The following is a 57671-nucleotide window of genomic DNA, read 5'->3' on the forward strand; positions in this document are numbered from 1 at the left end:
ATGCTTTCTTTTTTAGGACTGTATTGTAATGCAATTTGCTCCTTGTTTGCAAGCGTTAAATCGTTCTTTTGTTCTAGTAAAACCTGATTTATTTCTTTTTTAAAAATCTTCATTTCTAAAGGTTTAGAAATAACAATAGCTATTATAATAGCTAAAACAATACGTGGTGTGGCCTGTAACAATTCACTTTTAAAATTGTCTCTTTTTTTAATGGTAGAAACAATAAAACGGTCTAAATTAAAAATAAGTAAGCCCCAGATAAGTCCAAAAAATACAGCGTAGTAAACATTATCAAAAACAGTATACAATGCATATGCACTGGCTATAAAAGCCATAACAGCAGTAAAAAAAACAGTTGCGCCAATACCAGCGTATTTGTTTTGCTCACCGTTAGAGCAAGTTTCTAGTATAGCAGTATCTGCTCCGGAGCAGAGTATAAAAAAACGTTTAATCATAATGTGTTCTTTTTTTGATGATTGATGTACCTATAAGAACGCATTTTGCAATGATTTGTTACAAAAAAAGCCTCTAAATGAGGCTTTTTATTACTTTTTAAGACATTATTATGAAAATTAATTCTTTATTGGTGGAGCAGGAGGTGGCGGTGGTGGTAACGGAGCAACTCCTTTTTCTTTTTTAATTAAAGCGCTACATTTCTCATAGCTTTGCATTGTTTTTTTGTGTAATTTATTTAATTCTTCCCTAGTCCCTTTTCCTTGTTTTCTGTATTTACTAACGGCAGTACCATATGCATTAGCATCTTTTTTAAAAGCAGCTCTGGCTTTTGCAAGTTCTTTAGAGTCTTGTTTGTTATTTGATGGAGGTAATGGTGGTGGCGGCGGAGGTGGTGGCAATAATTTTTTATCTTCTGCCGTTAACTCGCTGCTTTTTTTGTATTCTGTTTTGCCATTTCTAATTAGTATTACGTATGGTAATATAGGTGCTTTTGCTCTTTTTACTTTAGCTCTATCTTCTTTGCTTAAGCTAAAGTATAGGCTACCTAAAAGCGTAAAAAGATCATCCATTTTCTTTTTCTCAGCTTCTGATCTATGTATATAATGTGGTTCTTGTTTAGTTAAGGTTATATATGTGTTGTACTCTTTTTTATAGGTTTCTAAAGGGTCTTTTTTGTCAGTATAATTAATTTTTAATTTATCTGTTCCTTCTTTAGTATTTTGTTCAGTTTTTGACGTGCTAGTTTCAATTTTAAAAATCTTTACTTCTGGTGTTTTGTTTGTCCAAGGATGAGTTTCTACTATTATATTTTTATTTGTTTTTATAATTTCTAAGCCTTTAGCGCTACTAATTTTATTATTGTTGTAATAAAATTGAGCTCCTTTTTTAGCTAGTTCTTTTGAGTAAGATAATTTAGTAATCTCTTGCTGAATTATTACTTCTTCTGTTTTTTGGTTGCTAAAACTGTAAAAAAGCAATGCTGCTAAAGGAATAAGTAGCAAGCTTCTTAATACAACCGACCGTTTTGAGGTTCTTTTTTTCATAACTGTAAATCGTTTTTTGATTGATGAATAATTAATTGAATTTGCCATTTGTGGCTCTATAGCATTTGATGAAAATGCAAGTAAAATTTTTCTGTAATTATTAGTGTCTGCACCTTGGTTTAACACAGCTTGGTCTGCTAAAAATTCGTGATTTAATTTAATAGCGTGCCGTATAAAATATATAAGCGGATTAAACCAGAATACAATTTGTAAAACCTCTATAAGTAATACATCTATAGAGTGTTTTTGCTTTGCATGTGTAATTTCATGCAGCAACACCTCTTTTGGTATTTGTTTATGTTGATAGGCTTTTTTATTTAAAAATATATAACTTAAAAAAGTATGGGGTGTAGTTTTCTCAGTTAACAGTACATTGGTATGGTTCTCTAGTCTTTGCTTAGGATTTTGCTTTATTTTTAAAAATAGGTTAGTGCTATTTTTAATAAATTTTATGCTAAAAATTAAAACACCCAAGCCGTAAATACTCCAAATTAAGTAGGGCCAATAATTGGTAGGTTCTACAATAGTTTCTGTAGTGTTTATATTGCCATACTCCAATGGTGTTTCATAAATTGCTATTGGTACTTGTATGTACGTTGTAAACGTTATTAGTGGTATGCCAAAACTTAAAGCTAAAGCAGCTAGTAAGTAAAAACGTTTAAACTTGTGCATATTTTGCCCTTCTAAAAACACTTTGTAGAAGACAAATAAAATGGCTAAGCAAGCTGTAGATTTTAATAGGTATATAAGCATAACTATTTATTTTTTAGTTCTTGGTCTATTAACTCTCTTAAATGCGCCAACTCTTCTTTTGTTAAGTTGGTTTCTTTAGTAAAGAACGATGCAAATTGTGATGCGCTATCGTTAAAAAAGTTTTTTATTAAGCCATTTACATGTTTAGAGAAATAGGCTTTCTTTTTTACTAACGGATAATATTCTCTGGATTTACCATAAAGATTGTAGGCTATAAAATTCTTGTCTGCCATACGTTTTAACATTGTAGCCACTGTGGTAGTTGCAGGTTTAGGATCTGGATATTGGTCTAGCAAATCTTTTAAAAATGCTTTTTCTAATTTCCAGAGGTGGTTCATTAGTTCTTCTTCAGATTTTGATAACTGCATAACTCTACAATGTTAGAATGTTCTCTACAAACGTAGAATAAAAAAATGAATTCTACAAATGTAGAGTTAATTATTTTTATATAAAGATTGTTGTTATGGCTTTAAAACGTGTCTCTTAGCTTGGTTTTTACAACTTTTTGTACGTATAAAAAAAGTCCGTTTCTTTAATAGAAACAGACTTTTAAATATGATAAACAGTTATTTTATGTTGTTTCTTTTTCGTCTTCGTCTTTGCCAAAGTAGCTAGAATATATTCCGTAAAGAGCAACTAAGCCTATTAAGCCTAAAATTATTTTTCCGCCTAAACGGTCAAAAAACGATGCAGATGCAGTTTCTGGAATTTCTATTTTTGCAATTTCTGCTATTTCTTTTAAGTTTTCTGCAGATAACTCTACATAGGTGTCATCATCTACATAGCCAGTTATTATAGGCTCTGTATTACTGTACGGTAACCAAACAATATGACTTATAGTATACATTTTACCAATATCAAAATAGGAGCCGTCTTCTAACTGAAAATCTTCTGTGTCTGGAAGGTCTACTATTTTTACTATTTTTTGCTCTTCTCCGTAGGGTATTGGAATTCTTGCTCTACCTACTATATTACTTATTCCAAATATTGAAATAGCAAGAAGCGATAATATTTTTAATTTCATATCTAAATTTTAAAGGTTGGTTTTGTAAATGTACTATTTTATTTGAAAGTAATTACGCTAGTATTTTGCGTTAAGGATAGTAGTGAAAAGCCCACAGCGTAGCGAGGACTTGTAGCGCATAGCCTGCCCGTAGGAACGCTCTAATAAAAATATTTACACAAAAAAAATCCGTCTCTATGGGTAAGAAACGGACTTTTTAATGTTGTTATATTTGTGTTTAAGAATTCATATCTGTAAAATTCTTGTAGAAATAAGGTATTGTTTCTATACCTTTTAAATAGTTCCAAATGCCAAAATGCTCATTAGGTGAGTGTATGGCATCACTATCTAAACCAAAGCCCATTAGTATGGTTTTGCTTTGTAGTTCTTTCTCGAACAAGGCAACTATTGGTATACTACCACCGCTACGTTGTGGTATTGGTGTTTTGCCAAATGTTGTCTCGTACGCTTTAGATGCTGCTTTGTACCCAATGCTGTCTATAGGTGTTACGTAACCTTGTCCGCCATGATGTGGGTTTACTTTTACTGTTACGCCTTCTGGAGCTATGCTTGTAAAGTGTTTAGCGAACAATTCTGTTATGTTTTCCCAGTCTTGGTTTGGTACCAAACGCATAGATATTTTTGCGTAAGCTTTGCTTGCTATTACGGTTTTTGCACCTTCGCCAGTGTAACCACCCCAAATACCGTTTACGTCTAGAGTAGGACGTATAGAGTTACGCTCGTTTGTAGTGTATCCTTTTTCTCCATAAACAGCATTTATATCTAATGCTTTTTTATAGTTTTCTAAACTAAAAGGAGCTTTTGCCATTTCTGCACGTTCTTCTGCAGATAATTCTTCTACATTGTCATAAAAACCAGGAATGGTAATATGGTTGTTTTCGTCATGTAAAGACGAAATCATTTTTGTTAGTATGTTTATAGGGTTGGCAACAGCGCCACCGTATAAACCAGAGTGTAAATCTCTGTTAGGTCCTGTAACTTCTACTTCTACATAGCTTAAACCTCTTAAGCCTGTTGTTATAGATGGTACGTCTTTGGCAATCATACCAGTGTCACTAATTAAAATAACATCATTCTTAAGTTTTTCTCTGTTTTCTTTTACAAACGTAGATAGGCTAACGCTACCAACTTCTTCTTCGCCTTCTATCATGAACTTTACGTTACAAGGTAGTTGGTTGGTGCTTACCATAAATTCTAATGCTTTTACGTGCATGTACATTTGCCCTTTGTCATCACAAGCACCACGAGCAAAAATTGCACCTTCTGGGTGTAATTCTGTTTTTTTAATTACAGGCTCGTATGGCGGAGAGTCCCATAGGTTAATTGGGTCTGCTGGTTGCACGTCATAATGACCATAAACTAATACCGTTGGTAAATTTTTATTTATTATTTTTTCTCCGTAAACAATAGGAAAACCTTGCGTTTCACAAATTTCTACTGCATCACAACCTGCTTTAACTAAAGCATCTTTAACAGCATCTGCAGTTGTAAGTACATCATGCGCATAGGCAGGGTCTGCACTAACAGATGGTATTTTTAGAAGTTCTATAAGTTCATTTAATAATCTGTCTTTATTACTATCTATAAAGCTTTTTACGTCTTGCATAATATGTTTTTGATAAAGTATAAATGTACAAAAAAAAGAAGTTTTTATAATTAAGTATTTCAAAATTGATTTTTTGCATTATATTTGCAACCCAATTGGCAAAATTGCTAGTTGAAAATGCAGGCGTGGTGGAATTGGTAGACACGCTAGACTTAGGATCTAGTGCCGCGAGGTGTGAGAGTTCGAGTCTCTCCGCCTGTACAAACAAAAAGCCTTTCAGGAAACTGAAGGGCTTTTTTTATTTTACAATAGTCCTAAACGTTAAGTTTATTCTGGGTGTACTTACTTTTTTTGTTGGTGGTAGTCTGTGTAACCAGTTTTTTTGAGTTGCACCTGTCATTACCAATAAACTTCCTCTGTCTAAATTAATATCTATTTTTTGCTTGCTCTCTTTATGTTTAAAACTAAACTTACGTTCTGCACCAAAACTTAATGACCCTATTGCCCCGTTTTCTTTTAAATCTTTTTCACCGTCACTATGCCAAGCCATACCTTCTTCTCCGGAGTGGTATAAGTTTAACAAGCAAGAGTTAAATGTTTCTCCGGTTTTCTCTTCAACCAATTTTTTTAGTTCTAGTAGCTCTTTTGTCCACGGTAGGGCTGTTTTGGTAATTTTAGAGTAGGTGTAACTAAATGGGTTGGTTGCATACCAAGCTACTTTGCGTTTAGTAGTTATGGTTTTTCCAAAAATAACAGCTTTGTCATTCTCCCATTGTATATTGTTAAATAAATAATTGTAGTATTCCTGAGCCTTACTTATAGAAAGTATTGGTCCGTAATAATACACTTCACCATCAAAAGGAAGTATATTTTTTTGTAAGTCTGTGTTAAATAAATCCATTTATAATCATAAAAATAATCAATCAATTTTAATTGGTTGTAATGTGCTTATTTAAAAATAAATAAACCTTTAACGTTTATTAACAGTAAAATTTTGTCCAGTAAATATCTGTCGCATTATTTTGCATTCTGTATGACAGTATCACTAAAAAATAAGACTGCTCTTTTATTAGCATTGTGTTTTACAATGTTGGGTAGCTTATACGCTAATGTTTCATTAGAAAATAGTGGTACTTTACAGCAAACAACCAATACAGATTCTGTTACTAAGCAAATAGAAAATGTAGGTTTGCCTGTTATAGAGCAACACAAGAATTTTGCTACAGAATTAACAGAGGCAGATGAAGAAGAAGTAACAGAAAATGTTACGCCTAAAAAATTAAGTAATAACAATGGCAATTTTAAAGTTGCCTTTTTTTCTGCTCAAATTTTAGGTTTACCATCTACACCACTTACTAAAACGCATTATTTATTACACACCAATTTAGGGAGTGTTTTAAAAATTTATATAAAGTACCAAGTACTACTTATATAGAAAACCAATAAAGCAGTAGCCACTTACTAATACTGCTTGCACACCACACCATTATTTATTTTGTCTAAGGACATAGCGGTAATATACGTATAGTTTTCTGTGCGTTTTTGCCACACGTATTAACAATCAATTATTTTAAAAAATCAATCGTATTATGAGGAGAACTTCTACACTCATAGGCCTATTGCTTGTGCTTTGTTTTGCCAGCTGTGAGTCTAAAAAAGAAGAAAAAAAAGAGGAATCTAAATTTCTTGTTACCAATCCTGTTAAAAAAGACACCATTATTAAAAAAGACTACGTATGCCAAATACACTCTATTAGGCATATAGAAATACGTGCTTTAGAAAAAGGATATTTAAAACAAATTTCTATAGATGAGGGGCAGTTTGTAAAAAAAGGTCAAAAGCTTTTTAATATAATGCCAAACGTATATCAGGCAGATTTACAAAAAGCAAAAGCTGAAGCAGAAGTAGCAGAAATAGAATACAAAAACACAAAACTACTAGCAGATAGTAATGTGGTTTCTGCAAATGAATTAGCAATGTCTAAAGCAGAATATGATAAAGCTAAAGCAGAGGTGTTTTTAACACAAACCCATTTAAGTTTTACAGATATTAGAGCTCCTTTTGATGGTATTGTAGATCATTTAGAAGCTAGAGAAGGTAGCCTTTTAGATGAAGGAGAAAAATTAACCACATTGTCAGACAACAGTAAAATGTGGGTATACTTTAATGTACCAGAGGCAGAGTATTTAGACTATATAACAAATACGGGTAAAGCAAGAGCTAAACAAGTAGAGTTGGTTATGGCAAACAATAAAATGTTTAACCAAACAGGTGTTGTAGAAACTATAGAGGGTGAGTTTAATAACCAAACTGGTAACATTGCGTTTAGAGCAACCTTTCCCAATCCAGATAAAATATTAAGACACGGAGAAACTGGTAGTGTACTTATGTCTGTTCCTTATAGTAATGCTTTACTAATACCACAAAAAGCAACTTTTGAAATTTTAGATAAAACTTACGTGTATGTTATAGATGCCAATAGTGAGGTTAAGCAAAGAGAAATAGCAATAGAGGCTAGTTTACCTAACTTATTTATTGTTAGCAAAGGACTTTCTACTAAAGACAAAATACTGCTAGAAGGCTTGCGTATGGTAAAAAATAACGAAAAAATACAAACAGAGTTTTTAGAACCAAATACGGTACTAAAAGAACTAGACCTGTATGCAGAATAATTACAAAATAGAACTATAAAAATATGTTTAGTAAATTTATAAAAAGGCCTGTGTTGGCTATTGTAATTTCTGTAATTATTATTTTTACAGGACTGTTAGCAATAAACCAATTGCCTATATCCCAGTTTCCGCAAATAGCGCCAACAACAGTAAATATTTTTATTGCGTATCCTGGTGCTAGTGCAGATGTGTTGGTAAAGTCTACATTAATACCACTAGAAACTTCTATAAACGGTGTGCAGGGTATGCGTTACATAGCATCAGATGCTACAAGTGCGGGTGAAGGAACTTTACGTGTAATTTTTGAGCCTGGTACGGACCCAAGTGAGGCTGTGGTTAAGATAAAAACGCGTGTAGACCAAGTAATGCCTTTGTTGCCAGAATTGGTACAGCGTGAAGGTGTAATTATAACACCTGTACAGCCAAGTATGCTTATGTATGTTAACTTATACAGTAATGAAAAGCATACTGACGAAAAGTTCCTATATAATTATGCTTACACCAAAATGGTACCCGAAATACAGCGTATAGATGGTATTGCAAGTGCTAAAATTTTGGGTAGCCGTAAGTATGCTATGCGTGTTTGGTTAAAACCAGATCGTATGCGTGCTTATAATATCTCTGCAGAAGAAGTTTTAAAAGCAATGGAAGACCAAAGTATTTTAGCCAGACCCGGTAGAATTGGTAGAAGCTCTGGTAAAAAATCACAAGCATTAGAATATACGTTGGTTTACCAGGATAGGTATAGTGAGCCAGAGCAATACAAAGACATTATTATAAAAGCCAATGAAGAAGGAGAAATTTTAACGCTAAAGGATATTGCTGATGTAGAACTAGGAAGCGAGTTTTTTGATATCTATTCTAATTTAGATGGTAAGCCATCTGCTTCCATTGTGCTTAAACAAACCTTTGGTAGTAATGGTAGTGATGTTATAGATAACGTAAAAGAAAAACTTAAAGAGTTAAAAGAAGATTTACCTCCTGGTATTGAGTATAAAATAAGTTATGATGTTTCTAATTTTTTAGATGCATCTATTGAGCAAGTAATTCACACGCTTAGAGATGCATTTATTCTTGTAGCTATTGTAGTATTCTTGTTCTTGGGAGATTGGAGATCAACGTTAATTCCTATTATAGCAGTGCCAGTATCACTTATAGGTGCATTTTTTGTTATGCAATTATTTGGATTGTCTATAAATTTAATAACGCTTTTTGCATTAGTCTTAGCTATTGGTATTGTGGTAGATGATGCTATTGTAGTTGTAGAAGCTGTGCACGCTAAAATGGAAGAAGAACACGTATCGCCTTATAAAGCTGTAAAAAGTGTGGTGGGCGAAATTGGTGGTGCCATTATAGCAATTACGTTGGTAATGGTTTCGGTTTTTGTGCCTATTTCTTTTATGACAGGTCCAGTAGGTGTGTTTTACCGTCAGTTTTCTATAACAATGGCTGGTTCAATAGTAATTTCTGCATTAGTTGCTTTAACATTAACGCCGGTTTTATGTGCAATGTTGTTAAAGCATAATAATGGAAAAAGAAAAAAATCTCCAGTAGATAAGTTTATAGATTGGTTTAACAAAGGCTTTGAACGACTTACTGGTAGTTATGTAAAAATCTTAAATAAAATTGTTGCGCGTAGGGTATTAACCTTTGGTGTGTTAGCAATATTTTGCGCAGGTATTTTCTTGGCTAATAAAGTATTACCAGCAGGTTTTATTCCTAATGAAGATCAAGGGATGATTTATGCCATTATACAAACACCTCCAGGATCTACTTTAGAACGTACAAACGAGGTTGCCAGAAAACTACAAGCCATATGTGAAGAAACAGAAGGTGTAGCATCGGTTTCTTCTTTGGCAGGTTATGAGATTATGACAGAAGGACGTGGTTCTAATGCAGGAACATGTTTAATTAATTTAAAACCTTGGTCAGAGCGCCATCATTCTGTTCATGAAATAATGGAAGAATTAGAGGAAGAAACCAAAAATTTAGGTGCCGTTATAGAGTATTTTGAGCCGCCTGCAGTTCCTGGTTTCGGATCTTCTGGTGGTTTTTCTATGCGTTTGTTAGATAAAACTAATGGTACAGACTATCATGAGTTCGAGAAAATAAACAACAACTTTATGGAAGCGTTAGGAAAGCGTAAGGAGTTAAGTGGTTTGTTTACTTTTTACGCAGCTAACTATCCGCAGTATAAACTTAAAATAGATAATAAAGCTGCAATGCAAAAAGGGGTATCTATTGGTGCTGCTATGGAAAACCTAAATATTTTAATTGGTAGTACTTATGAGCAAGGATTTATACGTTTTGGTAGATTTTTTAAAGTATATACCCAAGCAGCACCAGAGTACAGAAGTTTACCATCAGACCTAGAAAAACTTTTTGTAAAGAGTGAAGAAGGTAAAATGGTACCGTATTCTGCTTTTATGAAGATTGAAAAAGCACTTGGCCCTAATGAAATTACTAGGTACAATTTGTACAATTCTGCTGCAATTAGGGGGCTGCCGGCTTCTGGTTATACTAGTGGCGATGCTATAAAAGCAATACAAGAAGTAGCTAAAGAATCTTTACCACATGGGTATGACGTTGCTTGGGAGGGATTGTCTTATGATGAGGCACGCAGAGGTAACGAGTCTATCTACATTTTTGCTATTGTATTAGTGTTTGTTTACTTGGTTTTGGCAGCACAGTATGAAAGCTTTTTACTGCCTTTGGCCGTAATACTATCATTACCCGTGGGTATTTTTGGGTCGTTCTTTTTATTAAAAATGATGGGACTTTCTAATGATGTTTACGCACAAATTGGTATGATTATGTTAGTTGGTTTGTTAGGTAAAAACGGAGTGTTAATTGTGGAGTTTGCGGTTCAAAAAAGGAATCAAGGTTCTACAATATTTGACGCAGCAATAGAAGGTGCAAAAGCTCGTTTTAGACCTATTTTAATGACTTCCTTTGCATTTATTGCAGGTTTAATACCACTAATTATTGCTACAGGAGCAGGTGCAATAGGAAATAAAACTATAGGCGGTTCTTCTTTAGGAGGAATGCTTTTAGGTACTTTATTTGGTGTACTTATTATACCTGGACTTTATTACATTTTTGCAAAAATGGCAGATGGGCGTAGTCTTATTAAAGATGAAGATACAATGCCGGTTTCTGAAGAGTTTATGAGAGCTAGTGAACGTAAAAGCGGAATAAAGGCTCGTATGGAGAAAATAAATCAACTTTTGAAAAAATTAATAGCTAAAAATGAAGATAATTAATAAATATAAAACTGTACTTAGGCTTAAAAAAGCTTATCTAGTTTGTGTTATTTGTGTGTTTGCTTTTTATTCTTGTGTACCAGTAAGAGAAATAAAAAATGAAAACACAACTGTGCCAACTGTATACAATAATACAACTACAGACACTGTAAATTCTGCTGTTATGAAATGGGATCAGTATTTTTCTGATCCCAATTTAAAAGCAATTATAGATACTGCCTTAGTTAATAACCAAGAGCTAAATATTATGCTACAAGAAGTACAGGTGGCTAAAAATGAAATTATGGTTAGAAAAGGTGAGTATTTACCATTTGTAAACATACAAGCAGGTGCAGAGGTAGAAAAAGTAGGTCGTTATACAAGTCAAGGCGCCAACGATGCTAACACAGATATTAAAGACGGAAAAGAATTTCCAGAACCATTACCTAATTATCAAGTAGCTGCAGTTGCGTCATGGGAGTTAGATGTTTGGAAAAAACTAAGGAATTCTAAAAAAGCTGCTGTTTTAGAGTATTTGGCAAGTGAAGAAGGCAAAAACTTTATGATTACCAATTTGGTTTCAGAAATTGCTTCTTCATACTATGAGCTTTTAGCTCTAGACAATCAGCTTAAAATAATAGACCAGAATATAGCTATTCAAAAAAACGTGCTAGAAATAGTCAAGCTGCAAAAACAAGCAGCAAGAGCAACAGAATTAGGTGTTAAACGTTTTGAAGCAGAGGTTTTAAAAAACCAAAGTTCTAGATACCAAATACAGCAACAGATTACAGAGGCAGAAAATAAAATTTGTTTTCTAATGGGATCTTATCCTAAGCATATTACAAGAACCACAACAGATTTTGTAGAAATTACTACTACTCCAGTGTATGCAGGTGTACCAAGTCAGTTACTACAAAACAGACCAGATATTAAGCGTGCGGAGTATGAGTTAGCGGCCCATAAATTAAATATTAAAGTAGCCAAAGCCAATTTTTATCCATCAATAGGTATTAAAGCAGGTGTGGGGTTAGAGGCTTTTAAGCCTAAGTTTTTAACAAAAACGCCAGAGTCTGTGCTTTATAATATTGTTGGTGATGTTGTTGCACCACTAATAAACCGTAATGCTATTAAGGCAGCATATAAAAATGCAAATAAAAGACAAATAAAAGCGGTATACGAGTATGAGAAGGCTATTTTAAACGGTTACATAGAAACCACAAACCAATTGTCTAACATAAAAAATCTAAAAAAAAGTTTTGAGGCAAAACAGCAAGAAGTAAATGCGTTAACAGAGTCTATAGAAATTTCTAATAAGTTATTTAAATCTGCAAGAGCAGATTATATGGAGGTATTACTAACACAGCGTGATGCTTTAGAGGCAAAAATAGAACTAGTAGAAACCAAAAAAGCACAAATGCTAGCGCACGTAAATATATACCACGCTTTAGGTGGCGGATGGAATTAGTTTTTTAATTGTTATGTTTTTTAAGTTAGTTGTTAAAGTTTTTTAGTTCTCTACTTTTTCAACGAAAAAGCCCTTCATTTTAGAAGGGCTTTTTTTATTATAATTTATAGCGTTTTAAAGCTAAATTCAAAAACAAGACGTGGGAAAAGTGCTTTTGTCTTTTTTACAAGACACCTACGGCAGCCAAAATTAAGCATCCTACAACGGCAATTAATATTGCAACAAGTACAACAACCATTGCGCCTAGGAAACTGTTTAAGACTTTTGTGCCAACAGTTAATTCTTTCATATCTCAATAGTTTCTAGTAAGGTACAAATTAAAATTCATTTTAGCAACTGTAAATCAGCAGGTTGCGTTTATTTTTTGGTGGTTTTGTATGTTATTTTACAAGTAGCTGGTGTATGTATGTGGCAATTTTGTTTGTGGCTCCAATATTTTGGGCAACATATGTTTTGTTTATTTCTGCAGTGGTATTGTAGTGTTCTTTATTGGTAAGTAACTGGTTTAAATTACTTGTAAATTGGTTTTGGTTAGCTGTGGTTAAAATACCTTTAAGCTCTACCAAATCTTCAGCTTCTTTAAAGCCTTTGTAAATAGGACCAATGATAATAGGAACTCCAAAAACAGCAGGTTCTAAAGTATTGTGTAAACCACCTTTTGTAAAACCGCCACCTACGTAAGCAATGTTTGCATAACTATATATTTTGGTTAAAATGCCAATCGTATCAATTATTAAAACATCAAAACCAGAAATGTCTCTGCCATTAATTTCAGAAAATAAAACTACTTTTTTTTGTATACTATTTTTTAATTCTTGTATTTGAGAGTGTATAATATTGTGTGGGGCAATTACAAACTTTACGTTTTCTACAGTTGTATTATTTATATAGGTTGATAAAAATAACTGCCCATTTGGCCAAGTACTACCGGCTACTACACAGGTTTTGTTTTGTACAAAACTGCTCATAAAATCCAATGTATTATCTTGTTCTAATATTTTAGAAACACGGTCAAACCTTGTATCACCACTAACAGTGCAATTGTTATAACCAATACTTTTAAGTAACTTTTTTGAGTTAGAGTCTTGCACAAAAAAGTGTGTAAAAGCAGTTAGACTTTTACGCATAAACCCACCATACCATTTAAAAAACGATTGTTCTTTTTTAAAGTAAGCAGAAACTAAAAGTGTTGGTATTTGCTTTTCTTTTAAAACTTTAAGGTGGTTTGGCCAAATCTCATATTTCACAAAAATGGCAATTTTAGGGTTTACAGCATTTATAAACTTTTTGGCATTTGTTAATGTGTCTAACGGTAAGTAAACAATGGCGTCTGCAATTTTATCATTTTTTTTAACCTCATAACCAGAGGGAGAAAAAAAAGTAACTACAATTTTATAAGTAGGGTATTCTTCTTTTGTTTTTTCAATAATAGGTAGGCCTTGTTCGTATTCACCTAAAGAGGCGGTGTGCACCCAAATAACCTTATCTGTGGTATTTATGTTATTATTTAGGGTGTTGTAAGTGTCTTTACGGCCCTTTACAAAGAGTTTTATTTTAGGATTAAAATTAGCAATAATTTTAACTAAAATAGCGGCAATATGTACTACAAAGTTATATAAAAGATGCACCTAGAGTTTATTTGTCGTAAAAATACGTTTCTTTCATTAATTTCATTGTTGCCCATTGGTATTTTTGTAAATTTACCTTTCAAATTAAGGCAATGAAAAAAATTCAGATGGTAGACCTTAACGGTCAATACCAAGATATAAAAGAGCAGATAAATTCTTCTATCTCTCAAATATTAGAAACATCATCATATATTAACGGTCCAGAAGTACATGCTTTGCAAAAAGAAATGGAAGACTATTTGGGTGTTAAACATATGATTCCTTGTGCAAATGGTACAGATGCTTTGCAAATTGCAATGATGGGACTTGGGCTGCAACCAGGAGATGAGGTTATTACTGCAGATTTTACTTTTGCTGCCACAGTAGAAGTTATAGCGTTGCTACAATTAACACCTGTTTTGGTAGATGTTGAACCAGATACGTTTAACATAAACCCTGCTGCTATAGAAAAAGCTATTACGCCAAAAACTAAAGCTATTGTACCTGTACATTTATTTGGACAATGTGCAAATATGGATGCTATTTTAGAAATTGCAGAAAAGCATAATTTATATGTTATTGAAGATAACGCACAGGCTATAGGTGCAAGTTATATTTCTAAAGACGGAAGCAAGAAAAAAGCGGGCACAATGGGTCACGTTTCTGCAACCTCGTTTTTTCCTTCAAAAAATTTAGGAGCTTACGGAGATGGTGGAGCTATTTTTACAAATAATGATGAGCTAGCCCATACATTAAGAGGTATAGTAAACCACGGAATGTACGAGCGTTACCACCATGATGTTGTTGGTGTAAACTCTAGGTTAGACTCTATACAAGCGGCAGTTTTAAGGGCCAAGTTGCCTAATTTAGATGCCTACAACCAAAAACGTAGAGCTGCAGCATTAAAATACTCTATGGCTTTAGCAAACCATAAAGATATTGTTACGCCTAAAATGACTGTATGTTGTTCTTCTGACACTTGTGTTTGTGATTGTCACGTATTTCATCAATATACATTACAGATAAAAAATAATGATAGAGATGCACTTGTAAAACATTTGCAATCTAAAGATATTCCTTGTGGTGTGTATTACCCAATTCCACTACACTTGCAAAAAGCATATAAAGATAGTAGGTATAATGAAGCAGATTTTCCTGTAACAAACCAATTGGTTAAAGAGGTAATTTCTTTACCAATGCATACCGAGTTAGATGATGAGCAAATTGCTTATATAACCAATGCTGTTTTAGAGTTTTTAAATAACTAACCATAATATAGAAATAGATGAAAATATTAGTAACTGGCGGATTAGGCTTTATTGGTTCGCACACTGTGGTAGAATTACAAAACAAGGGTTTTGAAGTCGTAATTATTGATGATTTATCTAATTCTTCAGAAAAAGTATTAGATGGTATTGTGGCCATAACAGGTACAAAGCCAACTTTTGAAAAGTTCGATTTAAAAGAAAAATCTAAGGTTCAAGATTTTTTTAAACGTCATTCTAATATTGCTGGTGTTATACATTTTGCAGCTTCTAAGGCTGTAGGAGAAAGTGTAGAAAAACCATTATTATATTATGAAAACAATATAGGAACATTGGTGTATTTGTTACAAGAATTATCTGCAATGCAAAAAGCTAATTTTATTTTTAGTTCTTCTTGTACTGTATATGGTCAAGCAGACATTATGCCAATTACAGAAAATGCACCAGTAAAAGAAGCAGAGTCTCCTTATGGCAATACCAAGCAAATGGGCGAAGAAATTATAAGAGACACCTGTAAAGTTGTGCCTGCTTTAAACGCAATTGCTTTGCGTTACTTTAATCCAATGGGTGCACACCCAAGTGCAGAAATTGGAGAGTTGCCAATAGGAGTGCCACAAAATTTAGTACCTTTTATAACACAAGCAGGTGTTGGTTTAAGAGAGCAATTGTCTGTTTTTGGAGGAGATTATCCTACGCCAGATGGCACTTGTATTAGAGATTATATACACGTTGTAGACTTAGCAAAGGCACACGTTGTAGCTTTAGAACGTTTAATTGGCGGTAATAATAGTGCAAACTATGAAGTTTTTAACGTAGGTACAGGTACTGGAAGTTCTGTTTTAGAAGCAATAAAAAGCTTTGAGCGTGTGTCTGGTAAAAAATTAAATTATAAAATTGTAGATCGTAGACCAGGAGATATTACAACTGCCTATGCAGATACTACAAAAGCAAATACTGTTTTGGGTTGGAAAGCAGAATCTACCCTAGATGAAGCAATGAAATCTGCCTGGGATTGGGAGCAAAAAATTAGAAATTAAATACAAGCTAATGTTAAAAGTAATAAAGTATGGTTTTACTGTAAACCATACTTTATTTTTTTGCGTACATAAAAGAAATGACATTTAATTATCCAAATACCAAAACTCTTTTAAGCTCTGTAACGAGTGAAAACCTATATGGTAATTTGGTAACTCAATTACAAAAAGACTTTGGTTTAGCTAACATAGACTTTAATCTGCTTAAAGAAAATAAAACAGTTTCTCCAGAAGAGCTTGCCGCTGGCCTACGCGAAAAAATTTATCAATTGCTTTTAGAACGTTTTACAGAGTACCTTAATCTCTTGTATATTATTGATATTCCAGAACAAACACTTAAAAAAATTGAAGTTACAGATGCAGTTGAGGTAGCAGATCAAGTGGCATTTTTAATCTTAAAAAGAGAATGGCAAAAGGTGTGGTACAAAAGTCAATATTCTAGCTAATTAATAGTGGTTTCTGAGCAATTAATTTTGGCGTAATAATTGCTATATTTGAAGGTAAATAATAAACTCTTGTTTAAAAAATTATCACTTAGGTCGCGTATTTTTATTACCATGATGTTTTTGGTGCTTATGGCATCAATATTAATAGCTGGTGTAACAATTTACCAATATAGGGAACAATCCAAAGAATATAACCAAGACCGTTTAGAACGTAAAGAGGCACAGATAAAAGAAAGTGTAAATCTTACCATTAGAAAAACCTCTTTTGAACGTATTACAGAAAAGCTTCATTTAATTTTTAAAGAAGAGATTTTTGAAATTGCAGAAATTCAAAATGTAAATTTTAGTATTTATGATTTAGAGGGAGAATTAATTATAGATTCTCATCCTTTGCTTAATAAAACATCTGTTTCAAGTTGTTTAGATGCTGTTGTTCTTCAAAAATTAAAAACTAGTGATAACCAACGTTATGTAGAAGAAGTTAGTCATATTGAAAAAATATCTAATGAAGAAAAAATTTTTAGATCCTCTTACACTTTTATAAAAGATTTAAAATTTAGAGATATAGGTATTTTAAAGCTAGAGTATGTAGAAGATACCTCTTTTGAAGATAAAGAGCTGCCAGAGTTTTTGTTACGTTTAGGCCTAGTTTATATAGTCATGTTTATAATTGCTATAGTATTGGCTTATTTTACATCTAAATACATAACAAGATCTTTACAAACAATTTCAGATAAGCTTAATAAAACTGATTTAAGCATTAGAAATCCAAAAATATTAATAGATAACCCTAGCGAAGAAATAGGACGCTTAGTAGATGCTTATAACGGAATGATTGATGAGTTGGAGCAAAGTGCAGCCAAACTAGCTAAGAGTGAAAGGGAGCAAGCTTGGCGCGAAATGGCAAAGCAAGTAGCTCATGAAATAAAAAATCCGCTTACTCCTATGCGTTTAAGTGTGCAGAGTTTTGAGCGTAAGTTTAATCCAGAAGATCCAGATGTTAAAGAGAAACTTGCAGAGTATTCAAAAACATTAATTCAGCAAATAGATACTATGAGTAGTATTGCATCTGCTTTTTCTAATTTTGCGCAAATGCCAGCGCAGCAAAATGAAACCTTAAACGTAGTTAAAATTGTTAAATTGGCTGTAGATATCTTTAATGAAAGTTATATTCACTTTATAGCAGAAGAAGAGACTATTGTTGCAAAATTAGACCGAACACAATTGGTGCGTGTGGTTACTAATTTGGTAAAAAATGCAATGCAAGCCGTACCAGAGGTAGAAAATCCTAAAGTATTGGTAACAGTAGCATCAGAAGGAGATTATGTAAAAATATCTGTAGCAGACAACGGAGTTGGTATAGCAGACGATTATAAAGATAAAGTTTTTGAACCTAAATTTACTACTAAAACTAGCGGTATGGGATTAGGATTAGGAATGGTAAAAAATATTGTAGAAACCTATAAAGGGAACATTACATTTACTTCTCAGCCACAAAAAGGGACAGTTTTTGTAGTGCGTTTTCCCAAAGAAAATAATTAAAACTAACAAATATGAATTTTGAAACTATTTTAGTAGAACAGCAAAATAGCACTGCAATTGTAACTGTAGACAGACCAAAAAAGCTAAATGCTTTAAACAAGGCTACTATTTTAGAATTGCATAAGGCTTTTACAAATTTAGAAGCAGATAAAAGTGTTAAAGCAATTGTATTAACGGGTAGTGGTGATAAGGCTTTTGTTGCTGGTGCAGATATCTCTGAGTTTGCTAATTTTTCTGAAGAAGAAGGGGCAAGATTGGCACGTAAAGGACAAGAAGAACTTTTTAATTTAGTAGAAAACTTGAGTACACCAGTTATTGCTGCTGTTAATGGTTTTGCACTAGGTGGTGGACTAGAACTTTCTATGGCTTGCCATTTTAGAGTAGCTAGCGATAATGCAAAAATGGGCTTACCAGAAGTTTCTTTAGGTGTTATACCTGGTTACGGTGGTACACAGCGTTTACCACAATTAGTTGGTAAGGGTAGAGCTATGGAATTAATAATGACAGCAGGAATGATTTCTGCAGATAAAGCGTTAAACTACGGGTTGGTAAATTATGTGGTATCACAAGAAGAATTATTGCCACTTTGCCATAAATTAATAGGTAAAATTACAAACAATTCTTCTGTAGCAATTTCTGCTGCTATAAAAGCAGTTAATGCAGGTTTTGTTAAAGATGGTTATGATGTAGAAATTGAAGCCTTTGGTGCTTGCTTTGGAACAGAAGATTTTAAAGAGGGTACTACTGCATTTTTAGAGAAAAGAAAAGCAAATTTTCCAGGAGCATAGTTTATGAAAAAATATGTAGGACTAAGTTGTTTGCTACTTTTAGTTGGATGTAGTAATTATGGGCAATTAAAAGTAGTAGCCAACATACCAGAAGAGTTTAAAGAGGTGTCTGGTTTAGTGTCTACAGGGCAAAATAGCTTGTGGCTTGTTGAAGACAAAGGTAATAAAGATGAGCTTTATAATGTAGATGAAAAAGGTAATTGGCAAAAAACACTAAAAGTTAAAAATGGTAAAAACCATGATTGGGAAGATTTAACTAAAGACGATAACGGCAACGTTTATATTGGGGACTTTGGTAATAATGCTAGTGATAGAGATAACCTAGAAATACTAAAAGTACCTAATCCTGATAATGAAAAGGGAGATGATATTGAAGCAGAAAAAATAGAATTTAGTTACCCAGAACAGACAGATTTTTCTCCTAAGAAAAAAGAGTTATTGTATGACGCAGAATCACTTTTTTACTGGAATAATAGTCTTTTTATTATAACCAAAAATAGAGCTACACCTTTTAATGGAGAGGCGTTTATTTACAAAATACCTGCAACTAAGGGCAAGTATAAGGCAGAGCTTGTAGGTAGCTTTATGGCGGGTACAGATGAACGTACTAGCAGAATAACATCTGCAGCAATATCACCAGATAAAAAAACTATAGTGCTAATTAGTAATGGTATGCTTTGGAGTTTTACAAATTTTACTACAGATAACTTTACTAAAGGAACTGTTAAGGCTGTAGATTTAGGTGTTAGGACTCAATTAGAGTCTGTTTGCTTTATTACAAATAATACCTTGTATTTGGCAGATGAATACCATAAAAAAACAGGAGGTAACTTATATGTTTATACATTAAACTAGGGTTTAAAAACCAAACCCTAGTCCAAATGTAAATCTTGGCCCTTCATCAGCATAAAACAATGCTACCCTAGCAGAAATAACATCTGCACCGTTTAAAAAGATACCACCACCATAAGACGTTTTCCACTCGTCAGAATCCTCTGTTGGCAACCATATACGTCCATAATCAAAACCAGAGTAAACACCCAATGAAAGTGGTATAATATTGGTTTTCATTTTTCTTAAGCTATAACGTATATCTGTATTTTGGTAATAGGCTTTTTTGCCAGTAAAACGTTGGTTTCTGTAACCTCTTAGTCCGTCTATACCGCCAATACTTGCTCCTTGGTAAAACTCATAATCGTCTCCTATGTTAAAATGAGCTTTCCATTTTGTAGCTAAAACTAATCTTCCGTTTGGTACTAACTTATAATCAAAAGCAAGACTAGGAATTATGTAGGCGTAATTTTGACTATCATTAACTAAAGATTGCTTGTAGCCTACTTTTACCATTGTAGACATACCCATTGTTGGAAAAGCATTGTTGTCTTTATTTTCATAAGTATAGGTGGCATCTGCACCTAAAAAAGTGTTACGCACATCTTCGTTGTTAGCTACATAAAAAGTATTTACAAACCTGTCTTGTGTTTCTTCTACTTCTATGGTTTCTAGTGCTAGTCCGGCTTTAAATTTTCCGCCTAGTTGTCCATTAAATACAATAGATGGTGCAACTTTAATTTGCTCTAACTTAACACGGTTATAATCCATACCAAGGTCATCATCATTATTTATTGTATTATTTCCGTAGCCAAAAAAGTTAACACTAAAATTAGGACTCGTAAACCTGGTAGCTACTTCAAAATTCCAGTTGCCAAAAATATTTGCAAACTCACCTGTGTAGCCTACATCAAATCCTTGAGTAGCAAAGTAAAAAGAGGCATTTAATGTATGTTTTTCTGTAAACGGATTTAGTCTAAAACCGTTATAAGTATAGGTGTTGGTAAAGCCTATTTTAACACCGTCATCTGGATTAAAACCAACTGTTGGTATAATTTGGTTTACACTATTGCGTATTGCTAAAGGGTTGTACACATTAGTGTTGTAATCATTTGTAAGTCTAATTTTAGTGTTATTGTTAGCCTTAAACGTATTTTTTTTAGACTTGTAATCATAAACAATAGTATTTTTTCCGTTGGTTAGGTTGTAAATATCATTGTTTTGGCCGCCAATAATTCTAATTTTAATTTGACTTTGGTTAGCTCCATAGTCTTCAAAGTAATCATCATCATCTAAGCCATAAACCCAAATTTCTTTAGTAACATCACTACTAAAAGTTTTGTCAAAAAATAGTTTTTCTTTTTCTCCTTTAATGTTGCGGTAGGCCTTTATTTGCACCTCTTTTTTATTTAGGTGATTAATCTCAAACCAATCGTCTTTATCTGTGCCTGTAACTACTGCAAATTTGTTTAGTATTCTATGGTACTCCTTAGCGTACTCTTTAATATGAGATATACGAGATAGTAATATTTTTTTAAGTTTAGGTAAAGACTCATCTTGTATCTCTACAGGAAAATCTTTAAAAGATTGGTCTATAATCTCTGCAGTTAAATTTTGTTGTATGTATGTAGCCTCTGCAATCCAATCTTCCAGTTTAGTTTCGCTTAATAAGGCAATGTCTAATACATAAGTTTTTGGAGAAGAGTTAAATCCGCGTACGCTTCTTATTTCGTCATTAAAACCTTCCATTAAGCGTAAAGAGGGTACAATTCTGGTTGCTAAGCTCATTAGTGGGCCATCTCCCATATTAGAAAAAACTTGGTCTCTATCTCTAGGGACTGGTTTGTATATTACCTTGTTTTTTTCTTTGTTTTCTGCCCATCTCCACTGGTCTGTATGTCTGTCCCAATCTCCAATAACCATATCAAAAAGTCGAGCTCTAAGGTACATTTTGTCATCTACGGCATATTTTTCATCATCACGCAAATCTTCAAGCATACTATCTGTGCTTTTAAGCTCATTGGCGTAACCAAAGCTTTTAAGGTTGCCGTGATTATCACCAGCGTGTTCCTCAAACATGTACAATTCATCTCCGTAATTTACGTTAAAATCTCCTAGTGCTTTTTGTTTAGGAATATAGTATAACTTAGGATTGGTGTGGTAAATATTTATAGCATCAGATAGTTTAGATACAACGTATGGAGCGTAAGGATGAGATCCAGTGTAAAAATCCATAAGTAATTTTTCTATGGCAGTATCTTCAAACTCACCAACTACGTATTGGTCTTTAAAAGCCATAGATTGCAGGTATAGTTCTGCACTTTTACGCATAGATCGCATAACATATTCTTTGCCGTCTTTATCTGCTAAACGTAAAGATTTAGACTGGTGTCCGCCACCAGCTCTTACAGGTGTTAGTCCACCATATATAGTATCTAAGCTTAGGGTTGGTACAGTTACAGGAGTGCCGTAGTATTTGCGGTAACGATCTCCCCAAACAAAATTGTGAAAACCTGTTTTGGTAATTTCTTCTTGGGTGTATATGGATGCTGTTGTTGTTGCCGGAAAATTACTAGGTAGCTCCTTTTTAAATAGTTGTTTGTCTTCTGGTAAAACCTGTGAAGTAAACAGAAACTTCTCGTTATTATTTTGGTCTAAACCATAAAAACGCACTCTAGATGAGCCATCTTTATAAATCTCTAATGTAGCATATCCTTTTTCTCCAGTAGAAAATTTGCTGCCATTAATAAGTCTAGTTTCACCACTTTTTGCACCAGCCCCACTAACAATTTGCGGAGTGTTTTCTTCTACAATGTATTGTAAAGAGTGTTCATGTCCCGAAACAAATATTACTTTGTTAGAGTATTGTGCAAGTGTAACAACGCGGTTGCGTAATTCTCTATATCTTTTGCCTTGTAAATCTTCTGAAGATGGGCCGGCAGTTTTTCTAAGCAAATTTAAAAATGTACCAACAATAGGTAAAGGTCCTACTCCAGATTTTGGATAAAAATGTTTTTTAAAAGAATATTGCCCCCCATGAGAGCCATAACTAAACATTGGGTGGTGCATTGCAATAACTGTAGTTTTTTGCTTGTTTTTAGAGATTAAACTTTCTAGCTCTATTAAAAATTTTTCTCTGCTTTTTATATCGCATTTATCATTTATATCTGGTCTTTTATTCCAGTTTGTTAAATACCATTCTGTATCTATGGCAATTATTATTAAATTATCATTAACTTCTATAGTTTCTAAAGGGCAGCCATCTTCAGGAAAAAAAACATCTTTGCTGTCTAGGGCTTCTTGTATATAATCTTGCTCTCTTTCTAAACCAACTAAGCCCTCTGTATACCAATCGTGGTTACCAGGAATAAACAATGGTTTTCCTTTGTAATTTTTTAAGGTATTTAATTGGGCGTCTAAATGACTTTTTGCAATTAAATAAGCCTGTGTAGAATCTTTAGGGTCTGGCATTCCTGCCGGATAAATATTATCGCCTAAAAATAACACAGAACTATTTTTTGTAGCTTTTTCAATTCTTTTTTTAAATGATTTTAATACAGGGTTCATTCCGTTTATAGGAGATTTACCTGCGTCACCAATTAAATAAAACGTATGTTCTATATCTTTATTAGTAGTAGTATCTTTGGCTTGTTCTGTATTTGTATATTTTGCCTTTTGTGTAGCGCAATTAGTAAGGATTAAAATACATAACGACCAACAATATTTTCTAATGGAAGTATTCATAAAGATTAAATTTTGTAATTTGTGATGCACCTTATTTATTAAAAACGATGGCAAATATTATTCAGGAAACCGAAGATTATGTAATTAGTTTGTTAACCAATGAGTTAAGTTCTAGTTTTTTATATCACAATATTAGGCATACCCAACGTGTTGTCAAAAGTACGCAAGAATTGTTAGATTTTTACAAGTTAGACGTAAAAGAGCACGAGGACTTACTTTTAGCGGCATGGTTTCATGATACAGGTTATACCAGAAGTGCCAAAGAACATGAGGAAAGAAGTTGCGATATTGCCAAGGAGTTTTTAAAACAAAAATCTTTTGATGAAAAACGAATAGAAAATATTTGCAATTTAATTTTAGCAACAAAAAAAGGCTATGAGCCAACAAACTTACACGAAGAAATAATTAGAGATGCAGATGGGTCTCACTTAGGGCAAGAAAGTTATTTAGAAACAACTGAAATGCTCAGAGAAGAATTATCATTATTAGGGCTTATAGATTACTCGCCTGCAGAGTGGAGAGATACTAATATTAGAATGTTTCAGACAAAGCATAGGTTTTATACCGATTATGCTATTAAAAATTGGCAAGAAACCAAAGATGATAACCTAGCCAAACTAATTAAAGCTAGGAAAAAAATGAAAAAGCTGGTTAAAAAAGAAAAAGTTAAGGCGCAATATAAGTCTGAGTTTAAAGATAAGAGCCCAGAACGAGGTGTGCAAACAATGTACAGGGTTACAATGCGTAACCATTTAAAACTTAGTGATATTGCAGATACTAAAGCCAATATTTTACTGTCTGTAAATGCTATTATAATTTCTTTAGTGTTGGCAGATTTAATGCCTAAGTTAGATAGTCCGTCTAACAAATATTTAATATTGCCAACTGCGTTATTTATGTTTTTTAGTGTAATTTCTATGGTGTTGTCCATTATTGCTACAAGGCCAAATATCACAAGCGGACAATTTACTAAGGAAGATGTAGATAATAAAAAAGTAAACTTATTGTTTTTTGGTAATTTTCATAAAATGAAATTAGAAGATTATGAGTGGGCTATGAAAGAGTTAATAAAAGACCAGTCTTATGTATACTCTTCCTTAACTAAAGATTTATACTTTTTAGGACTTGTATTAGATAGAAAATATAAGCTATTGCGTTGGACCTACGCTATATTTATGTTTGGAATGATAGTTTCTGTATTGTCTTTCTTTTTAGCATTGCATTTTTACGGCCCAAGAGAGGCTGTAATATTATAACAGCTATATATAAAATATATAAAAGGCGAATATTACAAATAATATTCGCCTTTTTTTAATGTTTTGGTGGTATTAACGTTTTAGTTCGTGCATTAAATCGTCATACGTGTATGTTTCTTTAGACTGTTTGTCTTTTTTGTATAAAATTTCAACTCGTATTGCTTTTAAACCAGCAACACCTTGTAAGCCCTCTAGCTCTACAACCTCTATGTTTTTAGAAAAATAACCTTTAGAGCGTAAAAAACGTATGTAACGTAAGTACTCTAACTCATCTTTTTTCTGAGAGTAAACAATAGAAAGCTTTCCTTTTTGTGTTAACCTCTCATTGGTACCTTTAATAAAAGATTTGTCAATACGTTTTTTTATAACCTCATATCTGGCATTGTAAGTACCGTCTACATCAAAACGTTTTTCATCCATTCTAAACCTAATAGATAGTGATGCGTTGTATACTAAGAGTAAAGATGCTACATCTAAGTCTATAGGTAATTTAGGTTTAAGATTGTAGTACTCATTTTCCATATCGTACATAACCTGTAATTGCCACAACCTTAAATTTTTTAAATAAAAAGGATTGTACTCTTTTGTTTCTGATATAGATGCGCCAATATACATATTATGCTCAACACCATCAGTTTTATAGCGCTCAAAGTAATGCGGAAACATTTCTTGTGCTTCAATCTGTTTTTTGTCTAAAACCTGAGCAAGTTTTTCGTTAATTTTCATAACACTTTCATCATAGTTTTTTCTATGATCATAGTAAGAGCCAGTATTGTTGTCTATGCCAGCTTCATATGCCGTAATTAAAGTAGCAATTTTAGGTTCTGTATTTTTTAAATGCTTAAAAACAGGTGTAATCTCTTTTTTTACAAACTCCAAAATAGTTTGCTCACTATTGGTATTTAGTATTTCTTTTACTTCATCTATATAGCTATTGCTTCTAAATAATAGTTCTTCATAAATATGTAACTTATTTAGTTCCCAAGCCTTGGTAAGTATTTTATTTATTTCAGATAATTGTATAAGTAAATCCTTTTGTATGGAGCTGTTTCTAAAAGTAGATGAGTCTTTTATATCAATTTGGCCATAAAGTGGATGCACATCTTTAAAAACAATTTCTTTAAAAGTAGGCTCTAATCCTTCTGCATTTGCTCTAATAAATCGTATGGCTTCATTTTCAAACTTCCATAATACAGATGGGTGCACTGTTGTGCATTCTTGTTGTATTACAGCTTCTATTAAATTTTCTTCTTCAGCTTTAGAGCGCAATACTGCGGTAACAATGTAAGGCATTACATCTTGCAGCTTTTGAGCATTTACATTATTTAAATTGTATCTTTTTGTAGAGGCAAGTTCTAAAACCCCTAGTAATTCTTTTCCGTTAGAAATAGGTGCAATTATGGCACTTTTAATGTTTTGCTTTGCTAAAGTAGCATACAAACTATTTTCTGGTGCTTTTTTATAGTAATTTTCTAGATCAGAAATTACATAGTAATTATGGTCCTTTAAAATGGTTTTGTAGGAGTCATTACAAAGGGCAGTTTTACAATTTACATTAGCACTTTTGTTAAGTATAAAACTGTCAATGCCAATACCAGGGACTTTTTCAAAAGTATCTTCTTTGCTATTGTGAATAGAAAAACCAACTTTTAAATTAGGAAGTCCAAATAAAGACTTAAAGGTATTTTGAAAATCTTCCATAAAAAACTCAGAGCCTCTTTTGTCGCTAGAAATAAGACTAGATTTTATTTCTGAAATAGAGTGCTCCGCAGTAACATCAAACATATTAGAAATTACAAAACCTTTAGAGGTAAAACTGTTAGGCGGAATTTTTTGTTTCCAAAGTTCTAAATCATCAAAGTTTTCTAATAGTTCATCTACATCTGCTTGTGTAAGTTTTTTTGCATTTTCATTAGGTGTAATGTCTATAAAATCTGCATTGTATAATATTCTGTAGTGTCTCATAACTCCGTTTTTATCCGGAATTTCATAAAACATAGGTCTTCTAAAGTCTAAATTAAAACCATAATGAAAGTTTAATATTACGGTGCCAGCCATAATGTAATTTAGCCTATCCTCTACGTTTTTTATTTCTAGCACAAATCCTTCACCTGCATCTTCTATAATTTTTTTAAATCTTTCAGAAGAGTTAAAAATTACGTTAGCGTAAGGTAATGTTGCTGCTTTAATTTCATTCTTAGTTAATACTTCAGAAAAAGTATCTTGTAGAATAACATTAATAACATCTTTATATTTTTCTAGTAAATTTAAATCTGTAAAACCTTCACGTAATTCTGGGTAAGGTTTTTGGTAGTTTAGGATAAATCTAGCTTTTTGGGCAAGGAACACGTCATTACCTACAGCCATTTTATCGTACTGTTTAAGTAACTTGTCAAAACTTACAAGACTTTTTAGTGGTAACTCTATTTCGTTTTCAACTTTCATCTTCCCTACTTAGTCTAAGAATAGCATACAAAATTACAAAATAATTATTACTTTTTATTAGGTTTGTTATAATCCTAATTAATCCCTTTTTTAGATATTTATACAAAAATTAAAATATGTCCTCTTTTACTAGGTTAACCAGAGCGTATAAAAAGTCTAAAATTGTGCCTTTTGATGATAGTTCTAAGTTAATACTTTTTAGTGACTGCCACAGAGGTGATAATAGTTTTGCAGACGATTTTGCCAATAACAGGAATATTTATTACCACGCATTACAACATTACTTTAATGAGGGTTTTAGTTATTTTGAGTTGGGCGATGGTGATGAACTTTGGGAGAACACCTCATTTGAGTCTATTTTTACGGCTCACAAAAACATATACGAATTGTTACGGCAGTACCACCTGCAAAATCGTTTATTTATGATTTGGGGAAATCATGATATGGTGTATAAAGACCCTGATTACGTAAAAAAATATTTATCTAGTTATTTTGAGCCTATAGATGGTAAAGACAAAGATTTATTTGTTGGTATTACCTATCATGAAGGTATAGTTTTAAAACACAAACAAACAGCTCAAGAACTTTTTTTAACTCACGGCCACCAAGCAGATTGGTGGAACTATAATTTTTGGCGCGTTGGTAGGTTTTTAGTACGTGTGTTATGGAAACCTTTGCAGGTATGGGGAATTGCAGACCCTACTAGTCCAGCTAAAAATCATAAAGAATTAATAAAGGTTGAAAAGCGAATTAAACGTTGGATATTACAAAACAATGAAAAAATTACTATTGTTGGCCATACACATAGGCCGCGTTTTCCGGAGCCAGGAGATATCCCGTTTTTTAATGATGGTAGTTGCGTGCATCCAAGAAGTATAACAGGAATTGAAATAGAAAACGGTAAAATATCCCTAATAAAATGGCAAATTGCAACCACAGAAGATGGTACATTGCGTGTGGTAAGAGTACTGTTAGAAGGACCACAAAAATTAGCAGATTACCAAAGGGCAAAACAGTAATGGTTTAATTTTTCTATTTTTACACCACCATTAACTTAATTATTATATGAAAAAGAGTATTGCTTTGTTGGTAGTTGTACTAACATTATCATCTTGTTGGAAAAATAAAAGTCCAGAAGATTTAATTAGATTAAAAGAGAAGTTTAAGTCACAAGTTGCTTCTTTTGAAAGGAAAAAAATTACCGCAAATAAAAATGTAACCAAAGGTTTAACGTCTTTAAGTGCTTTAAAAGGAGCCTTAGAAGACGCTAAAAATGAAGATAAAGAGTTTGCTAAGGTTTATGGCGACTGGGAAAAGGTAAACAAGCGTGTAGAAAACCTAAATAAAGAATATGAGGATTTAAAAACTAAAGCCTCTAATTTATTTACAGCTATGGAGACCCAAACTAATAGCTTAAGTGATGAGCAGAGTAAAAAAACACTTTTAAAAGCTATTAATAAAGCTAAAACAAAATACAATGGCACCTTAGCTAATACCTCTAAAGCAATTGCTAAGTTGCGTTTATTACACGGTGATGCTGTAGAAGTTGTTAAAGCATTAGAAGTTGCTGCTGCGTTAAACTCTTTTGACAATATAAATAGCCAAATGGAAAGTATTGAAAGTAGGGTAGAAGGCATTATGCAAGAGCTAAATGTGGCAGTTATAGAAAGTAAAAATTTATACGAAAAGAAAATTACAGAACTAGGAGAGTAATTAATGTATGGCGGTAAAAGAGGAGTTTTTACGAATTGAAGACATTGCATTACAATTAGGTGTTTCTCAAAAAATAATTAGGAAACACATACATTCTGGCGCACTAAAATCTACCAAAACGCTTGGTGTACATTATATAAAACCTAAAGATATTGTTTTATTTAGAAATAGTGGAATTTTAGATGCTAAGCCAATAAAACAATTGGTTAAAAAAGGAACTAAGTCTATAAAGACCGATGATGTTAATTGGGTAGATATTTCTGCCAGTTGGGAGAATCCCTCACAAACTAAGCTTACATCTGCAGATTTGTTTTGTGGCGCTGGTGGTATGGCAAAAGGGTTTGAAATGGCTGGCTTTACCCAAGTAGGAGGTTTAGATTGGTTTAAGGAAGCTGGTATGACCTACAGAGAAAATTTTGAACACCCACACATATTAGGTGATATTACAGAAAGGAGTGTTAAGAATGAGTTTATTAACACTGTTAAAAGTGCACTTAATGGAGAGCAATTAACTGTTTTGTCTGGCGGATTTCCTTGTCAGGGTTTTAGTATGTCTGGTAGCCGTATTGTAGAAGATGAACGTAACTCTCTTTACAAAGATATGTTGCAGATTATAGACGAGTTGAAACCACAATTTATTGTTGCAGAAAACGTAAAAGGTTTACGTTCTATGCTAAAGGGTAAGGTAGAAGATAAAATAAAGGAAGATATAGCTAATTTAGGGTATCAAGTAAATGTTACTGTGCTAAATGCAGCTAACTATTATGTACCGCAAAAAAGAGAGCGTATAATTTTTATAGCAAACAGAATTGGTAAAAAAAATTTGCATCCTAAGCCAATGCTTACTCCAGATAAGTACATTACCACAAAGCAAGCTATAGAAGATTTGGTTACGTTAAAAGATAATGCTGCTTTTAACCACGTTAGAACCAAGCATAGTGATGCTATGAAAAAGCGCTTGGCTAAAGTTCCAGAAGGCAAAAGTTTATATGATAATTATTCCGACTCATGGAAAAAATGTCCTTGGAACGAAGCTAGTTGTACAATAAAGGAAAACCACGGTGGTGTAAATATACACCCAATAGAATCTAGGGTTATTACGGTACGTGAAATGGCAAGATTGCAGTCTTTTCCGGACGATTTTATTTTTAAAGGAGCAAAAGGAAAACAAATGGTGCAAATAGGAAACGCTGTGCCGCCTTTATTAGCTAAAGCAATTGCTTTAGCGGTTAGAGAAACCTTAGCAGTATAAGTTTAGTTTGTGTAACCAAATTTTAGTATTGCGTTTTCATCTTAAAAGATATTATAATGAACGCATTAGAATTTGATGAGCTTAGCAAACAGTTGCAAAAACTTGCTCCAGAAATACCTTTGCATTGGGGAAAAATACAAAACAATACTACCGATAAAAAAGTGTCTCTATTTAAGTGTAAAACATTAGCTAGTTTAGAGCTTGCAATTTCTAAGTTGCCAGAAGATGATAAAAATTATTTTAAAAGGAGGTGGTTTTTATGGCAATGTGCTAGGTGCGATGAGTATCTTTTTTACGCACAAAATGGTGTTAATAGAAATCCAAACAGTAGGTCTCAGGAATATGATATAGAATTTTTTGAAGATAAAAATTTACGTTTTGATGTAAAAGGAACCTTAGTTCCTAAAGAGTTAAGGAGTAACTTTAGTTTTGAGTTTCCTGAGAAAATAGTTAATTTTTATTACAGCAAACAAAGTGTTGGTAAACGTAGTTGTTTGCAGAACCGGTTATTTATAGTGCATCATTCTTTTATAGATCATAAAAGAGCATTAGAATTACGATGTTCTTGGGATTATAAATCTGAAGTTTATAAAAGTTTCATTCATCAATTAAAATCAACCAAAAATTTTATAAAATATTTAAATGTAAAGGCATCTGTAATATTTATAATAGAAAAAAAGGACGGGAGTTTAAGTTATAGATTTGCGTAAATTATTTTAAAATTTGATAAGCTATAAGAGCAACTATGTAAGCAAACCCACTCATAAAAACTAATTGAGCTGCAGGCCATTTCCAGCTGTTGGTTTCTCTTTTTACTACGGCTAGGGTGCTCATACACTGCATTGCAAAAGCGTAAAATAGTAGTAATGACACGCCAGAAGCTAAGTTAAATAGTGGTTTGTTATTCCACGGATTAATCTCGGCAGCCATACGGTTTTTAATAGTTTCTTCTTCATCATTACCAACGCTGTAAATTGTAGCTAGTGTGCCAACGAACACCTCACGAGCTGCAAATGATGTAATTACTGCAATACCAATTTTCCAATCATAACCCAAAGGTTTTACAATTGGCTCTATAGTTTTGCCAGCATAGCCAATAAAAGAGTGTTCTAATTTAAAACTAGCTATTTCTTCGTTTTCGGCTTTTAATTTTAAAGCGTTAGAGCGCATTGTAATAGAATCTTTAATAACTGCACCGCTTACTGTTGGGTAGTTTGTATACAATTCACCCGTATAAATTGCTATTTCATTTTTAATATGTTCCTGGTTAAACTCAGAGTAACCAACAGTTTTAATTCTGTTTTTAACAATTTCTTCTGCGTTTTTAAAATTGTCTGATATGCCATAAGAGCCTAATACCCACAAAATAATAGATATAGCTAAAATAATTTTACCAGCACCATATACAAAGCTTTTAGTTTTTTCCCAAACAGTATAGGCTACATTTTTAAATAGCGGTAGCTTGTAATTTGGCATTTCAATAACAAAAAATGTTCTGCTTTTTATTTGTAAAATTTTATGTAAAACCATTGCAGAAAAAATAGACATTCCAAACCCTAGTAAATATAGCAGCATAAGTGTTAGCGCTTGGTAGCTAAGTCCTAAAAATTTCCCTTCTGGTATAACAAGTGCAATTATAATTAAGTATACAGGTAAACGGGCAGAGCAAGTTGTAAATGGAGTAACTAATATAGTTATTAGGCGTTCTTTCCAGTTTTCTATTGTTCTGGTTGCCATAACAGCTGGTATGGCACAGGCAGTACCAGAAATTAGTGGTACAACACTTTTGCCACTCAACCCAAATGGGCGCATAAGTTTATCCATTAAAAATACCACCCTACTCATATACCCACTTTCTTCTAGTAAGGATATAAACAAGAATAAAAATGCAATTTGTGGTATAAAAATTACTACGCCTCCAATACCTGCAATTATACCCTCGGCAAGTAAGTTTGTAAATGCACCTGGCGGCAAGCTAGCTTTTGTCCATTCGCTCATTTGCGCAAAAGACTCATCTATAAAATCCATTGGGTAGCTACTCCATTCGTAAATAGCTTGGAAAATGACTAATAATATTAAAAAGAATATTACGTAACCCCAGACTTTGTGTGTTAAAATTTTATCTAAAGTTGCTCTAAATCCTTTAGCAACAGTAAGGTCTACAGTATAAGTTTCTTTTAAAATATTATTTATAAATTGATATCTTAAAACAGTTTCTTTATGCTGTAGTTTTTTTAATTCTGTGTTAGATTTTATAGAAAAAGTAGCATCCTTTATGCGTTTTTTTTCTATTGGCATAAAGTTTACATCTTGGGTTATAACTAACCAAAGTTTATAAACATCTTCTTTAGGAAAAGCAGATCTAAGTTTGTTAAAGTAATCTGGAGCAATAGATGTAGTGTCTATATTTGGTTTAATAGATAGGTTTTTGTAATCTGCAATAAGCTCTTTTAAAGTGTTTATCCCAACACCTTTTCTTGTGCTTACAAGAGCAATTTTAGTGTTTAGTTTTTCTTCTAATAAAGGTATGTTTAGTGTAATGCCTTTTCTGGTCATACGGTCTGCCATATTAATTACTAAAATGGCAGGTATTTTAAGGTCTTTTATTTGTGTAAATAAAAGTAAATTACGCTTCAGGTTTTCTACATCTGTTACAACAACAGCAACATCAGGAAAATCTTTATCGTTTTTATTTAAAAGTAATTCTACAACAACACTCTCATCTAAAGATGTTGTGTTTAAGCTGTATGTTCCTGGTAAATCTATTATATGCGCCTTAACACCTCTAGGTAGTTTGCAAATACCTTCTTTTTTTTCTACAGTTATGCCTGGGTAATTACCCACTTTTTGTTTTAATCCTGTAAGCTGATTAAAGACTGATGTTTTTCCGGTGTTTGGATTTCCAATTAAGGCTACATTAATATTTTTGCTCATACTCAATTACATTCATTCAATTAAATCTACTTCAATTAAGTTGGCTGTAGATTTTCTTATCGCTATATGTGAGCCATTTACATTAATGTAAATTGGGTCTTTTAAAGGAGCAATCTGTATAAGTTCTACAACGTTACCGGGTAAACATCCCATTTCTAAGAGTTTTATGGGTAGGGTGTCTTCAGAGAAATCTTTAATAATTCCTCTTTGCCCTTTTTTTAGTTGTGCTACAGTAATGCTCAATTTTTATTTAGATTGATTTTAAGTAAGAGCAAAAATAAGGGAAAAAAGCAAAACAACAGACTTATACATTGCTTTTTTTATATTCTTTAATGTCAAAATTACTCTTTATATGATGCTTTTAAAATTCTAATATCCTCTAATAACTCTTTAATTTCCTTAGCATTTGTACCATCATAAGTGCCACGTATACGTTTTTCTTTATCAACTAAAACAAAATTTTCTGTATGCACCATACTGTATGGGTTGTTAAGGTCTGTTTTTGCGGCCATATAAGACTTGCGCGCAAGATCATAAATTTCTTTTCGGTCTCCAGTTACTAAATTCCATTTGCTGTCTATAACTCCTTTATTAACAGCGTATTTTTTTAGTTGAGCAACAGAATCTATCTCTGGAGTAACAGAATGTGATAATAGCATTACATCTTCATCGTCTTTAATTACCTCTTGTATTTTTGCCATATTTTTTGTCATAGTAGGGCATATGGTTTGGCAGGTGGTAAAAAAGAAATCTGCTACATAAATTTTATTGGCATAATTGTCTTGGGTAATAGTTTCTCCGTTTTGGTTTGTAAGTTTAAAATTGGCAACTGTATGGTACTTCTTTTTGTGTAAAAGTGTAGAGTCTACCAATTCTGTGTTAAAATCTGCTGGCTGGTAAATAGGAAGCTTAACTTCTGGTTTTAAAGCATTGTAAAAGAGGGTGATTATTACGGCAGATATTATTAAAAGTACAATTCCAAAAATTTTAAATTTACTAAAAAATGCGCCCATATTTTTTTATGCAAATTTACAATAGGTGTAAGTAATAATCAATACAATAGCATATTAAATAATTCATAAAAATACTGTCATTGCAAGTATATCTTTTTGTAAGAACCCGTAAAAGTGTACTTTTGTTCGTTCTTAAAAACTAAAAGAGATTTAATGGAATTATTTATTCAGATAGTACAGTTCATATTAATTATATCAGTGCTTGTTATTTTGCATGAACTGGGGCATTTTATTCCTGCCAAATATTTTAAAACTAAAGTAGAGAAGTTTTACTTATTTTTTGATGTGAAATTTTCACTTTTTAAAAAGAAGATAGGTGATACTGTTTATGGTATTGGGTGGTTACCTTTAGGTGGTTATGTTAAAATTGCTGGTATGATAGACGAAAGTATGGATACCGAGCAAATGAAGAGTGAACCACAACCTTGGGAATTTAGAAGTAAACCAGCTTGGCAACGTTTAATAATTATGTTGGGTGGGGTAACTGTAAACTTCTTTTTAGCGTGGTTTATTTATACAATGTTATTGTTTAATAATGGAGATACGTATATACCTGCAGATAATTTAAAGCACGGAATTTTAATAGATTCTATAGGAGAGCAATTAGGACTAAAAACTGGAGATAAAATTTTAGCTATAGATGGCAAAAAAAGTAAAAAGTTTACAGATGCTGTTTTGGACATTATTTTAGGTGATGAGGTTACTGTTAAAAGAGATGGTAAAGAAATTACAGTGCCATTAAGTGCAGAAGGCAAAGAGGCAGTTTTTAGTACACAAGGCAGAAACTTTTTAGGTTACAGACAAAAAGCTATGATAGATAGTGTGGTATCTGGTATGGTTGCAGAAAAAGCGGGAGTGCTTAAGGGAGATGAAATTGTGGCTGTTAACGGACAAAAAACCACGTATTGGAACGAGTTTGTAAGCATTATTAAAAAGTCGCCAAATAAAGAGATAGAATTGGAAGTATTGCGAAAAGGACAAACAGAAAAATTACATATGGTTGTACCTGAAGAAGCGGCAATAGGAGTTGTGTTAAACAGAGAAGACTTATTTGTTACAGATACCTATAGTTTTGGTGCGGCAATACCAGAAGGCTTTAACAAAACAATTGAGGTGCTAACTAAACAAATTAGACAATTTAAAGTTATTTTTAACACTAAAACAGGAGCTTACAAACAAGTAAAAGGACCTATTGGTATTGTAGAAATGATGCCTAAGCAATGGAACTGGACATTTATTTGGTCTTTTATGGCAATGTTCTCTGTATGGTTGGCTTTTTTAAACATATTACCTATCCCTGCTTTAGATGGTGGACACGTTATGTTTTTATTATATGAAATTATTTCTGGTCGCCCACCAAGTGAAAAAGTATTAGAAAAGGGGCAAATTATTGGTTTTGTAATACTTATGGGACTAATGGCAATTGTGTTTGGAAACGACATCTGGAATATTATAAAGAAATTTATATAAATTTTTATTTTTTGTTTTGTAGATATTAAAAAAGCTTTTATATTTGCACCCGCTTACAGGCTTTACGTCTGCTAACATTCCTCCTTAGCTCAGTTGGTTAGAGCATCTGACTGTTAATCAGAGGGTCCTTGGTTCGAGCCCAAGAGGGGGAGCAAAACAAACCTCAACTAGAAATAGTTGAGGTTTTTTGCTTTTATATAGTTTCTTCAGCTGCGCCTATTTTTTATTATTGTAAATTTAGATTTGTTTTACAGGAAATATAATTTAATATATTTGAGTAAATACAATCATATGGATTTAATTGAAGAATGGAGATTGCATAAACCTACATTAGAGTTGAAAAAACATTCTGGAGAGCATTTTTTTTCAATTCCTTGTGAAGTCATTTCTGTAAGTGACTCTCCAATTTTGGGTGATAGTAAGTTCATAGGGAGTCATTTAGTCGAAATTAAATTCTTAAATTTTGATTCTGGTGAATTTGAATTTACTCAAGGGTTTATGTATGAAAGTACTTATCATAGAATGAATCAGTTGAATCTTAAGCTTCCTGATCTTACATATTGTGATGTTATGATAAGAGACAAATCAATTGTGTTTATTGTATACAAGCTTGGTACATACTTCCAAGGGAAATTTGACTTAATTAAGCCAAAATATTTATTAGAGAATGATTTAGAGTTTCATCATTTAACAGAAGACTGTTTATTAGAGTTTGAATATAATTATAAAGAAATAAAACAATGGATCAATGATATGTAAACTTTCTAGTTTTCCTGTATCTTTTCAGTCTTAAAATTACAAATCTATGTTTTCTATAATAGGTTGGCTCGGGGCCATATTATTTGTAGTGTCTTACTTGTTGCTAAGCATAGGTAAACTATCATCTAAATCTAAAGTGTACCATATTTTAAATATATTAGGCGCTGTTTGCCTAATTATTAATGGCTTTGCTTTAAACGACTTCCCAAATGTTGTAGTTAACGCTGTATGGGCTTGTATTGGGCTCTATGCTATTGTTAGGTTTGTTAAGTAATCGTTTACTCGTTTTTAAATTCTAAAATATTTAACGCATACTTAATGTAAATAGCCTCTTTTTGCTTGTAATCTTCTGTTTTTTCATTAAAAAGTCCCAAATAATAGTAAGCACCATCTATTAAGGCAAAAATAACTTCTGTTATTTCATCAATGTTTGTATTGGTAATAATTTGGTGCTCTTTTGCTTCTGTTAATTTTTTGTGTAAAACCGTGTGTAGCGCTTGTAAGTAGCTTTTAAAGCTATCGTTAAAATCTTTTTTCCTGTAAATTAAAGCGTAGCAACTATAAAAAACACCATCATCAAAATATTTGTTCCAGTTTCTAGAAAAAAGTGATGTTATTAGATTGTGAAGTTTTTGTTTGGAGTTTATTTCTCCATTTTCATCATTTTGTACAATGTTTAAATGCTGTTCTAATATAAACTCATTTAAGCCAATTAATAGCTCATCTTTGGTTTTAAAATAGTGCATTATTAAGCCATTACTTATGCTTAAATGTTCTGCAACCTTAGCAATAGAGGTGTTTTCTAGGCCTATGTCTTTTGCAACTTTGTAAAATGCTTTTATAATTTCTTTTCGTCTTTGTACAGATACACTTTTTCTTCCCATGTAAGATTTTTATTTAGGCAAATGTAACATTTTAAGATAATTACAAGCCTTGCTTTACCGGTGCAAGTTAACATTTATTTAAAGTTTTATTAATTGAACATTCATTCAATTTATAATTTATAAAAATACTTTTGACCCAGATTTTAATGTAACCAATCAATCTAAAAATGGGGAATAAAATTAAATATGTAGTATTTGTTATGTGCTTAGTTGTGCAAGTAAGTTTTAGTCAACAAACTAGCAAGTCTTTAAATAATAAAAAAGTAGTGTTTGTTATAGTAGATGGTATTTCTACAGATATGCTGCAAAAAGCCCCAACTCCTTTTTTAGATAGTATAGCTAATACAGGCAGTTATACTAAAGCATATGTGGGTGGTAAAAAAGGAGGTTACTCACAAACACCAACCATTTCTGCAGTAGGTTACAATAGTTTACTTACTGGTACTTGGGTTAATAAGCATAATGTTTATGGTAATAGTATAAAAAAACCAAACTACAATTATCCTACAATTTTTAAGGTCTTTAAAGATCAATATCCAACTAAAAAAACAGCTATTTTTTCTACTTGGCTAGATAACAGAACAAAACTTATTGAGGGCGAATCTGAAACAAAAAATGTAGAGCTAGATTATGCTTTTGATGGTTTAGAGATTGATACCATTAATTATCCGCACGATGCTTACAAGCAATACATTAAAAAAATTGATAATGACGTGGCTGATGAGGCCGCTAGGTATATAAAAACTAATGCACCAGACTTGTCTTGGGTGTATTTAGAGTATACAGATGATGTTGGCCACGGTTTAGGTGATAGTCCGCAACTAGATGATGCAATTACATATGAAGATGCTTTGGTGGGCAAAATATGGAATGCTATTAAAATACGTGAAGCTAATTTTAATGAAGATTGGTTGTTGGTGGTTACTACAGACCACGGTCGTAGTCCAAAAGATGGGCGCCATCATGGAGGACAAACAGATAGGGAGCGTGCTACTTGGATTGTAACTAATGAGAAAAACACTAACAGTTATTTTAAAAATGAAACCTTGGCAATTACAGACATTTACCCAACTATGCTTCGTTTTTTAAATATTGATGTTTCAAAAGATATTGCTTATGAAATAGATGGTACTTCTTTTATAGGCAAGGTAGATGCTTATGGTTTATCAGCTGTTAAGGAAGGAGACAAAATTGTCATCCGTTGGAAAAATAATTCAGATAAAAATGTAAAAGGAACAATTTATACTTCTACTACAAATCTATTTAAAGAAGGAAAAAAAGATACTTACACAAAGGAGGTAACAGTGAGTTTGACTAATGAAGAGACTACGCTATCGCTTAAAAAGCATATGGGCAAGATGTTAAAAATAGTATTAGAAACTCCAAATAATGTACTTAATACATGGTACATAAACAATAACTAAAAACCAATTTAACTTAACATTAAAGAAAATGAATTTTAGACTTACGTTTATTGTAATGTTGTTTGCATGCTGTTTTAGCTACGGACAACAAACTATTACGGGTAGTGTTGTAGATGAGGGCAATACACCACTAATGGGTGTTAGCATTGTAGTTGCTAATACTACAAATGGCACAACAACAGATTTTGATGGTAATTATACCATTAATGCTGCAAAGGGAGATGTGCTTACATTTTCATCTATGGGATTTAAAACAAAACAAATTACAGTGTTAAATGCTACTGTAATTAATGTTACCCTTTTGGAGGATGCCGCTGCATTAGAAGAGGTAGTGGTAACGGCTTTGGGCATTAAAAGAGAAAAGAAAGCATTGGGTTATGCAGTACAAGAAGTAAAAGGAGCTTCTTTAGAAAAAGCGAAAGAGCCTAACTTGGTAAATTCTTTAACGGGTAAAGTAGCTGGTTTAAATATTAAAAACTCTACCGACTTATTTCAGAATCCAGAAATTAGTTTAAGAGGCGCAACACCATTAGTTGTTATAGATGGTATACCAGATAGGTCTGCAGATATCTGGAAAATTAATTCTGATGATGTAGAGAGTATTAGTGTGCTTAAAGGTGCAACTGCATCTGCTCTTTATGGTTCTGCTGGTAGAAACGGTGCTATAATGATTACAAGTAAAAAAGGAGAAAAAGGAAGGTTAACTGTAACAGTTAATAGTTCAGTGCTTTTTCAACCTTCTTTTATAAAAGTACCAGATGTACAAACAGTTTATGGCAATGGTAACCAAGGGCAATACGCGTATATTAACGGTTTAGGTAGTGGCTCTGAAGGTGGTGGCTGGATTTGGGGACCTAAAGTAGATCAGTTAGACCCAAGCACGGCAAGTGGTTTTTTTGAAACTACACAATACAATAGTCCTACAGATGCTGCTGGTAATTTAATTCCAATTCCCTTTACTTCTAGAGGTAAAGATAATATCAAAGATTTTTTTCAAACAGGATCTATACAAACCAATAATATTAGTGTTAATTGGGGTAATGATAAAGCTAGTTATAGAATGTCTTTATCTAATGTATACCAAAAAGGAATTGTGCCAAATACAGATTTGGGCAACACTTCTTTTACAATTGGTGGTACTTTAAATCCGTCTGATAATTTTAAAGTAAGCTCTAATTTAACTTACAATAAGCAATACACAGATAATTTTCCTGAGGTTGGTTACGGACCAACAAATTATTTGTACAATTTGGTTTTGTGGACAGGTGTAGATGTAGATGTTAAAGATTTGCGTAACTACTGGAGAGAAGGACAAGAAGGTTACCAGCAAAGGCATTTTAACGTTTCTTATTATAACAATCCTTATTTTCAAGCCTATGAGTATGAGCGTGGTTATGATAAAGATAATGTGTATGGTAACGTTGCCTTTGAGTATAATGTTACGCCAGAACTTAGCGTAAAAAGCACAAGTGGTATTAATGTTTACAGCTTAAACAGAACGTATAAAGAGCCTAAAAGTTATGTGGGTTATGGCAATAAATCTCTTGGTAATTTTACCAATGCAGATAGTAGATATTTTGATATTATTACAGATTTTGGACTAAAATTTGAAAAGAGTTTTTCTGATGATTTTACACTAAAAAGTGAAGTTGCTTACTCTAACTACTATCGCAAATCTACAGCGGCTAGTACACAAACAGATGGTTTGAATATTCCTGGTTTTTACAATTTGGCCAATAATGCAGGGGCAAGTTATATTGCATCTAACTTAGAGCAAGAAGAAGCTATAAAGAGTATTTATGGTTTTGTAGACATGTCTTTTTACAATGCATTTTACTTATCTATTACTGGTAGAAACGATAAAGTATCTACTTTACCAAAAGAAAACAATTCTTTCTTTTACCCATCTGTATCTGGATCTTTAGTTTTATCTAGCCTTTTTGATATGCCACAGGCTATTAGTTTTGCAAAATTAAGAGGTTCTTGGTCTAGAGTGTCAGAAGGTAAAATAGGAAACGATCCTTATAGTTATATACAAGCTTATGATAAGGGAACAACGTGGAACGGTAATACGTCAGCATCTTTTGGATCTAGCTTACTTTCTCCTGGTTTAGAGCCAGAAACATCAGACACTTGGGAGGTTGGTGCAAATGTTAGATTCTTTAATAATCGTTTAGGTTTAGATGTTGCTTATTTTGAGGCCAGAGACTATAACAATTTAATTTATAGTCCAATTTCGGAAGGATCTGGTTATGAAAGTATTTTGCTTAACGGTGATGAATACAAGCGTAAAGGTTTAGAATTTGTTTTTGATGCTAAACCTATACAAACAGCTAATTTTAGTTGGGATATGCTTGTAAACTTTAGTAGGTTTAGAAGATTTCAAGAAGAAATTTATGGAGATAGAGAGCAGACAGTGGGCTTTGTAAAAGTTGGTGAACGTACAGATCAAATTTATGCTAACGTATACCAAACTAATGATAACGGTGAGGTTATTTATGAAAATGGTTTTCCTGTAAACGATCCATACCAAAGATATATTGGTGATGATGATCCAGACTGGACTTATGGTATTACCAATACGTTAAAATATAAAAATCTTAATTTATCGTTCTTATTTGATGGTAGAATAGGAGGTTTAATTTACTCTACTACTAATCAAAAAATGTGGTGGGGAGGTAAACATAAAGGCACAGTAAACCAGTTTAGAGATGATGCAAATAACGGAGTTAGTTCTTATGTAGCTCCAGGAGTAAAGGTTGTAAGCGGCACAGCAACGTATGATGTTAATGGTAATATTACTAGTGATACGCGTACGTATGCTCCTAATGATGTTGCTGTTAACTACATTAACTTTATGCAGACAACTAGTAACGGTCAAAATAAAAATTACCACTATTACAAAGAGTCTTTTGTAAAGCTTAGAGAGGTTACACTAACATATAACTTTCCAAAAAAAGCATTAGCAAACACACCTATATATGAGTTTAGTTTGTCCTTAATTGGACGTAACCTTTGGTTAAATTCTGATGTGCCAAATGTAGATCCAGATTCTGGTGTAGATGCATTACAGGCACCGTCAACTAGGAATATTGGACTTAACTTAAATGTGAAATTTTAAATAAAAGCATAATGAAAAAATTTAGTATATATATTTTATGTGCAATATTCTTTACAGCAAGTTGTACAGATATAGAAGAGTTGCAAGATGATCCTAACAGAGCAACAGCAGTTAGTCCAGACTTACTATTAACTAATATAGAAACCTTAGCGTTTAATAATGTGAGCTTAAATAGTGCTTTAGCAAGTAGATATTTAGCATTTACAGACGGTGTTAATGAAAACCAATACTACAATTGGCAACAAGCTTCTTTTGCTAATTATGACAATATAAAGCAAGTTCATAAAATGATTGAAGAGAGCCAGAATTCGGAGGCTGAGGTTTACGCTATTCTGGGTAAATTTTTTAACTCCTATTTTATAACAGAGCTTACATTAGTTTTTGGTGATGTTCCTTACAGTGAGGCAATTGCAGTGGAAGATCAAAATTATACTCCTGCTTACGATACCCAAGAAGAAATCTTTTTACAGGTATTAACAGATTTAAAATCGGCTTCTAACGAGCTTGCTGCTAATGATGAACTTATTTTGGGTGATGTAATTTACAATGGTGATAAACTACAATGGCAAAAGTTAATTAACTCTTACTATTTAAGAGTCTTGTTAATGTTATCTAATAAAGCAGATGTTGCGTCTTTAAACGTTGTGGGTAGGTTTAAAGAGGTTGTAGATAACCCAAGTAAATATCCTTTGTTTAGTTCTAATAATGACAACGGAGCATTAACTTTTGTAAACATACAAAACAACCGTTACCCATTATTTAATAACAACAATTTGCAAACTGCATATTATTTAGAAGAGTCTTTTGTAAATACGTTGAAAAATTTAGAAGACCCAAGGTTATTTGTTTTTGCAGAAAAAATGCCAAGTGCCTCTGCGTTAGATGAAACAGATTTTAATGCCTATGGAGGCTTATATGGTAGTGCTGTTTTTAGTGATAATGCAGCAAAGGCAGTTGCTGGTAATGCATCTAGAATTGCTCCAAGGTATTACAATGACCCTGTTAATGAACCAAGTTTATTAATAGGTTATGCAGAACTTCAATTTATTTTAGCAGAAGCTGTTGCCAAAGGATGGATTTCTGGTGATGTCTCTACGTATTATACGCAAGGTATTAAAGCGTCAATGGAGTATTATGGTATTACAGATGTAGATAGTTATTTAGCAAATTCTGCTGTACAACTTAATGCTACAAACCCTATAGAGAGTATTGCAACTCAAAAGCATATAGCGTTGTTTTTAAATACTGGGTGGCAAATGTTTTATGACCAACGTAGAACTGGTTATCCGGAGTTTAATGTAGATGGAGGTGGTGCATTAAACGAAGCTAGAATACCAAAAAGATGGTTGTATCCAACAAGTGAGTCTACTAATAACCCTAAAAATTTAGAGGAAGCTATTAATAGACAGTTTGCTACTGGTGATAATATTAATTCACAAATGTGGATTTTAAAGTAAGGTATTTACATACATTTTTAAATATCGTTTTTTAGTTTGTTTAACTAGCATCTGCTTTTTGGTGCTAGTTTTTCAGTTTAAAAAAACTAAGTAATTGTAAATTAAGTTGTTGCTATAACGTTGTAGTGTATCTTTTTAATCGTTATAACAAAATATTAACACTTTTATCTTGCATTTGGCCTGTATAAATGTATGTTGTAGGGAAACAATTTCAATTATGAAGATTATACAAGTCAAAAGAAAAAGCAAAGTAGAAAAGCGATACACCAAAAGGATGGGGCAACTTGCGGCTAAAGTAACCTACGTAAAGAAATACGTTTTAGGAGTTCCTGTAAAAACCTTGTACAAGTATAGACAAACGTATTATGGGGAAATTAAAGACTGTAAAGATTGCCATTTATTTGTTTAATAAGTAAACAAAAAATAAAAAACCCAGAGAATTTATATTCTCTGGGTTTTTTAATGGGTTTTATTTAAGCAGTAATTAGTTTACTACTAATGTTCCCTCGTTATTCCATTTTGTAACATTGGCAATTTTACTGTTTTTGTAATCTACCTCGTTTAATTCTGTTTTATTCCAAAAAAACCATTTTCCGGTTTTTTTACCTTCAGTATAATTACCCGTTGCTATTTTTTTACCTTCTTCATTAAACATAGTCCACTCACCGTGTAATTTACCATTTAAAAAGTGTCCAACTTGTGCAACCTCTCCGTTAGAGTGAAAATAAGTTGCTTTTACTTTGTTATCTGCTTTTTCAAAAACTGGTTTTGTACTTTGTGCGTTAACTATTGCTATTGAGAATATAAATGCGAATACTAGTGCTATTTTTTTCATGATATGTAGGTTTTAATTTTTAATTTCTTAACATTAACGATATAAAGATACATTTTATTTTACAATAAATACGCTTTAAGTTAACATTAAATTTACATTAAAAACATAAAATATTGTAAATCAATTATTTAATTATTTTTAACACTTAACATACAACGATAAAAAAAGCGGCTCATAGGCCGCTTTTAAATTGAAAGTTTAAATTTTATTAAAAACTATAGTTCATTCCTAAGCTAAAGTTAGTACCAAATTGTCCACCTTGTTGCACTTCTGAAGAGTATAAGAATCTGCTGCCAGCTTGTGCTGTTTGTGTGCTAGCCAAAGTTACATCTGGGTATACATCAAATAGGTTGTTAATTGTACCTGTAAAGCTAAGTTTGTCTGTTACTTTGTAGCTTAAATTTAAATCGGTAACCAACATAGAAGCTAAATCTTGGTCTATTCCTCCTGTCTCTGGAGCAGTAACAGTTACCTTACCAAAAAGAGTATTATTTAAACCAATGTTAAATTTATCAGTGTCATAATCCATACCTAAAATAAATTTAGATTTTGGTCTAGAATTTGTAATTAAACCTTTTTCTTCTCTTGTAAAAATATTGTATCCATTGTCAGCTAAAACTTGTGGAGTTTCAATTGCATCAATTGTTGTTTCATTAATATTTGCAGCCAAACTCACATTAAATTTACCTTGTCCCATATCTATACCTCTGTAGTTAAGTACAAAATCTGCTCCTGTAGTTTTTGTATCGCCAGCATTTATAAAAAATTGTACTGCTACTACATTGTTGTCTTCCAGTATCTGTTCTACAGGATTTGTGTTAGTATCATCTCCGTCAAATCCAATTTGCGAAGAAAATAGAACTCTATCATCTACGTGTATTTGGTAAAAATCTATAGATGCAGAAAATTTAGGATTTATTTTATATGTAAAACCTGCAGAAATATTTCTAGACGTTTCAGCAAATAAACTAGGTACTCCTAAGGCTTGTACAGCAGAGTTATCATTAGCTAAAGTACCTTGTAATAATGGCTCTGATGAACCAGATACAATGATGTATTGACTGTTTGTTAAGTAGCGTTGGTGTAATGTTGGCGCTCTAAATCCAGTACTGTACGACCCTCTAATAGCACCTTTGTCTCCTAATTTGTAACGGCCAAAAACTTTCCAAGAAAAGTTGTCTCCAAAATCAGAGAAGTCTTCATATCTACCAGCTAACCCTAATAAAAGATCTTCTGTAATATCATAATCTAACCCTGCATAAAAAGCGATATTATTTCTGTTCCACTTTCCAGCTTCGTCTGGCTTTATACCAGCAAAAGAGTCAGATCCACCTTTGTAATAAGACAAAGGGTCGCCTTCAATTGCTTCATAGTATTCCTTTTTATATTCTACACCAAAAGAAGATGTCAATTGCTCTGTAAAAGCATTTGCAAAATCTAGGTTCATTACAACATTACTCAATGTATATCCGCCTGGTTTAAAAGACCTTGGAGAAGTGCCATTATCTACTAGGTAATCTCTATTTAAAGAATTGTTTACAGTATAATCTACACTATTAGATCCATACGTAACACTCGCATCTGCATTAAAAGTGTCTGTAATGTCAAATTTTAAACCTAAAGCATTAATATGGTCATCTATTGCCGCTTCAAAGGTTGGTTGGTATCCTACAAAATCTTCAGACCTGGTTAAAAATTCTGAGTCCGCCACATCTCTTCTCCAATAAGGGGCTCTGTAATATGCAAAACTACGTCCTTTTCTGGTAGAGTAACCGTGAAAAGAGTACAGTTCTGCATTTTCACCTAGTGGGTGCCCTAGGTTAATAAATAAATCTCCTTTTTCTAAATCTGGTTGTCCAACCTTCATTCCTAATTCAGGATTTTCAGTAGCCCATTGTATTTCATTTGGTCTAGCATCTGCAGGTAAATCTGCAATACCAGGAGAACCAGCTCTGTTTGTTAGTTGTTGGTTGTAGTAACCTAATGTTAGGTTTATAAATCCTCCGTCACCAAAATTAAAAGCAGTGTTAGCGTCTGCAGCAAAGTTAAAGCCATCTCCTTGAGACGTTATACCTGTTCTTGCAGATACTGTTGTGTATTTAGCGTTTTTCTTTAATACCATATTAATTACGCCGGCAATGGCATCAGAACCATATTGTGCAGAAGCACCATCTCTTAAAACTTCTACTCTTTCTATAGCAGCAGTAGGTATACTTTTTAAATCTACCCCAACCTCACCTTTACCTGGTGTTCTGTTTAAGTAAACCTGTGCACTTTGGTTTTTACGTTTTCCGTTAACAAGAACTAAAGTTCTACTAGGACCTAAACCACGTAAATCTGCTGGGTCATAATGCGCTGTTGCATCAGAAATTGCTTGTGTTTGTGCATTAAATGAAGGTACTTTAAAAGTAAGCATCCTGTCTACCGTAGGTTTACCGCTACTTGTAAGTTCTGCTACGCCTATATTATCTATTGGCACAGGAGAATCTAAAATAGTCCTAGGTTTAGATCTGTTACCTGTTAATACTACTTCATCTAAAGCCAAACCCTCTTGTAAAGTCATATTAACTTTACCTGCGGCGTTAACAACAATTTCTTTGGTATTAAAGCCTATAGAAGAAAAAATTAATGTTGCAGGAAAACTCTCTGCAGTAATACTGTAATTACCATCAAAATCTGTGGTTGTTCCGGTTGTTGTTCCTTTAATAATGATGTTTACTCCTGGTAAAAGTTCATTGTTTTGGTCTGTTACTGTTCCACTTATCTCACCCTGCGCCATAGCAAATAAAGGAGAAACAAGGAAAACCAAACCAAGTAGTTTTCTTGATAAATAATTTTTCATTTAATTAAGTGTTTTATTAGTTATATCACAAGATAATGACATTTTTTCCATATAAACAAATAATAAATTAACAAATGTTAGTTTTTAACACATATAATTTAAGTTTTTATTTATAGTTTTTTTCTTACTATATACTATTTTTTTAAATCTCATATAGTTTTTAAGTTAATGAGATACTTTTATACCTTTGCTACTTTCAACTTTAGCTATTAAAAATGTATAGAAGTCACAATTGTGGAGAATTAAACGCAACTCATATAAATACAGAGGTTACACTTTCTGGTTGGGTGCAAAAGTCAAGAGATAAAGGTTTTATTGTATGGGTAGATTTACGTGATCGTTACGGTGTTACTCAGTTGGTTTTTGATGAAGAGCGTACAAGTAAAGAAATGATGGAGCGTGCCCAAAAATTAGGGCGTGAGTTTGTAATACAAGTTAAAGGTAAGGTAATAGAAAGGGCTTCTAAAAACCCTAATATGCCTACTGGAGAAATAGAAATTTTAGTATCTGAATTAACTATTTTAAACAAGGCTATTGTGCCACCATTTACAATTGAAGATGAAACTGATGGTGGTGAAGATTTACGTATGAAATATCGTTACCTAGATATTCGTAGAAATCCTGTAAAAAACAATCTTATTTTTAGGAGTAAGGTTTCTATGGAAGTGCGTAATTTTTTGTCAAATAATGGATTTATAGAGGTAGAAACACCTTATCTAATAAAATCTACACCAGAAGGTGCTAGAGATTTTGTGGTTCCTAGTCGTATGAACGAAGGTGAGTTTTATGCTTTGCCGCAATCGCCACAAACCTTTAAGCAGTTGCTTATGGTAGGTGGTATGGATAAATATTTTCAGATTGTAAAATGTTTTAGAGATGAAGATTTGCGAGCAGATCGCCAGCCAGAGTTTACGCAAATTGACTGTGAAATGGCTTTTGTTGAGCAAGAAGATATTTTAAACATTTTTGAGAACTTAACACGCCACCTTTTAAAAGAAATTAATGGTGTAGAAGTAGATAAGTTTCCTAGAATGTTGTTTGATGATGCTATGCGTTTGTATGGTAATGATAAACCAGACATTAGATTTGGAATGGAATTTGGCGAGCTAAATGATATAGCACAACATAAAGATTTTGGTGTTTTTAATAATGCAGAGTTAGTTGTTGGTATTGCTGTGCCAGGTGGTAACGCGTACACTAGAAAAGAAATAGATAAATTAATAGATTGGGTAAAGCGTCCGCAAGTTGGTGCTTTAGGTATGGTTTATTCTCGTTGTAATGACGATGGTTCTTTTAAATCTTCTGTAGATAAATTTTACGACCAAGAAGATCTTGCTAAATGGGCAGAACGAACAGGTGCTAAACCAGGAGACTTGGTTTGTGTGCTTTCTGGGCCAACAAATAAAGTAAGAGCGCAACTAAGTGCTTTACGTATGGAGCTTGCAGAACGCTTGGGCTTACGTAAGCCAAATGAGTTTGCACCATTATGGGTTATAGACTTTCCTTTATTAGAGTTAGATGAAGAAACAGGTCATTACCATGCAATGCATCACCCATTTACATCTCCTAAGCCAGGTCAATTAGAACTTTTAGATACAGATCCAGGTGCTGTAAAAGCAAATGCATACGATTTGGTTTTAAATGGAAATGAAATTGGAGGAGGATCTATACGTATACACGATAAAGAAACGCAAGCTACAATGTTTAAACATTTGGGCTTTACACCAGAAGAGGCTAAAGAGCAATTTGGCTTTTTAATGGACGCTTTTCAATATGGAGCACCACCACACGGAGGCTTAGCTTTTGGTTTGGATAGGTTAGTATCTATTTTAGGAGGACAAGAAACAATTAGAGACTTTATTGCTTTCCCTAAAAACAATAGTGGTAGAGATGTTATGATAGATGCTCCTGCACCTATTGATGACGAACAACTAAAAGAGCTAAGTTTACAAGTTAATATAAATAACTAAGAATTAAAAAGCCACGTAATGTCTAACAAAAAATTGCTTAAACGTATTTTAGTATGGAGAGCAAGATACATTACTAACAGGCAGTTTATTTATATTCTTAGTGTAATTGTAGGTATAACATCTGGTATTGGTGCAGTGTTGCTAAAAAATGCAACCCATTTTATACAACACGCGTTAGAGGGTAAATTGGTGGCTAATTACCACCATGCTTTTTACTTTTTGTCGCCAATACTAGGTTTTTTTTTAGTGTACTTATGTGTTAAATATATTATTAGAAACAAGGTTAGTCACGGTATACCTTCAACATTGTACGCAATTGCTAAGCGTAAAGGGTTTATGAAAAGGTATCAAATGTTTGGTTCTTTAATTACAGCTCCAATAACAGTTGGTTTTGGTGGGTCTGTAGGTTTAGAAGGCCCTACGGTAGCTACAGGTGCTGCTATAAGTTCTAATTTATCTCGTTTTTTTCATCTAGACCAAACAACGCGTAATTTACTAATTAGTTGTGCTGCAGCTGGTGCTTTGTCTTCAATATTTAAAGCACCCATAGCGGCAATTGTTTTTGCTATAGAAGTATTTAGTTTAGATTTAACTATTGCGTCTATGTTACCTTTATTACTGGCATCGTTGTCAGCAATAATAACATCTTACTTTTTTTTTGGAGACGATGTTTTGCTTCCGTTTACATTAGAAGACAAATTTGTTATTTCTGATGTTCCTTTTTATATGGCATTAGGTGTAGTCTCTGCATTAATCTCTATGTACTATACAGAGGTTTATGATCGTATTCAGCAATTGTTTGATAAAATAGAATCGCCCTTAAAAAAATTAATAATTGGTGGACTTTCTATTGGGGTTTTAGTTTATTTTATTCCGCCACTATACGGAGAGGGTTTTGATGTTATTAACCATCTTATGGCAGGGCATCCAGAAAAAGCTCTGGCAAATAATTCGTTACACTTAGATTTGGATAATGTATGGGTAATTATAGCTTTGTTGGGTGGTTTGGTGTTTTTTAAAGTAATAGCAGGTTCTTTAACTTTTGGAGCAGGTGGTGTAGGGGGTATTTTTGCTCCTACACTGTTTATGGGAAGCATAATGGGCAATTGCTTTGCTAAAATTATAAATGCCACAGGCTTGGTTAGCTCACCAGTGTCTGAAAGTAATTTTACTTTAATTGGTATGGCCGGCTTAATGGCAGGAGTTTTACATGCGCCATTAACAGCTATATTTTTAATTGCAGAAGTTACTGGTGGTTATGAGCTTTTTGTACCTTTAATGATTACAGCTACGTTGTCTTTTGGTATTACAAAGTATTTTTATCCTCATTCAGTCTACACTATGGAACTTGGTCGTAAGGGTGAGCTTTTAACCCATGATAAAGACCATGCTGTTTTAACATTAATGGATATAGATACGGTTATAGAAACGAACTTTATACCGTTAAAACAAAAAATGACGTTGGGGGAAGTAGTACATAAGGCAATTGTAAAATCTAACCGAAATATTTTTCCTGTTTTAGATAAAAAGGGTAAGGCTTTAAAAGGTATCTTACTTTTAGATGATATTAGAGATGTAATGTTTAAACAAGAGCTGTATAAAACGTTAAAAGTAGAAAATTTTATGCAGTCTGTGCCAGAGGTAATAGTTTACGAAGAAGATAATATGCAAGCAGTAATGGATAAATTTCAACTTTCGGGTGCGTGGAACTTACCAATTGTTAAAGAAGGGAAGTATATAGGCTTTGTGTCTAAATCTAAACTATTAACAGCTTACAGAAAAAAATTAATAGACTTTACAAAATAATAATGTATGATGAAATATAGTAGTGGTATAGTAGCTTTAGTAGCAATAGGCTTAATAGTGTATGGTTTTATTATTTTAGAAGGGAATGAAACCATAGCACATAAGTTTATTGGCTTTGGAACTGTAGGAATATTTTTTATAGCAATGCCTCTTTTTTTAATACGTGTTAGTAAGGGTAAGAATGTTAAAAATTACATGTTAAATGAAGAAAATATCAGAAAAATGCAAGGAAAAAACTTGGAAAAGACTGATAATCAATAAATTTAAACAATTTTATGTTCTGTTTACATAGCTCTAATTAAAATATGTTATATTTGAGTATTAACATTTTTTATAATTTATTTTAATGACTGGAACAGTAAAATTTTATAATGACTCTAAAGGATATGGATTCATTACAAACGACGAAACAGGAAAAGACATCTTTGTGCATGCAACATCGCTAAACGGAGTAGAGCTAAACGAAGGAGACAAAGTAGAATACGTAGAAGAAGAAGGAAGAAAAGGAGTGGTTGCTGCACAAGTGCAAGTAATCTAATAAAGTATATTTATTTTGATTAAAACAAAAGCCTTGCAATGCAAGGCTTTTTATTTTTAATTCAAGTTCCGTTTTTCAATAAAAAACCGTTTTAAAAGTTCAGAGGCTTCTTTTTCTAATAAACCACCAGATATTTTTGTTTTAGGGTGTAAGGTTGTACCCATTGCAGTAAAACCTCTTTTTACATCTTTAGCTGCGTAAACAATTTTAGAAATTTGACTCCAATACAAGGCTCCTGCGCACATTTGACAAGGTTCTAAGGTTACATAAAGTGTGCAGTTTTCTAAATATTTTCCGCCCAAAAAATTTGCAGCAGAAGTTATAGCTTGCATTTCTGCGTGTGCTGTAACATCATTTAATTGTTCTGTTAGGTTATGGGCACGTGCTATAATACGATCTTTAATTACTATTACAGCGCCAACAGGTACTTCGCCTTTATCAAAAGCTGCATTTGCTTCCTCTAAAGCTTTTTTCATAAAGTACGTGTCGTCAAAAGGATTTATCATAAAGTAAAAATATAAAATTAGCCGCAGCTATTTATAGTGTAAGGAGCTGTTTTTTATCAGTCTAAAAATAAAAATACCAAGTTTTTGTAACACAATTGGTTGTAAAGGTATAACTCTTTACTTATTTCTTTATAAACTCATAAATACCGTTTAAATTTGTTGTTTAAATGGCATATTTAAAGAACATAACAAATCCGCATGATTTGCGACAAATACAAGTGCAAAATTTGCCAATTGTAGCGCAAGAGCTTAGAGATTTTATTATTGATATTGTTTCTGCAAAGGAAGGGCACTTGGGCGCTAGTTTGGGCGTAGTAGAACTTACTATAGCGTTGCATTACGTATTTAATACTCCTGTAGATAAATTAATATGGGATGTTGGCCACCAAGCATATGGCCACAAAATTTTGACTGGCCGAAAAAATGTGTTTGAAACCAATAGAAGGTTAAATGGCATTAGTGGTTTTCCTAAAAGAGATGAAAGTGTTTATGATGATTTTGGTACAGGTCATAGTTCTACTTCTATCTCAGCTATTTTAGGTATGGCCATTGCTTCTAACTTAAAAGGAGAAACTTCAAAACAACATATTGCGGTAATTGGTGACGCATCTATTGCTAGTGGTATGGCCTTTGAAGGTTTAAACCACGCAGGTGTTACCGATGCTAATGTGTTAATTATTTTAAACGATAATGCTATAGGTATAGACCCAAGCGTTGGTGCATTAAAACAATATCTTACCAATGTTAAAAAGGGTAACGCTAAGCAAGACAATGTTTTTGAAGCGTTAAATTTTAATTATTCTGGTCCTATAGATGGCCATAATTTACCTTTACTTATAGCAGAGTTAAATAGATTAAAGACTGTTAAAGGTCCCAAGTTTTTACACGTAATAACTACAAAGGGAAAAGGGCTAAAAAAAGCAGAAGAAAACCAAGTTGTGTATCATGCTCCAGGTAAGTTTAATAAAATTACTGGTGATTTATTGCCAAAAATAAATGACGGAGGTGTTCCAAAATATCAAGATGTTTTTGGGTTAACTATTGTAGAGTTAGCTAAAGAAAACAAAAAAATAGTAGGTATTACACCAGCAATGCCTACCGGTAGTTCTTTAAAAATTATGATGGAAGAAATTCCTGACAGGGCTTTTGATGTTGGTATTGCAGAACAGCATGCCGTAACTTTGGCTGCTGGTATGGTTGCAGAGGGTTTAATTCCTTTTTGTAATATATATTCTACTTTTTTACAGCGTGCTTATGACCAGGTTATTCATGATGTAGCGCTACAAAATTTACCTGTAATTTTTTGTCTGGACAGAGCAGGTTTGGTTGGTGAAGATGGTGCAACTCATCATGGAGTTTATGATATTGCCTACTTACGTTGTATTCCTAATTTGTTAATTTTTGCTCCTATGAACGAGGAGGACTTAAGAAACATTATGTATACTGCACAGCTAGGTTTACAACATCCAATAGCTATAAGATATCCTAGGGGAAGAGGGGTAACTAAGAACTGGAAACAACCATTTAAAAAAATAGAAATAGGAAAATCTATAGAACTAAAAAAGGGCACAGAAATTGTGGTTTTATCTTTAGGACATATTGGTAATATGGTTGCCACGGTTTTAAATAATATGGAGTCAAGTAAAATAGGCCACATAAATATGCGATTTGTTAAACCTTTAGACACTAAAAAATTAATGTCTATTTTTAACAAATACTCAACAATAGTTACTATTGAGGATGGTTGTAAAATAGGAGGATTTGGAACTTCAATTTTAGAATTTGCAAATACTAATAATTTTACTAATAGCATTCATATTTTAGGCATAGATGATGTTTTTGTGCAACATGGTAGTGTGTTACAATTACATGAATTAAATAATATAGGAGCAAATAGTTTTAAGACTTTAATAGAGTCTTTACAAACAAAGGAATAGGATTATGTTAAAGAGAACAGTTGTAATTTTGATTTTAACTTTTTGTGTGGCGAACTTAAACGCTCAAATTTCTAATCCAGTAGAGGTAGACACCGTTAAGGTAGACACTACCATAGTAGGTACAATTGTTGTACGTAAAAATCAAGAAAAAATAAAAAACATACCTAGAGGTGTAAAGTTGGCTAACCCAAGAATTAGGTATGAAGCTAATCCGCGTAAAGAAAATTTTGGCTGGTTTAAAGTTCCCTCTTTTTGGGATAAAACAAACCATTTTGGAATTGCTATTAACGAGGTTGCTTTTGTAAACTGGAAAGCTGGTGGAAATAACTCTGTGTCTGCCATTGGTGATGTAAAATTTGTTCGTAATTACAAGTTTAGATACGTGCAATGGAACAATAGTTTGGATTTAAGATTTGGACTTAGTGCTATAGAAGGAGAGAAGTTAAGAAAGGCAGATGATGCAATTCGTTTTAGCTCTACTTTTGCCTATAGGAGAGATACAATTAGTAATTGGTATTATTCTGTTAAGGCAAATTTTAACTCGCAATTTGCAGATGGTTATAAATACCCTAATACAGAAAATATAATTTCTACATTTATGGCACCAGGTTATGTATTTATAGGTGCTGGTACGTCCTATATTCCAGAGGGTAAAAAGTTTAATTTATACATATCTCCTATTACCCAAAAAGCAACATTTGTATTAGATCAAGATTTAGCAAATGCTGGTGCTTTTGGTGTGCAAAAGGCAGAGCGAGATGCAGACGGTAATATTACTAAAAAGGGTGAGCGTACTTTAATGGAGTTTGGTTTTTTGGTAACCAATACTTGGAAAACAAATGTGGCTAAAAATATGACTTTAGCCCATGATTTAACACTTTATACAGATTACCTAAATAGTTTTGGTAATGTAGACGTAGATTGGGAATTACGTTTAGATATGAAAGTAAACCAGTACGTAAAAGCCAATATTGGTACCAATCTTTTATATGATGATGATGTGGTTTTTGATGAGGTAGTAACAGATGGTGTAGTTACCACACCTGGTAGACCTAAAATACAATTTAAGCAGCTACTTGGTGTGGGGTTATCTTATGATTTTTAAAGTTGTTTGCCCATAATTTTGTTGTGTATATGTACAGCCCCGCTGTCTGATAAACTTGCAACATAGCAACAAGTATTTAAAAGTAAACTGTATAATGGTGCATCTGTATTTTGGTAATGTTCTGGTAATGTTTGTAAAACAATACTATCATAATTAGAAGCAGTACCTTCTGCTGTTTTTACTAAAGCATTTGTGTATACATCTAAAATATCTGATATAATTTTATAGCCAGCTATTTCTTTTTCAATTACCTCTTGTGATTTGTAAACCTTAGATACACTTAAAGATATTATGTCTTTTATTTGGGCAATGTAATTGCTTTTGTCTAACAAAGACACGTCAAAGGAGCCTTCTAAAATTGCTTCTTCATTTTCCAAAAATATTGTAGCGGCATCTGTAATTAAAGTGTTTATAGCTAAAGCTCTTAGGTAACTAAGGCGGTCTTGCATAAACACCATTTGGTTATATTTTTTTGTATTAATCTTGTCTTTAACTAGCTTAATTAAATATTCTAAAGCGTAATCTTCAGATATTAAACCAAGGTTTATTCCGTCTTCAAAATCTATAATTGTGTAGCAAATATCATCTGCTGCTTCAACCAAATAAGTTAACGGGTGTCTAGAGAAAGAAATGTCTTTACCATCTCTGGTTTGCAATAAGCCAAGTTCTTTTGCTACCTCGCTAAAAAAATCCTTTTCTGTCTGAAAAAAACCAAATTTTTTATCGGCAATATGCTTTGTTGGTTTTTTAGGTAAAGATTCTTTAGGGTATTTCATAAAGGTACCTAAGGTAGCATAGCTTAATCTTAAACCGCCTTCTACACCTGTTCTAGATTCTGTTAGTAATTTAAAACCGTTAGCATTACCCTCAAAATCTATAATATCTTGGTATTCTTTAGGCGTAAGTTTGTCTTTATACTTTTGTCCGTTTCCTGTTTTAAAATATTCGCCAATTGCTTTTTCTCCACTATGACCAAAAGGTGGGTTTCCTATGTCATGCGCTAAGGATGCCACAGCTACAATAGCGCCAAAATCGTTATAATGGTAGCCATGCACTTCTTTTAGGTGTGGGTGTTTTTCTAATATTTTTTTTCCCACAATGCGTCCTAAACTACGGCCAACTACAGACACTTCTAAACTGTGCGTAAGCCTAGTGTGTATAAAGTCTGTTTTAGAAAGTGGTATAACTTGGGTTTTATCTTGTAAACTTCTAAATGCAGACGAAAATATTACACGGTCATAGTCAACTTCAAAACCTAATCTGGTTTCATCTTGTTCTTTACGTAGTCTTTTATTAGTGTCTCCAAAGCGCTTTAAAGATAGTAATTGCTCCCAATTCATAGTACATAATTTAAAAGTTGCAAGATACTTAAATAGCTTTTTAAATAAAGTAGAATAAACTTAAAAAGTATATTTCTGCGCTTCACAAATTATGGTTGTATGGGTTATCTGTAATAACACCTTTGTCTTTAAGTTAGTTTACCTAAATTTGCATCTAGTTAATATTTTAGATACAATTAATTAACATTTGTAAAAGGATCATTGCAGGTGGAAAATAGCATTTATGTGTTTTAGAATTTTTACAGTATTGTTTTTTGTGGTAGGTATAAATACGCTTGAAGCTCAAGAAATTAACGTGCCCCAATTTGGTAAAGGTATACTAAACCTTGTAGGCCAGGATAGTACTTGGACTATGAAGGCATCTGCTCGTATGCAATTTTTAGGAATTGGACAATGGGGCGAAAATGAACAAGGAAACTTGGCTTCTGTAGGGTCTAACTTTTTAGTGCGTAGGGCCAGATTAAAGTTTAATGGTTTTGCGTATTCTCCAAAATTCAAATACAAAGTAGAGCTTGGTCTGTCTAACAGAGACATATCTGGTGGATCTGAGTTTACTCATGATACTCCCCGTTATATTTTAGATGCGTTTATAATGTGGAATTTTTATAAGGATTTTGAATTATGGATAGGGCAAACCAAACTACCAGGAAATATAGAACGTATAGTTTCTTCTGGAAATATGCAAATGGTAGATAGGTCTTTGTTAAACAGCAGATTTACTCTAGATAGAGATATGGGTATTCAATTAAGACATAAATTTAATATTTCAGAAGATTTTATTGTAAAGGAAGCTTTAGCAATTTCTCAAGGAGAAGGTAGAAATGTAACTAAAGGTAATTTAGGAGGATATCAATATACAGCAAGAGTAGATTTTTTACCCTTTGGAAATTTTACAGGCAACACTCAGTTTACAGGTGGTGATTTAAAAAGAGAAAGGCACCCTAAGTTAATGATTGGCGCAGCTTATGATTATAACAATAATGCTGTAAAAACAAGAAGTAACCAAGGGGATTATATGTTTACTGATACTGGATTTTACACTACAGATATAAAAACGTTTTTTGTAAGTACAATGTTCAAGTATAATGGTTTTTCATTTATGGGGGAATATGCAGACAGAAATGCAGCAGATGCTATTGCAAAAAATGATGATGGTACGCTAACTGGTGATATAGTGCAAGTAGGTAACGGACTAAACTTAATGTTAGGTTACTTATTTAAAAATAATTGGGAATTATCTGGTAGGTATACCGCTGTAAATTTAGATAAAGAAATAACAGGCAGAAACAAGGAGTTGCAATACACTTTAGGAGTATCTAAATATATTGTTGGACATAAATTAAAGGTGCAAGCAGATGCTACTTATTTAAACGAAGTTAATGGTCCTGAGGGGCTTATAAGTAGACTGCAATTAGAGGTGCATTTTTAACTAAAAAAAAATAACCTTAACATAACGTTAGACAGTTTAAAACAAAGCATATTTGCAAATTGAATTTTTATAAATTATGGAGAGTAATATTTATTTAATAATGATTATAGCTTTAGCGGTTTTAGCTATTGCAGATCTTGTAGTTGGCGTGAGTAATGATGCTGTCAACTTTTTAAA

Annotated in this window: 48 protein-coding genes and 2 tRNA genes (2 of these 50 cut by a window edge); 32 read left to right on the top strand and 18 right to left on the bottom strand. The window is 32.8% G+C overall.

Annotated features, from left to right (window positions below; all coding sequences use genetic code 11):
* From BFJ87_RS05595 to BFJ87_RS05615, 5 genes are all read right to left on the bottom strand, one after another.
* A protein-coding gene (locus tag BFJ87_RS05595; RefSeq protein WP_077401157.1) for a DUF4407 domain-containing protein crosses the window boundary here: on the bottom strand, positions 1–455 show its beginning. 646 nt of this gene lie to the left of the window's left edge; only the first 455 of its 1101 coding nucleotides appear in the window; the start codon lies at positions 453–455; the stop codon falls past the left edge of the window.
* Positions 456–572: 117 nt separating this feature from the next.
* Positions 573–2252: a M56 family metallopeptidase gene (locus tag BFJ87_RS05600; protein ID WP_077401160.1), complete on the bottom strand. Its 1680-nt coding sequence runs from the start codon at positions 2250–2252 to the stop codon at positions 573–575.
* 2 nt (positions 2253–2254) lie between these two features.
* Positions 2255–2620, bottom strand: a complete 366-nt coding sequence (locus tag BFJ87_RS05605; RefSeq protein WP_075694959.1) for a BlaI/MecI/CopY family transcriptional regulator — start codon at positions 2618–2620, stop codon at positions 2255–2257.
* A gap of 203 nt (positions 2621–2823) precedes the next feature.
* Entirely contained in the window at positions 2824–3276 is a 453-nt protein-coding gene (locus BFJ87_RS05610) for a hypothetical protein (RefSeq protein ID WP_077401163.1), read from the bottom strand.
* A gap of 217 nt (positions 3277–3493) precedes the next feature.
* Complete coding sequence (locus tag BFJ87_RS05615; protein ID WP_077402218.1) at positions 3494–4882, bottom strand: dipeptidase; 1389 nt, start codon at positions 4880–4882, stop codon at positions 3494–3496.
* 119 nt (positions 4883–5001) lie between these two features.
* On the opposite strand from BFJ87_RS05615, the gene BFJ87_RS05620 reads away from it, so the two are divergent.
* A tRNA-Leu gene (locus BFJ87_RS05620) sits at positions 5002–5083 on the top strand.
* Between the two features lie 37 nt (positions 5084–5120).
* On the opposite strand, the gene BFJ87_RS05625 is transcribed toward BFJ87_RS05620, so the two are convergent.
* Positions 5121–5723 (bottom strand): alpha-ketoglutarate-dependent dioxygenase AlkB family protein, encoded by a 603-nt coding sequence (locus tag BFJ87_RS05625; RefSeq protein ID WP_077401167.1) that lies wholly within the window; start codon positions 5721–5723, stop codon positions 5121–5123.
* A 132-nt stretch (positions 5724–5855) separates the two neighbouring features.
* Between BFJ87_RS05625 and BFJ87_RS05630 the strand changes: the two genes are divergently transcribed.
* From BFJ87_RS05630 to BFJ87_RS05645, 4 genes are all read left to right on the top strand, one after another.
* A complete protein-coding gene (locus BFJ87_RS05630) occupies positions 5856–6257 on the top strand; it encodes a hypothetical protein (RefSeq protein ID WP_139344214.1) in 402 nt (133 codons plus the stop codon).
* Positions 6258–6411: 154 nt separating this feature from the next.
* On the top strand, positions 6412–7494 hold the full coding sequence (locus tag BFJ87_RS05635; RefSeq protein WP_077401173.1) for an efflux RND transporter periplasmic adaptor subunit: 1083 nt from the start codon (positions 6412–6414) through the stop codon (positions 7492–7494).
* A 23-nt stretch (positions 7495–7517) separates the two neighbouring features.
* On the top strand, positions 7518–10757 hold the full coding sequence (locus BFJ87_RS05640) for an efflux RND transporter permease subunit (protein ID WP_077401176.1): 3240 nt from the start codon (positions 7518–7520) through the stop codon (positions 10755–10757).
* Positions 10744–12201 carry a TolC family protein gene (locus tag BFJ87_RS05645; protein WP_139344215.1) on the top strand — a complete coding sequence of 486 codons (1458 nt, stop codon included), beginning with the start codon at positions 10744–10746 and terminating at the stop codon, positions 12199–12201. Before BFJ87_RS05640 ends, BFJ87_RS05645 begins: the two co-directional genes overlap by 14 nt.
* 163 nt (positions 12202–12364) lie before the next feature.
* On the opposite strand, the gene BFJ87_RS17080 is transcribed toward BFJ87_RS05645, so the two are convergent.
* Both BFJ87_RS17080 and BFJ87_RS05650 read right to left on the bottom strand, forming a co-directional pair.
* On the bottom strand, positions 12365–12490 hold the full coding sequence (locus BFJ87_RS17080) for a hypothetical protein (protein ID WP_262487730.1): 126 nt from the start codon (positions 12488–12490) through the stop codon (positions 12365–12367).
* Positions 12491–12581: 91 nt separating this feature from the next.
* Positions 12582–13829, bottom strand: coding sequence for a 3-deoxy-D-manno-octulosonic acid transferase (locus BFJ87_RS05650; protein ID WP_077401179.1), 1248 nt, complete (start codon positions 13827–13829; stop codon positions 12582–12584).
* A gap of 92 nt (positions 13830–13921) precedes the next feature.
* Here BFJ87_RS05650 and BFJ87_RS05655 point away from each other — a divergent pair, with 92 nt between their 5' ends.
* The 6 genes from BFJ87_RS05655 (at position 13922) to BFJ87_RS05680 (ending at position 19738) form a co-directional block, all read left to right on the top strand.
* A complete protein-coding gene (locus tag BFJ87_RS05655; protein WP_077401182.1) occupies positions 13922–15076 on the top strand; it encodes a DegT/DnrJ/EryC1/StrS family aminotransferase in 1155 nt (384 codons plus the stop codon).
* Between the two features lie 17 nt (positions 15077–15093).
* On the top strand, positions 15094–16110 hold the full coding sequence (gene galE, locus BFJ87_RS05660; protein WP_077401185.1) for a UDP-glucose 4-epimerase GalE: 1017 nt from the start codon (positions 15094–15096) through the stop codon (positions 16108–16110).
* Between the two features lie 77 nt (positions 16111–16187).
* Positions 16188–16553: a hypothetical protein gene (locus BFJ87_RS05665; protein WP_077401188.1), complete on the top strand. Its 366-nt coding sequence runs from the start codon at positions 16188–16190 to the stop codon at positions 16551–16553.
* Positions 16554–16664: 111 nt separating this feature from the next.
* Positions 16665–18095 carry a sensor histidine kinase gene (locus tag BFJ87_RS05670; RefSeq protein ID WP_077401191.1) on the top strand — a complete coding sequence of 477 codons (1431 nt, stop codon included), beginning with the start codon at positions 16665–16667 and terminating at the stop codon, positions 18093–18095.
* Between the two features lie 11 nt (positions 18096–18106).
* Positions 18107–18883, top strand: coding sequence for an enoyl-CoA hydratase/isomerase family protein (locus BFJ87_RS05675; protein WP_077401194.1), 777 nt, complete (start codon positions 18107–18109; stop codon positions 18881–18883).
* Positions 18884–18886: 3 nt separating this feature from the next.
* Positions 18887–19738 (top strand): hypothetical protein, encoded by an 852-nt coding sequence (locus tag BFJ87_RS05680; RefSeq protein ID WP_077401197.1) that lies wholly within the window; start codon positions 18887–18889, stop codon positions 19736–19738.
* 3 nt (positions 19739–19741) lie between these two features.
* On the opposite strand, the gene BFJ87_RS05685 is transcribed toward BFJ87_RS05680, so the two are convergent.
* Positions 19742–23458, bottom strand: coding sequence for a metallophosphoesterase (locus BFJ87_RS05685; protein ID WP_077401200.1), 3717 nt, complete (start codon positions 23456–23458; stop codon positions 19742–19744).
* Positions 23459–23505: 47 nt separating this feature from the next.
* On the opposite strand from BFJ87_RS05685, the gene BFJ87_RS05690 reads away from it, so the two are divergent.
* Complete coding sequence (locus BFJ87_RS05690; RefSeq protein ID WP_077401203.1) at positions 23506–24714, top strand: Pycsar system effector family protein; 1209 nt, start codon at positions 23506–23508, stop codon at positions 24712–24714.
* Positions 24715–24786: 72 nt separating this feature from the next.
* On the opposite strand, the gene BFJ87_RS05695 is transcribed toward BFJ87_RS05690, so the two are convergent.
* On the bottom strand, positions 24787–27159 hold the full coding sequence (locus tag BFJ87_RS05695; protein WP_077401206.1) for a GAF domain-containing protein: 2373 nt from the start codon (positions 27157–27159) through the stop codon (positions 24787–24789).
* Between the two features lie 116 nt (positions 27160–27275).
* On the opposite strand from BFJ87_RS05695, the gene BFJ87_RS05700 reads away from it, so the two are divergent.
* Genes BFJ87_RS05700 through BFJ87_RS05715 form a run of 4 tightly spaced genes read left to right on the top strand, consistent with a single transcriptional unit; the run spans position 27276 to position 30834 of the window.
* Positions 27276–28178, top strand: coding sequence for a metallophosphoesterase (locus tag BFJ87_RS05700; RefSeq protein WP_077401209.1), 903 nt, complete (start codon positions 27276–27278; stop codon positions 28176–28178).
* A gap of 46 nt (positions 28179–28224) precedes the next feature.
* The gene (locus tag BFJ87_RS05705) at positions 28225–28872 is read left to right on the top strand and encodes a hypothetical protein (RefSeq protein WP_077401212.1); all 648 of its coding nucleotides are present in this window, start codon (positions 28225–28227) and stop codon (positions 28870–28872) included.
* 7 nt (positions 28873–28879) lie between these two features.
* Positions 28880–30124 carry a DNA cytosine methyltransferase gene (locus BFJ87_RS05710; protein ID WP_077401215.1) on the top strand — a complete coding sequence of 415 codons (1245 nt, stop codon included), beginning with the start codon at positions 28880–28882 and terminating at the stop codon, positions 30122–30124.
* Positions 30125–30180: 56 nt separating this feature from the next.
* Entirely contained in the window at positions 30181–30834 is a 654-nt protein-coding gene (locus BFJ87_RS05715; RefSeq protein WP_077401218.1) for a hypothetical protein, read from the top strand.
* A 1-nt stretch (position 30835) separates the two neighbouring features.
* Here the strand turns inward: BFJ87_RS05715 and feoB are convergent, their stop codons facing one another.
* The 3 genes from feoB to BFJ87_RS05730 all read right to left on the bottom strand — a co-directional run bounded on the left by feoB (position 30836) and on the right by BFJ87_RS05730 (position 34071).
* Positions 30836–33058, bottom strand: a complete 2223-nt coding sequence (feoB, locus tag BFJ87_RS05720; protein ID WP_077401221.1) for a ferrous iron transport protein B — start codon at positions 33056–33058, stop codon at positions 30836–30838.
* Positions 33059–33070: 12 nt separating this feature from the next.
* On the bottom strand, positions 33071–33301 hold the full coding sequence (locus BFJ87_RS05725) for a FeoA family protein (protein ID WP_077401224.1): 231 nt from the start codon (positions 33299–33301) through the stop codon (positions 33071–33073).
* A gap of 98 nt (positions 33302–33399) precedes the next feature.
* Positions 33400–34071 (bottom strand): SCO family protein, encoded by a 672-nt coding sequence (locus tag BFJ87_RS05730; RefSeq protein ID WP_077401227.1) that lies wholly within the window; start codon positions 34069–34071, stop codon positions 33400–33402.
* A 153-nt stretch (positions 34072–34224) separates the two neighbouring features.
* Here BFJ87_RS05730 and rseP point away from each other — a divergent pair, with 153 nt between their 5' ends.
* The 4 genes from rseP to BFJ87_RS05750 all read left to right on the top strand — a co-directional run bounded on the left by rseP (position 34225) and on the right by BFJ87_RS05750 (position 36574).
* Complete coding sequence (gene rseP / locus BFJ87_RS05735) at positions 34225–35541, top strand: RIP metalloprotease RseP (RefSeq protein WP_077401230.1); 1317 nt, start codon at positions 34225–34227, stop codon at positions 35539–35541.
* A gap of 78 nt (positions 35542–35619) precedes the next feature.
* A tRNA-Asn gene (locus BFJ87_RS05740) sits at positions 35620–35693 on the top strand.
* Between the two features lie 139 nt (positions 35694–35832).
* The gene (locus tag BFJ87_RS05745) at positions 35833–36300 is read left to right on the top strand and encodes a hypothetical protein (protein ID WP_077401234.1); all 468 of its coding nucleotides are present in this window, start codon (positions 35833–35835) and stop codon (positions 36298–36300) included.
* 46 nt (positions 36301–36346) lie between these two features.
* Positions 36347–36574, top strand: a complete 228-nt coding sequence (locus tag BFJ87_RS05750) for a CBU_0592 family membrane protein (RefSeq protein WP_077401237.1) — start codon at positions 36347–36349, stop codon at positions 36572–36574.
* Between the two features lie 4 nt (positions 36575–36578).
* Here the strand turns inward: BFJ87_RS05750 and BFJ87_RS05755 are convergent, their stop codons facing one another.
* Complete coding sequence (locus BFJ87_RS05755) at positions 36579–37184, bottom strand: TetR family transcriptional regulator (RefSeq protein ID WP_077401240.1); 606 nt, start codon at positions 37182–37184, stop codon at positions 36579–36581.
* A gap of 167 nt (positions 37185–37351) precedes the next feature.
* On the opposite strand from BFJ87_RS05755, the gene BFJ87_RS05760 reads away from it, so the two are divergent.
* The 4 genes from BFJ87_RS05760 (at position 37352) to BFJ87_RS05775 (ending at position 43595) form a co-directional block, all read left to right on the top strand.
* Positions 37352–38608 carry an alkaline phosphatase family protein gene (locus BFJ87_RS05760; protein WP_077401243.1) on the top strand — a complete coding sequence of 419 codons (1257 nt, stop codon included), beginning with the start codon at positions 37352–37354 and terminating at the stop codon, positions 38606–38608.
* Between the two features lie 28 nt (positions 38609–38636).
* Positions 38637–41729: a SusC/RagA family TonB-linked outer membrane protein gene (locus BFJ87_RS05765; RefSeq protein ID WP_077401246.1), complete on the top strand. Its 3093-nt coding sequence runs from the start codon at positions 38637–38639 to the stop codon at positions 41727–41729.
* A gap of 11 nt (positions 41730–41740) precedes the next feature.
* On the top strand, positions 41741–43186 hold the full coding sequence (locus BFJ87_RS05770) for a SusD/RagB family nutrient-binding outer membrane lipoprotein (RefSeq protein ID WP_077401249.1): 1446 nt from the start codon (positions 41741–41743) through the stop codon (positions 43184–43186).
* 217 nt (positions 43187–43403) lie between these two features.
* Positions 43404–43595 (top strand): hypothetical protein, encoded by a 192-nt coding sequence (locus BFJ87_RS05775; protein ID WP_077401252.1) that lies wholly within the window; start codon positions 43404–43406, stop codon positions 43593–43595.
* Between the two features lie 75 nt (positions 43596–43670).
* On the opposite strand, the gene BFJ87_RS05780 is transcribed toward BFJ87_RS05775, so the two are convergent.
* Positions 43671–44021: a toxin-antitoxin system YwqK family antitoxin gene (locus BFJ87_RS05780; protein WP_013621211.1), complete on the bottom strand. Its 351-nt coding sequence runs from the start codon at positions 44019–44021 to the stop codon at positions 43671–43673.
* Between the two features lie 208 nt (positions 44022–44229).
* A complete protein-coding gene (locus BFJ87_RS05785) occupies positions 44230–46863 on the bottom strand; it encodes a TonB-dependent receptor (protein ID WP_077401255.1) in 2634 nt (877 codons plus the stop codon).
* Between the two features lie 215 nt (positions 46864–47078).
* On the opposite strand from BFJ87_RS05785, the gene aspS reads away from it, so the two are divergent.
* From aspS to BFJ87_RS05805, 4 genes are all read left to right on the top strand, one after another.
* Entirely contained in the window at positions 47079–48833 is a 1755-nt protein-coding gene (gene aspS, locus BFJ87_RS05790; RefSeq protein ID WP_077401258.1) for an aspartate--tRNA ligase, read from the top strand.
* 18 nt (positions 48834–48851) lie between these two features.
* Positions 48852–50639 carry a chloride channel protein gene (locus BFJ87_RS05795; protein ID WP_077401261.1) on the top strand — a complete coding sequence of 596 codons (1788 nt, stop codon included), beginning with the start codon at positions 48852–48854 and terminating at the stop codon, positions 50637–50639.
* A 6-nt stretch (positions 50640–50645) separates the two neighbouring features.
* A complete protein-coding gene (locus BFJ87_RS05800) occupies positions 50646–50900 on the top strand; it encodes a hypothetical protein (protein WP_245799593.1) in 255 nt (84 codons plus the stop codon).
* A gap of 85 nt (positions 50901–50985) precedes the next feature.
* The gene (locus BFJ87_RS05805; RefSeq protein ID WP_034644878.1) at positions 50986–51177 is read left to right on the top strand and encodes a cold-shock protein; all 192 of its coding nucleotides are present in this window, start codon (positions 50986–50988) and stop codon (positions 51175–51177) included.
* A 56-nt stretch (positions 51178–51233) separates the two neighbouring features.
* Here BFJ87_RS05805 and BFJ87_RS05810 read toward each other — a convergent pair whose 3' ends face one another.
* The gene (locus BFJ87_RS05810) at positions 51234–51683 is read right to left on the bottom strand and encodes a nucleoside deaminase (RefSeq protein WP_077401266.1); all 450 of its coding nucleotides are present in this window, start codon (positions 51681–51683) and stop codon (positions 51234–51236) included.
* A 167-nt stretch (positions 51684–51850) separates the two neighbouring features.
* Here BFJ87_RS05810 and BFJ87_RS05815 point away from each other — a divergent pair, with 167 nt between their 5' ends.
* Together BFJ87_RS05815 and BFJ87_RS05820 are read left to right on the top strand one after the other, a co-directional pair.
* Positions 51851–53620 carry a 1-deoxy-D-xylulose-5-phosphate synthase gene (locus BFJ87_RS05815; RefSeq protein ID WP_077401270.1) on the top strand — a complete coding sequence of 590 codons (1770 nt, stop codon included), beginning with the start codon at positions 51851–51853 and terminating at the stop codon, positions 53618–53620.
* Between the two features lie 46 nt (positions 53621–53666).
* Positions 53667–54725: a DUF3078 domain-containing protein gene (locus BFJ87_RS05820; protein ID WP_333780847.1), complete on the top strand. Its 1059-nt coding sequence runs from the start codon at positions 53667–53669 to the stop codon at positions 54723–54725.
* Here BFJ87_RS05820 and BFJ87_RS05825 read toward each other — a convergent pair.
* Positions 54722–56065 carry a deoxyguanosinetriphosphate triphosphohydrolase gene (locus BFJ87_RS05825; RefSeq protein ID WP_077401276.1) on the bottom strand — a complete coding sequence of 448 codons (1344 nt, stop codon included), beginning with the start codon at positions 56063–56065 and terminating at the stop codon, positions 54722–54724. The two genes, BFJ87_RS05820 and BFJ87_RS05825, sit on opposite strands and share 4 nt — an antisense overlap.
* Positions 56066–56288: 223 nt before the next feature.
* On the opposite strand from BFJ87_RS05825, the gene BFJ87_RS05830 reads away from it, so the two are divergent.
* Together BFJ87_RS05830 and BFJ87_RS05835 are read left to right on the top strand one after the other, a co-directional pair.
* Positions 56289–57494: a porin gene (locus tag BFJ87_RS05830; RefSeq protein ID WP_077401279.1), complete on the top strand. Its 1206-nt coding sequence runs from the start codon at positions 56289–56291 to the stop codon at positions 57492–57494.
* Positions 57495–57570: 76 nt separating this feature from the next.
* Positions 57571–57671 carry the 5' portion of an inorganic phosphate transporter gene (locus BFJ87_RS05835; protein ID WP_077401282.1) on the top strand. Its footprint extends 2191 nt past the window's final position, so only the first 101 of its 2292 coding nucleotides appear in the window; its start codon is at positions 57571–57573; its stop codon lies off the right edge, out of view.

It is taken from the genome of Cellulophaga omnivescoria, assembly GCF_001999725.1.
Taxonomy (GTDB): domain Bacteria; phylum Bacteroidota; class Bacteroidia; order Flavobacteriales; family Flavobacteriaceae; genus Cellulophaga; species Cellulophaga omnivescoria.

What these genes read in the sequence shown, in the direction of transcription:
- BFJ87_RS05615 (WP_077402218.1), bottom strand. Translation starts at nt 4,882, where the DNA reads ATGCAAGACGTAAAAAGCTTTATAGATAGTAATAAAGACAGATTATTA.
- BFJ87_RS05795 (WP_077401261.1), top strand. Translation starts at nt 48,852, where the DNA reads ATGTCTAACAAAAAATTGCTTAAACGTATTTTAGTATGGAGAGCAAGA.
- BFJ87_RS05815 (WP_077401270.1), top strand. Translation starts at nt 51,851, where the DNA reads ATGGCATATTTAAAGAACATAACAAATCCGCATGATTTGCGACAAATA.
- BFJ87_RS05800 (WP_245799593.1), top strand. Translation starts at nt 50,646, where the DNA reads ATGATGAAATATAGTAGTGGTATAGTAGCTTTAGTAGCAATAGGCTTA.
- BFJ87_RS05680 (WP_077401197.1), top strand. Translation starts at nt 18,887, where the DNA reads ATGAAAAAATATGTAGGACTAAGTTGTTTGCTACTTTTAGTTGGATGT.
- aspS (WP_077401258.1), top strand. Translation starts at nt 47,079, where the DNA reads ATGTATAGAAGTCACAATTGTGGAGAATTAAACGCAACTCATATAAAT.
- BFJ87_RS05755 (WP_077401240.1), bottom strand. Translation starts at nt 37,184, where the DNA reads ATGGGAAGAAAAAGTGTATCTGTACAAAGACGAAAAGAAATTATAAAA.
- BFJ87_RS05625 (WP_077401167.1), bottom strand. Translation starts at nt 5,723, where the DNA reads ATGGATTTATTTAACACAGACTTACAAAAAAATATACTTCCTTTTGAT.
- BFJ87_RS05785 (WP_077401255.1), bottom strand. Translation starts at nt 46,863, where the DNA reads ATGAAAAATTATTTATCAAGAAAACTACTTGGTTTGGTTTTCCTTGTT.
- BFJ87_RS05810 (WP_077401266.1), bottom strand. Translation starts at nt 51,683, where the DNA reads ATGATAAATCCTTTTGACGACACGTACTTTATGAAAAAAGCTTTAGAG.
- BFJ87_RS05665 (WP_077401188.1), top strand. Translation starts at nt 16,188, where the DNA reads ATGACATTTAATTATCCAAATACCAAAACTCTTTTAAGCTCTGTAACG.
- rseP (WP_077401230.1), top strand. Translation starts at nt 34,225, where the DNA reads ATGGAATTATTTATTCAGATAGTACAGTTCATATTAATTATATCAGTG.
- BFJ87_RS05685 (WP_077401200.1), bottom strand. Translation starts at nt 23,458, where the DNA reads ATGAATACTTCCATTAGAAAATATTGTTGGTCGTTATGTATTTTAATC.
- BFJ87_RS05805 (WP_034644878.1), top strand. Translation starts at nt 50,986, where the DNA reads ATGACTGGAACAGTAAAATTTTATAATGACTCTAAAGGATATGGATTC.
- feoB (WP_077401221.1), bottom strand. Translation starts at nt 33,058, where the DNA reads ATGAGCAAAAATATTAATGTAGCCTTAATTGGAAATCCAAACACCGGA.
- BFJ87_RS05635 (WP_077401173.1), top strand. Translation starts at nt 6,412, where the DNA reads ATGAGGAGAACTTCTACACTCATAGGCCTATTGCTTGTGCTTTGTTTT.
- BFJ87_RS05715 (WP_077401218.1), top strand. Translation starts at nt 30,181, where the DNA reads ATGAACGCATTAGAATTTGATGAGCTTAGCAAACAGTTGCAAAAACTT.
- BFJ87_RS05690 (WP_077401203.1), top strand. Translation starts at nt 23,506, where the DNA reads ATGGCAAATATTATTCAGGAAACCGAAGATTATGTAATTAGTTTGTTA.
- BFJ87_RS05730 (WP_077401227.1), bottom strand. Translation starts at nt 34,071, where the DNA reads ATGGGCGCATTTTTTAGTAAATTTAAAATTTTTGGAATTGTACTTTTA.
- BFJ87_RS05760 (WP_077401243.1), top strand. Translation starts at nt 37,352, where the DNA reads ATGGGGAATAAAATTAAATATGTAGTATTTGTTATGTGCTTAGTTGTG.
- BFJ87_RS05765 (WP_077401246.1), top strand. Translation starts at nt 38,637, where the DNA reads ATGAATTTTAGACTTACGTTTATTGTAATGTTGTTTGCATGCTGTTTT.
- BFJ87_RS05605 (WP_075694959.1), bottom strand. Translation starts at nt 2,620, where the DNA reads ATGCAGTTATCAAAATCTGAAGAAGAACTAATGAACCACCTCTGGAAA.
- BFJ87_RS05700 (WP_077401209.1), top strand. Translation starts at nt 27,276, where the DNA reads ATGTCCTCTTTTACTAGGTTAACCAGAGCGTATAAAAAGTCTAAAATT.
- BFJ87_RS05645 (WP_139344215.1), top strand. Translation starts at nt 10,744, where the DNA reads ATGAAGATAATTAATAAATATAAAACTGTACTTAGGCTTAAAAAAGCT.
- BFJ87_RS05745 (WP_077401234.1), top strand. Translation starts at nt 35,833, where the DNA reads ATGGATTTAATTGAAGAATGGAGATTGCATAAACCTACATTAGAGTTG.
- BFJ87_RS05710 (WP_077401215.1), top strand. Translation starts at nt 28,880, where the DNA reads ATGGCGGTAAAAGAGGAGTTTTTACGAATTGAAGACATTGCATTACAA.
- BFJ87_RS05770 (WP_077401249.1), top strand. Translation starts at nt 41,741, where the DNA reads ATGAAAAAATTTAGTATATATATTTTATGTGCAATATTCTTTACAGCA.
- BFJ87_RS05600 (WP_077401160.1), bottom strand. Translation starts at nt 2,252, where the DNA reads ATGCTTATATACCTATTAAAATCTACAGCTTGCTTAGCCATTTTATTT.
- BFJ87_RS05830 (WP_077401279.1), top strand. Translation starts at nt 56,289, where the DNA reads ATGTGTTTTAGAATTTTTACAGTATTGTTTTTTGTGGTAGGTATAAAT.
- BFJ87_RS05610 (WP_077401163.1), bottom strand. Translation starts at nt 3,276, where the DNA reads ATGAAATTAAAAATATTATCGCTTCTTGCTATTTCAATATTTGGAATA.
- BFJ87_RS05780 (WP_013621211.1), bottom strand. Translation starts at nt 44,021, where the DNA reads ATGAAAAAAATAGCACTAGTATTCGCATTTATATTCTCAATAGCAATA.
- BFJ87_RS05640 (WP_077401176.1), top strand. Translation starts at nt 7,518, where the DNA reads ATGTTTAGTAAATTTATAAAAAGGCCTGTGTTGGCTATTGTAATTTCT.
- BFJ87_RS05655 (WP_077401182.1), top strand. Translation starts at nt 13,922, where the DNA reads ATGAAAAAAATTCAGATGGTAGACCTTAACGGTCAATACCAAGATATA.
- BFJ87_RS05705 (WP_077401212.1), top strand. Translation starts at nt 28,225, where the DNA reads ATGAAAAAGAGTATTGCTTTGTTGGTAGTTGTACTAACATTATCATCT.
- BFJ87_RS05825 (WP_077401276.1), bottom strand. Translation starts at nt 56,065, where the DNA reads ATGAATTGGGAGCAATTACTATCTTTAAAGCGCTTTGGAGACACTAAT.
- BFJ87_RS05670 (WP_077401191.1), top strand. Translation starts at nt 16,665, where the DNA reads ATGATGTTTTTGGTGCTTATGGCATCAATATTAATAGCTGGTGTAACA.
- BFJ87_RS17080 (WP_262487730.1), bottom strand. Translation starts at nt 12,490, where the DNA reads ATGAAAGAATTAACTGTTGGCACAAAAGTCTTAAACAGTTTCCTAGGC.
- galE (WP_077401185.1), top strand. Translation starts at nt 15,094, where the DNA reads ATGAAAATATTAGTAACTGGCGGATTAGGCTTTATTGGTTCGCACACT.
- BFJ87_RS05775 (WP_077401252.1), top strand. Translation starts at nt 43,404, where the DNA reads ATGAAGATTATACAAGTCAAAAGAAAAAGCAAAGTAGAAAAGCGATAC.
- BFJ87_RS05750 (WP_077401237.1), top strand. Translation starts at nt 36,347, where the DNA reads ATGTTTTCTATAATAGGTTGGCTCGGGGCCATATTATTTGTAGTGTCT.
- BFJ87_RS05695 (WP_077401206.1), bottom strand. Translation starts at nt 27,159, where the DNA reads ATGAAAGTTGAAAACGAAATAGAGTTACCACTAAAAAGTCTTGTAAGT.
- BFJ87_RS05630 (WP_139344214.1), top strand. Translation starts at nt 5,856, where the DNA reads ATGACAGTATCACTAAAAAATAAGACTGCTCTTTTATTAGCATTGTGT.
- BFJ87_RS05675 (WP_077401194.1), top strand. Translation starts at nt 18,107, where the DNA reads ATGAATTTTGAAACTATTTTAGTAGAACAGCAAAATAGCACTGCAATT.